This is a genomic window from Paenibacillus sp. 7516 (assembly GCF_002272715.1).
Lineage (GTDB): Bacteria > Bacillota > Bacilli > Paenibacillales > Paenibacillaceae > Paenibacillus > Paenibacillus illinoisensis_A.
The window spans coordinates 346,029-403,699 of the sequence record NZ_NPBI01000012.1 but is presented as its reverse complement, the minus strand read 5'-3'; the positions used below and the strand labels follow the sequence as shown (position 1 = coordinate 403,699).

The 57,671-nt window shown below is 44.7% G+C and carries 57 protein-coding genes and 2 pseudogenes (2 of these 59 cut by a window edge); 17 read left to right on the top strand and 42 right to left on the bottom strand.

What is annotated here, in order from left to right; genetic code table 11:
• Positions 1–912: the 3' portion of an AEC family transporter gene (locus tag CHI14_RS13050; RefSeq protein WP_095288865.1), read on the top strand. The gene continues 9 nt to the left of window position 1, outside the view; the window shows 912 of its 921 coding nt (coding positions 10–921); its start codon lies beyond the left edge, outside the window; it ends in the stop codon at positions 910–912.
• Between the two features lie 111 nt (positions 913–1,023).
• Here the strand turns inward: CHI14_RS13050 and CHI14_RS13045 are convergent, their stop codons facing one another.
• The 4 genes from CHI14_RS13045 to CHI14_RS13030 form a co-directional block, all read right to left on the bottom strand.
• Positions 1,024–1,275, bottom strand: a complete 252-nt coding sequence (locus CHI14_RS13045) for an RNA-binding protein (RefSeq protein WP_095288864.1) — start codon at positions 1,273–1,275, stop codon at positions 1,024–1,026.
• A 244-nt stretch (positions 1,276–1,519) separates the two neighbouring features.
• A complete protein-coding gene (locus tag CHI14_RS13040; RefSeq protein WP_095288863.1) occupies positions 1,520–4,201 on the bottom strand; it encodes a polynucleotide kinase-phosphatase in 2,682 nt (893 codons plus the stop codon).
• Entirely contained in the window at positions 4,191–5,636 is a 1,446-nt protein-coding gene (locus tag CHI14_RS13035) for a 3' terminal RNA ribose 2'-O-methyltransferase Hen1 (RefSeq protein ID WP_095288862.1), read from the bottom strand. Before CHI14_RS13035 ends, CHI14_RS13040 begins: the two co-directional genes overlap by 11 nt.
• Positions 5,637–5,663: 27 nt before the next feature.
• The gene (locus CHI14_RS13030; RefSeq protein ID WP_095288861.1) at positions 5,664–6,467 is read right to left on the bottom strand and encodes a nucleotidyltransferase domain-containing protein; all 804 of its coding nucleotides are present in this window, start codon (positions 6,465–6,467) and stop codon (positions 5,664–5,666) included.
• Positions 6,468–6,702: 235 nt separating this feature from the next.
• Here CHI14_RS13030 and CHI14_RS13025 point away from each other — a divergent pair, with 235 nt between their 5' ends.
• Positions 6,703–8,058 carry a helix-turn-helix transcriptional regulator gene (locus CHI14_RS13025; protein ID WP_095288860.1) on the top strand — a complete coding sequence of 452 codons (1,356 nt, stop codon included), beginning with the start codon at positions 6,703–6,705 and terminating at the stop codon, positions 8,056–8,058.
• The gene (locus CHI14_RS13020) at positions 8,006–8,854 is read left to right on the top strand and encodes a WYL domain-containing protein (RefSeq protein WP_095288859.1); all 849 of its coding nucleotides are present in this window, start codon (positions 8,006–8,008) and stop codon (positions 8,852–8,854) included. Before CHI14_RS13025 ends, CHI14_RS13020 begins: the two co-directional genes overlap by 53 nt.
• A 44-nt stretch (positions 8,855–8,898) precedes the next feature.
• Here CHI14_RS13020 and CHI14_RS13015 read toward each other — a convergent pair whose 3' ends face one another.
• From CHI14_RS13015 to CHI14_RS12990, 6 genes are all read right to left on the bottom strand, one after another.
• A complete protein-coding gene (locus CHI14_RS13015; RefSeq protein ID WP_095288858.1) occupies positions 8,899–9,387 on the bottom strand; it encodes an LURP-one-related/scramblase family protein in 489 nt (162 codons plus the stop codon).
• A 177-nt stretch (positions 9,388–9,564) separates the two neighbouring features.
• Positions 9,565–10,305: a hypothetical protein gene (locus tag CHI14_RS13010; RefSeq protein ID WP_095288857.1), complete on the bottom strand. Its 741-nt coding sequence runs from the start codon at positions 10,303–10,305 to the stop codon at positions 9,565–9,567.
• Positions 10,302–11,000 carry an ABC transporter ATP-binding protein gene (locus tag CHI14_RS13005; RefSeq protein ID WP_095288856.1) on the bottom strand — a complete coding sequence of 233 codons (699 nt, stop codon included), beginning with the start codon at positions 10,998–11,000 and terminating at the stop codon, positions 10,302–10,304. The genes CHI14_RS13010 and CHI14_RS13005 overlap by 4 nt, the downstream gene beginning before the upstream one ends.
• Positions 10,993–11,409 carry a GntR family transcriptional regulator gene (locus CHI14_RS13000; RefSeq protein WP_095288855.1) on the bottom strand — a complete coding sequence of 139 codons (417 nt, stop codon included), beginning with the start codon at positions 11,407–11,409 and terminating at the stop codon, positions 10,993–10,995. The genes CHI14_RS13005 and CHI14_RS13000 overlap by 8 nt, the downstream gene beginning before the upstream one ends.
• Before the next feature lie 219 nt (positions 11,410–11,628).
• A complete protein-coding gene (locus CHI14_RS12995; protein ID WP_095288854.1) occupies positions 11,629–12,498 on the bottom strand; it encodes an aldo/keto reductase in 870 nt (289 codons plus the stop codon).
• A gap of 36 nt (positions 12,499–12,534) precedes the next feature.
• Positions 12,535–13,095: an STM3941 family protein gene (locus CHI14_RS12990; RefSeq protein ID WP_095288853.1), complete on the bottom strand. Its 561-nt coding sequence runs from the start codon at positions 13,093–13,095 to the stop codon at positions 12,535–12,537.
• Between the two features lie 326 nt (positions 13,096–13,421).
• On the opposite strand from CHI14_RS12990, the gene CHI14_RS12985 reads away from it, so the two are divergent.
• Both CHI14_RS12985 and CHI14_RS12980 read left to right on the top strand, forming a co-directional pair.
• The gene (locus CHI14_RS12985; protein ID WP_095288852.1) at positions 13,422–15,419 is read left to right on the top strand and encodes a S9 family peptidase; all 1,998 of its coding nucleotides are present in this window, start codon (positions 13,422–13,424) and stop codon (positions 15,417–15,419) included.
• 333 nt (positions 15,420–15,752) lie between these two features.
• On the top strand, positions 15,753–16,940 hold the full coding sequence (locus tag CHI14_RS12980; RefSeq protein ID WP_349290371.1) for a MalY/PatB family protein: 1,188 nt from the start codon (positions 15,753–15,755) through the stop codon (positions 16,938–16,940).
• Between the two features lie 65 nt (positions 16,941–17,005).
• On the opposite strand, the gene CHI14_RS12975 is transcribed toward CHI14_RS12980, so the two are convergent.
• From CHI14_RS12975 to CHI14_RS12950, 6 genes are all read right to left on the bottom strand, one after another.
• Positions 17,006–17,608 (bottom strand): ABC transporter ATP-binding protein, encoded by a 603-nt coding sequence (locus tag CHI14_RS12975; protein ID WP_095288850.1) that lies wholly within the window; start codon positions 17,606–17,608, stop codon positions 17,006–17,008.
• Entirely contained in the window at positions 17,598–18,551 is a 954-nt protein-coding gene (locus CHI14_RS12970) for an ABC transporter ATP-binding protein (RefSeq protein WP_095288849.1), read from the bottom strand. The genes CHI14_RS12975 and CHI14_RS12970 overlap by 11 nt, the downstream gene beginning before the upstream one ends.
• A gap of 2 nt (positions 18,552–18,553) precedes the next feature.
• Complete coding sequence (locus tag CHI14_RS12965; protein WP_249281092.1) at positions 18,554–19,534, bottom strand: ABC transporter permease; 981 nt, start codon at positions 19,532–19,534, stop codon at positions 18,554–18,556.
• Entirely contained in the window at positions 19,531–20,526 is a 996-nt protein-coding gene (locus CHI14_RS12960) for an ABC transporter permease (protein ID WP_095288848.1), read from the bottom strand. Before CHI14_RS12960 ends, CHI14_RS12965 begins: the two co-directional genes overlap by 4 nt.
• 42 nt (positions 20,527–20,568) lie before the next feature.
• Positions 20,569–22,212 carry an ABC transporter substrate-binding protein gene (locus tag CHI14_RS12955; protein WP_095288847.1) on the bottom strand — a complete coding sequence of 548 codons (1,644 nt, stop codon included), beginning with the start codon at positions 22,210–22,212 and terminating at the stop codon, positions 20,569–20,571.
• A gap of 385 nt (positions 22,213–22,597) precedes the next feature.
• Positions 22,598–22,828, bottom strand: a complete 231-nt coding sequence (locus CHI14_RS12950) for a hypothetical protein (protein ID WP_095288846.1) — start codon at positions 22,826–22,828, stop codon at positions 22,598–22,600.
• A 271-nt stretch (positions 22,829–23,099) separates the two neighbouring features.
• Here CHI14_RS12950 and CHI14_RS12945 point away from each other — a divergent pair, with 271 nt between their 5' ends.
• Both CHI14_RS12945 and CHI14_RS12940 read left to right on the top strand, forming a co-directional pair.
• Entirely contained in the window at positions 23,100–23,858 is a 759-nt protein-coding gene (locus CHI14_RS12945) for a leucine-rich repeat domain-containing protein (RefSeq protein WP_095288845.1), read from the top strand.
• A 257-nt stretch (positions 23,859–24,115) separates the two neighbouring features.
• Positions 24,116–24,499 carry a RidA family protein gene (locus CHI14_RS12940; protein ID WP_095288844.1) on the top strand — a complete coding sequence of 128 codons (384 nt, stop codon included), beginning with the start codon at positions 24,116–24,118 and terminating at the stop codon, positions 24,497–24,499.
• Between the two features lie 260 nt (positions 24,500–24,759).
• On the opposite strand, the gene CHI14_RS12935 is transcribed toward CHI14_RS12940, so the two are convergent.
• Positions 24,760–25,296: a GNAT family N-acetyltransferase gene (locus CHI14_RS12935; protein ID WP_095288843.1), complete on the bottom strand. Its 537-nt coding sequence runs from the start codon at positions 25,294–25,296 to the stop codon at positions 24,760–24,762.
• 477 nt (positions 25,297–25,773) lie between these two features.
• Between CHI14_RS12935 and CHI14_RS12930 the strand changes: the two genes are divergently transcribed.
• The 3 genes from CHI14_RS12930 (at position 25,774) to CHI14_RS12920 (ending at position 27,758) form a co-directional block, all read left to right on the top strand.
• Positions 25,774–26,121 (top strand): winged helix-turn-helix transcriptional regulator, encoded by a 348-nt coding sequence (locus tag CHI14_RS12930; protein ID WP_095288842.1) that lies wholly within the window; start codon positions 25,774–25,776, stop codon positions 26,119–26,121.
• Between the two features lie 162 nt (positions 26,122–26,283).
• Positions 26,284–26,625: a putative quinol monooxygenase gene (locus tag CHI14_RS12925; protein WP_095288841.1), complete on the top strand. Its 342-nt coding sequence runs from the start codon at positions 26,284–26,286 to the stop codon at positions 26,623–26,625.
• A gap of 245 nt (positions 26,626–26,870) precedes the next feature.
• Positions 26,871–27,758 (top strand): SDR family oxidoreductase, encoded by an 888-nt coding sequence (locus CHI14_RS12920; RefSeq protein WP_095288840.1) that lies wholly within the window; start codon positions 26,871–26,873, stop codon positions 27,756–27,758.
• A gap of 307 nt (positions 27,759–28,065) precedes the next feature.
• Here the strand turns inward: CHI14_RS12920 and CHI14_RS12915 are convergent, their stop codons facing one another.
• Positions 28,066–28,425, bottom strand: a complete 360-nt coding sequence (locus tag CHI14_RS12915) for a winged helix-turn-helix transcriptional regulator (RefSeq protein ID WP_095288839.1) — start codon at positions 28,423–28,425, stop codon at positions 28,066–28,068.
• 132 nt (positions 28,426–28,557) lie between these two features.
• Between CHI14_RS12915 and CHI14_RS12910 the strand changes: the two genes are divergently transcribed.
• Positions 28,558–29,190: an FMN-dependent NADH-azoreductase gene (locus CHI14_RS12910; RefSeq protein ID WP_095288838.1), complete on the top strand. Its 633-nt coding sequence runs from the start codon at positions 28,558–28,560 to the stop codon at positions 29,188–29,190.
• A gap of 243 nt (positions 29,191–29,433) precedes the next feature.
• On the opposite strand, the gene CHI14_RS12905 is transcribed toward CHI14_RS12910, so the two are convergent.
• Positions 29,434–29,877 carry a GNAT family N-acetyltransferase gene (locus tag CHI14_RS12905; RefSeq protein WP_095288837.1) on the bottom strand — a complete coding sequence of 148 codons (444 nt, stop codon included), beginning with the start codon at positions 29,875–29,877 and terminating at the stop codon, positions 29,434–29,436.
• Between the two features lie 394 nt (positions 29,878–30,271).
• Between CHI14_RS12905 and CHI14_RS12900 the strand changes: the two genes are divergently transcribed.
• Positions 30,272–31,156 carry a glycosyltransferase family 2 protein gene (locus CHI14_RS12900; RefSeq protein WP_095288836.1) on the top strand — a complete coding sequence of 295 codons (885 nt, stop codon included), beginning with the start codon at positions 30,272–30,274 and terminating at the stop codon, positions 31,154–31,156.
• 651 nt (positions 31,157–31,807) lie between these two features.
• Here CHI14_RS12900 and CHI14_RS12895 read toward each other — a convergent pair.
• The 6 genes from CHI14_RS12895 to CHI14_RS12870 form a co-directional block, all read right to left on the bottom strand.
• Positions 31,808–32,440, bottom strand: coding sequence for a type 1 glutamine amidotransferase family protein (locus CHI14_RS12895; RefSeq protein ID WP_095288835.1), 633 nt, complete (start codon positions 32,438–32,440; stop codon positions 31,808–31,810).
• A gap of 75 nt (positions 32,441–32,515) precedes the next feature.
• Positions 32,516–33,478: a helix-turn-helix transcriptional regulator gene (locus tag CHI14_RS12890; RefSeq protein WP_095288834.1), complete on the bottom strand. Its 963-nt coding sequence runs from the start codon at positions 33,476–33,478 to the stop codon at positions 32,516–32,518.
• A 34-nt stretch (positions 33,479–33,512) separates the two neighbouring features.
• The gene (locus CHI14_RS12885) at positions 33,513–33,977 is read right to left on the bottom strand and encodes an NUDIX hydrolase (protein ID WP_095288833.1); all 465 of its coding nucleotides are present in this window, start codon (positions 33,975–33,977) and stop codon (positions 33,513–33,515) included.
• A gap of 47 nt (positions 33,978–34,024) precedes the next feature.
• Positions 34,025–34,534, bottom strand: a complete 510-nt coding sequence (locus tag CHI14_RS12880) for a GNAT family N-acetyltransferase (protein WP_095289112.1) — start codon at positions 34,532–34,534, stop codon at positions 34,025–34,027.
• 522 nt (positions 34,535–35,056) lie between these two features.
• Positions 35,057–35,494, bottom strand: coding sequence for a rhodanese-like domain-containing protein (locus CHI14_RS12875; protein WP_170948118.1), 438 nt, complete (start codon positions 35,492–35,494; stop codon positions 35,057–35,059).
• Positions 35,495–35,588: 94 nt separating this feature from the next.
• Positions 35,589–36,476 (bottom strand): LysR family transcriptional regulator, encoded by an 888-nt coding sequence (locus tag CHI14_RS12870; RefSeq protein ID WP_095288832.1) that lies wholly within the window; start codon positions 36,474–36,476, stop codon positions 35,589–35,591.
• 600 nt (positions 36,477–37,076) lie between these two features.
• Here CHI14_RS12870 and CHI14_RS12865 point away from each other — a divergent pair.
• The gene (locus CHI14_RS12865) at positions 37,077–38,723 is read left to right on the top strand and encodes an RNA polymerase sigma factor (protein WP_170948117.1); all 1,647 of its coding nucleotides are present in this window, start codon (positions 37,077–37,079) and stop codon (positions 38,721–38,723) included.
• Between the two features lie 320 nt (positions 38,724–39,043).
• On the opposite strand, the gene CHI14_RS12860 is transcribed toward CHI14_RS12865, so the two are convergent.
• From CHI14_RS12860 to CHI14_RS12830, 8 genes are all read right to left on the bottom strand, one after another.
• Positions 39,044–40,198 (bottom strand): stalk domain-containing protein, encoded by a 1,155-nt coding sequence (locus CHI14_RS12860; protein WP_095288830.1) that lies wholly within the window; start codon positions 40,196–40,198, stop codon positions 39,044–39,046.
• Between the two features lie 303 nt (positions 40,199–40,501).
• Positions 40,502–41,902 (bottom strand): MFS transporter, encoded by a 1,401-nt coding sequence (locus CHI14_RS12855; RefSeq protein WP_249281091.1) that lies wholly within the window; start codon positions 41,900–41,902, stop codon positions 40,502–40,504.
• An 86-nt stretch (positions 41,903–41,988) separates the two neighbouring features.
• Complete coding sequence (locus tag CHI14_RS12850) at positions 41,989–42,579, bottom strand: TetR/AcrR family transcriptional regulator (protein WP_095288829.1); 591 nt, start codon at positions 42,577–42,579, stop codon at positions 41,989–41,991.
• Positions 42,580–42,956: 377 nt separating this feature from the next.
• Positions 42,957–43,460, bottom strand: coding sequence for an ATP-binding cassette domain-containing protein (locus CHI14_RS30465; protein ID WP_249281090.1), 504 nt, complete (start codon positions 43,458–43,460; stop codon positions 42,957–42,959).
• Between the two features lie 47 nt (positions 43,461–43,507).
• Positions 43,508–45,250, bottom strand: coding sequence for an excinuclease ABC subunit UvrA (locus CHI14_RS12845; protein ID WP_249281089.1), 1,743 nt, complete (start codon positions 45,248–45,250; stop codon positions 43,508–43,510).
• Between the two features lie 117 nt (positions 45,251–45,367).
• The gene (locus CHI14_RS12840; RefSeq protein WP_095288828.1) at positions 45,368–45,682 is read right to left on the bottom strand and encodes a DMT family transporter; all 315 of its coding nucleotides are present in this window, start codon (positions 45,680–45,682) and stop codon (positions 45,368–45,370) included.
• 4 nt (positions 45,683–45,686) lie between these two features.
• Positions 45,687–46,028 carry a DMT family transporter gene (locus CHI14_RS12835; protein WP_095288827.1) on the bottom strand — a complete coding sequence of 114 codons (342 nt, stop codon included), beginning with the start codon at positions 46,026–46,028 and terminating at the stop codon, positions 45,687–45,689.
• A gap of 203 nt (positions 46,029–46,231) precedes the next feature.
• The gene (locus CHI14_RS12830) at positions 46,232–47,401 is read right to left on the bottom strand and encodes an MFS transporter (protein WP_095288826.1); all 1,170 of its coding nucleotides are present in this window, start codon (positions 47,399–47,401) and stop codon (positions 46,232–46,234) included.
• A 466-nt stretch (positions 47,402–47,867) separates the two neighbouring features.
• Here CHI14_RS12830 and CHI14_RS12825 point away from each other — a divergent pair, with 466 nt between their 5' ends.
• Complete coding sequence (locus CHI14_RS12825; protein WP_095288825.1) at positions 47,868–48,428, top strand: TetR/AcrR family transcriptional regulator; 561 nt, start codon at positions 47,868–47,870, stop codon at positions 48,426–48,428.
• A 271-nt stretch (positions 48,429–48,699) separates the two neighbouring features.
• On the opposite strand, the gene CHI14_RS12820 is transcribed toward CHI14_RS12825, so the two are convergent.
• Together CHI14_RS12820 and CHI14_RS12815 are read right to left on the bottom strand one after the other, a co-directional pair.
• Complete coding sequence (locus CHI14_RS12820; RefSeq protein ID WP_095288824.1) at positions 48,700–49,374, bottom strand: class I SAM-dependent methyltransferase; 675 nt, start codon at positions 49,372–49,374, stop codon at positions 48,700–48,702.
• A 3-nt stretch (positions 49,375–49,377) separates the two neighbouring features.
• Complete coding sequence (locus tag CHI14_RS12815) at positions 49,378–49,662, bottom strand: hypothetical protein (RefSeq protein WP_141236672.1); 285 nt, start codon at positions 49,660–49,662, stop codon at positions 49,378–49,380.
• A 268-nt stretch (positions 49,663–49,930) separates the two neighbouring features.
• On the opposite strand from CHI14_RS12815, the pseudogene CHI14_RS30460 reads away from it, so the two are divergent.
• Positions 49,931–50,163, top strand: a pseudogene (locus CHI14_RS30460) (hypothetical protein); the annotation flags it as partial.
• Positions 50,164–50,243: 80 nt separating this feature from the next.
• Here CHI14_RS30460 and CHI14_RS12810 read toward each other — a convergent pair.
• Positions 50,244–50,603, bottom strand: a complete 360-nt coding sequence (locus CHI14_RS12810) for a winged helix-turn-helix transcriptional regulator (protein WP_481856406.1) — start codon at positions 50,601–50,603, stop codon at positions 50,244–50,246.
• A 151-nt stretch (positions 50,604–50,754) separates the two neighbouring features.
• Between CHI14_RS12810 and CHI14_RS12805 the strand changes: the two genes are divergently transcribed.
• Positions 50,755–51,549, top strand: coding sequence for an SDR family NAD(P)-dependent oxidoreductase (locus tag CHI14_RS12805; protein ID WP_095288821.1), 795 nt, complete (start codon positions 50,755–50,757; stop codon positions 51,547–51,549).
• Between the two features lie 79 nt (positions 51,550–51,628).
• Positions 51,629–51,793, top strand: a pseudogene (locus CHI14_RS30825) (type 1 glutamine amidotransferase domain-containing protein); the annotation flags it as partial.
• A 218-nt stretch (positions 51,794–52,011) separates the two neighbouring features.
• Here the strand turns inward: CHI14_RS30825 and CHI14_RS12800 are convergent.
• The 6 genes from CHI14_RS12800 to CHI14_RS12775 form a co-directional block, all read right to left on the bottom strand.
• Positions 52,012–53,487: a multicopper oxidase family protein gene (locus CHI14_RS12800; RefSeq protein WP_095288820.1), complete on the bottom strand. Its 1,476-nt coding sequence runs from the start codon at positions 53,485–53,487 to the stop codon at positions 52,012–52,014.
• A 76-nt stretch (positions 53,488–53,563) separates the two neighbouring features.
• On the bottom strand, positions 53,564–54,994 hold the full coding sequence (locus CHI14_RS12795; protein WP_095288819.1) for a DHA2 family efflux MFS transporter permease subunit: 1,431 nt from the start codon (positions 54,992–54,994) through the stop codon (positions 53,564–53,566).
• A 95-nt stretch (positions 54,995–55,089) separates the two neighbouring features.
• The gene (locus CHI14_RS12790; protein ID WP_095289107.1) at positions 55,090–56,043 is read right to left on the bottom strand and encodes an NAD-dependent epimerase/dehydratase family protein; all 954 of its coding nucleotides are present in this window, start codon (positions 56,041–56,043) and stop codon (positions 55,090–55,092) included.
• A 117-nt stretch (positions 56,044–56,160) separates the two neighbouring features.
• Complete coding sequence (locus CHI14_RS12785) at positions 56,161–56,691, bottom strand: TetR/AcrR family transcriptional regulator (RefSeq protein WP_095288818.1); 531 nt, start codon at positions 56,689–56,691, stop codon at positions 56,161–56,163.
• A 220-nt stretch (positions 56,692–56,911) separates the two neighbouring features.
• Entirely contained in the window at positions 56,912–57,415 is a 504-nt protein-coding gene (locus CHI14_RS12780) for a DUF3600 domain-containing protein (RefSeq protein ID WP_095288817.1), read from the bottom strand.
• Positions 57,405–57,671: the final stretch of a sigma-70 family RNA polymerase sigma factor gene (locus CHI14_RS12775; RefSeq protein ID WP_095288816.1), read on the bottom strand. 300 nt of this gene lie beyond the right edge of the window; 267 of the gene's 567 nt are visible here — the last part of the coding sequence; its start codon lies beyond the right edge, outside the window; the stop codon is at positions 57,405–57,407. The genes CHI14_RS12780 and CHI14_RS12775 overlap by 11 nt, the downstream gene beginning before the upstream one ends.

Genomic DNA, 57,671 nt, shown 5'->3' with positions numbered 1-57,671 from the left:
GACATCATGCTTGAAGTCGTCCTGCCCGTCTTTCTCCTGATCGGAGTCGGGTCCTGGATGCAAAAGGTGTTCAAGCTGGACTTGTACACCCTCGCCAAAATCAATTTCTATTGTATTACCCCCGCAGCCGTCTTTATGAGCATGTATCATTCCGATATGTCGGGTGAACTTCTCGGGACGGTCACTCTCTTCTACGCCATATATGTCATTATTCTGTATATCGTAGGATCCGTGTTCGCACGAACACTTCGATTGAACAAAGGCATGAAGGCCGCCTTTAATAACAGTGTCATGCTGGACAACGCAGGCAACTATGGCCTGCCAATCAATGCGCTCGTATTTCGCGGAGACCCACTCGCGTCTTCCATTCAGGCTCTGGTCATGTCCCTACAGTCATTGCTGACCTTCACGTATGGCGTATTATCTATCCAGGGCGCGAAGCTGAAAGGGAACTACCGTGCAGTCATCATTGGATTTCTCAAAATGCCGGTTCCCTATGCGCTCTTACTGGGGATTCTGTTCCATATGTGGAAGGTGCCGCTGCCAACGTTTCTGTCCATGCCGCTGACGTATGCGCAGCAAAGTATGGTTGCTGTAGCACTGCTGACCCTAGGAGCACAGATTGTCAAATATCCGATCCGGCTGTACCGTCTTGATGTGTATATTAGCACATTTCTGCGCCTCCTGATTGGCCCGGCCATCGGGATCTCCATCGTACTGCTTCTGGGTCTGGAAGGAATTGCCGCGCAGGCACTGATCATTGCTTCCGGGATGCCTACCGGGGTGAATGCATCCATTCTGGCCGAGGAATATGATAACGAACCCGACTTTGCCGCACAAACGGTACTTATCTCGACACTCTTGAACATTATTACGATTACTGCACTCATTTCTTTTGCCAAAACATTTTGATGCAACTAAAAAAGTCCATGCGCTCCGTAAGTCGGATGAGCTTGGACTTTTTTTGGTTAAGACATATGCGATCTGTGCGAGTAACCCTACTTGCACAGCCAAAAAGAAAAACTAGGATTCAAACGTCGTCCGTTCCGGAAACTTGCCGCCTTCCCTGAACAAACACCGGACCAGCCGCTGCGCTGCCCGATTGAAGAAAAAGCTGGGGTTGACCCCTTCGACCTGAACAGGTTCGAGTTCCTTCACACTTTCCTTGATCTTGTTCATTTCAATCAGTCCCATCTTCCGCTCATTGGGTCCGAATCGATAAATAACCTTTTCATCGTCCTCCGTCTGTTTTACCAGCAGAATCATGGATGCCATGCAGGTTACCTCCTATCGTTACGTTATGAGATTCCAATGACTACTTGCTATATATAACATTATTACCCAGATAACCATGGAAGGATATAGGGCTTTGGTTCGTTTATATTGAAGTTAAGACTCCTAATTCAAATGTTCTTAAATGTAAAGTTTTTACAGTATAACAAAAAACAGGCCTGGATCTCGTCCAAACCTGCCTTCATCTCAGTCTAATGCTAGGTGTTTTCCTCTATTTTACGGACCATCACAATCGTGGATCGACCTTCTCAGACTCCAGTGCTAACGTTGCCAGCACACATTCATGAACCCGCTCCACAGGCTCCCTGCGTACAAAACGCTCAACTCCCTCCATACCCAGAGCGCTTTCCAACAGGGCATGCCGTTCCTTCTTGGATGTTTTGCGTTTGCTGAGCCGGGACAAATTCTCGGGTGCCAGGTAATCCATCCCATAGATGATGTGCAAATATGCACGCCCTCGTACTTTAATCGCAGGTTGGATCATTTTGTTCCCATTCCATGTGCGGAAGGTTTCTGGCTTGATAACCATGCCCTCATGTCCTGCTGCTGTCATCTCATCCCACCAACGAATAACCTCTGCTTCATCCGCCTCACTCGTAATCACCCGATATTCCGTCTCCATCATGAAGCTGGACATCCGGGCGAACTCGCGGTTCTGCTCCATATGCCATTCATGTGTCTGATCCCAGAACGTTCCCGTGCTGTGAGCCAGGGTGTGGAACGGTGCTATACGGATATCCCCAAGTTCCTTCACATCCCAGCAGTAGTTCTGAAATACGTCACGGAATGTAGTCGCGTTCCCCAATTTGACTTCGGTTTCCTGCAACCACTCACTCACATCTCGTCCGGCGGCTTCCGCTTCCCGCAGTTTGTCCAGCACCGTTCCGCGATCCATGAGCGAAGCCTCTGCCACATGTGCATATTGCGAAGCAATCAGTTCCCGAGCCTTCAGGTTCCAGGGGACAATCTCGGCATCCAGCAATACAAACTCCGTCTGATGTCGTTCAAAATATCCGTCTGCGGTCAGATCTGCATGCAACCTGGTCAGTACATTCTGTTCTGTGGTTGGGTCAAAAAAAGATCGCCCTGTCCGGGTCACGATGTTCCCCAGCATCGGTCTTCCCACTCGCTGCTTCGCAGCTTCCTGATCGCGGAAGAGGAGCAGAATGGCTCTACTACCCATATGTTTCTTCTCAGCCACCATGCGCCTAACCCCCTGCGACCGGTAATATTGAAATGCATCCCGCGGATGCTCCAGATAGCCTTCTACCGAAGAGGCCGCTGGCGGCGGACTCATCGTAGGTGGGATATAGACCAATTCCTCGAGCGGTACTGTAAAGTGGGAAAAGGTATCAATAGCCGTCCGGGCTACCTCGCCCTGGATGGATACGTCCAGTCTGGATCCGGTCTGCACCGTAAATCCTTCCTTGAATTTCCGAAGGTTGGGCGGTGCAAAGCGGCGCCGTTCCCAGCGCTTGAGCGGGCTATCCGGATCCCCTGCATAATCCTGCAATGCCGCGACGCTGACAGACTCCCGTTCCGGCATGCGCCAGGCCGTCAGCATCCCCCCAAATACAACGCCCTGATCGATATTGACCGTATCATTGACGATCGTAGGATATGGACGGGGGTCATGTCCCCAGACGATACATTCGCCTGAAGTGTGATCCACGTACCAATCCTTCCGAACTGGCCGTCCATGCTCATCCGTTCCATCCACATCACCATAGCGGCAGTAATCCTGAATGCGTTTGGATTGTTTTCCGATAAAATGATCCCGAATACCCGCGTGTGCCACCACCACCTGGCGTACCCCGTTCCGGGAGAATACCAGATGGGAAGGGGCATTCAGCAGAAACTCTCGTAGATCTGTGCGTACTCGCTGCGCTGTCTCTATGCCATGTTCCTGTTCCAGGTCGCTCAGCTCCTGCTCAACAAACTCATCTCCATGACTAAGCGTAACGTCCCGACCATCCAAATAACGGGCAATTTTCCACCCATGGTTGCTGTCAACCATGTAAGCTAACCCTGCGGCACAATGCTGCTGCCAAAACATTAAACATGGAAGCGACGCAGGTCCGCGGCTGGATACGTCTCCAACGGAGACCAGCTTTCTTCCATCAGGGTGGCGATACAACCCGTTTTCTCCCTCTTTCACATATCCCAAACGAATGATTAACTCGATCATTTCATCATAACAACCGTGAATATCGCCAATGATATCAATCCCTACGCCCATGTCGACCATCAGTGGATTGGCCGTGCGGACAAATTCAAGTTCATCCGGCTGCTTCAGCATATAATTGGCATCGAAGCCATCTTCACGGATGGCGCGCAGCGTGCGTTTGAACTGCTGCACCTGCTGCTTCACCCGCTGACGGCCGCGTGGATAATCGCGCTGAGCGTCCCGCTCAAGCAGTTCCTTCTCTGGAACATCGAGTACGATCGCAATGACAGGTACATGAGCTTTTCTCGCGAGATGAATAAGACGCTGACGATCTTCCGTATACAGATGAGTCGCATCGACCCAAGTCAGCTTGTTCAACCTGCAGCGTGTCGCCAGCATGGCTTCCATGGCTTCAAAAGCCTTGGCCGATACCTGCTGATATTCGGCATAGATCACATCCGCTTCGCTTCGGGGGCGATTTTTCCAGTCGACATATTCGTCATCTCCGACCAGCATGCGGAACTGATCCGATGAGACGGCTTCCGTACGTTTGATGACTCCTTCCTCCACGAGTCGTTCCAGCAGTGTGCTTTTGCCGCTATTGGATGGACCAACAAGCACGACGATTCCTGCATGAGGCAGGTGTATTTTGCGGCGTCTTTTGTAATCCCTTTCTGCCGTCGGATCATGAGTCGTTCTGCCTGTGCCGGTTTCTTCTGCTGCTCCCCGCTTATCCCTCATGTTGATCTCTCCTTTCCTTCCTGAAAATCACGAGCTGAGTTGGCTGACCGAAGCCTTCTGCATGCGCGCCTATCCCGCTGATTTCAAAGCTGTACTCCCCCTGCTTCGTCCACGTCTCGCACTGGGCTACCAGTTCCGTCCTGGTCCATTCGAAGCGATGGTCGTGATGGCGGAAGCTCTCTTGTTCCATTTCATATACTTGGTTGTATTCCTTGTTAGGAGTGGTCACGAGCAGGACTCCCGGCTGGTATTCGTTCATGATCGTATTCATGATGCCGTCCAGTCGGTAAGCTTCAATGTGCTCGATGACCTCGCACAGGATCATGACGTCCTGATGCTTCAACTGCTCATCAAAATAAAACAGTGAGCCAATGACTGGCTCTGGCATAGCCGCGATTCCGCTTCGTCCTTCCAGCTTGGCGAATCGTTCCATGGCCCGCAGCCGGGACTGTCCCGAAGGCTCCACAGCCAAGATGGACTCCACGCCTGGAATATAAGCCAGTTTCACAGATAACTTGCCCTCACCGGCACCCATATCCACAATGCGGCGCTTAAGCGGAAGACCTGCGACCACATCTGTAATTGCACGATAGCGTAGTTCATTTAACCGGACGGGTGGTTCCTCCTGCAGAGACGGAACGTCAGGTCCATCGCCTTTTTCATAGGCACTCACGTTATCGTCCCCGGCATTCACCGCCTCCACAGGTGCAGATAGAACACCCTCCTGACGCTCATACTGCCGAATCAATTCGGCGAACCGCAGCGTACGCTTGATAATCATTTCCTTCAACGGATGGCTGTCCAGCCAACCTTCGCCGTAACGCTTGATTTTATCAATTTCATCCTCGCTGATGAAATAATGTTTATAGTTATCCAGCACGGGAATGAGCAGGAATAACTGGCGCAGTGCATTCTGCACGGTGATCTGACCGCGAAGAATGATGCGGCGGACAGTGCTCCTCTTTTTCAGATCAAACGTATAGGCCAGCTCGTCTCTCTCCAGGGTCACAGTGTAACCAAGCGGCGAGAACAACTCCTCAATAGCTCGATCAGGCAGATCCGATGCCACCGGTCCGAACGTGAGCTCCATGTCGAACGGATGCCCTACCCACTGTACATAGGCTTCCTTCGGTTTGCCATTAAGCGCGGTTCCCAGCGCCGAACGTATGTAAGAACAGAACAAGCTGCTGGTCACAAATTCACGGTCGTTAATATACTGCGTAATATCATAACCATCCGGCGTGCCTCTAACCAGATCAACGGGATCAGGTTCGGCGTGCATCAGTACTTCGGTTTCACGTTCTGCAGCTGTCGTGTATACCATTCTTACGCGCACACCCTTATCCGTCCGGTCATACACATTATTCGGATTCTTCGAGAGCAGATGCGATACATTGCCTGCTCCCTCTCCAGTTGCTTTTAATATCAAATGCATGGATTACTCCTCCTTCTACCTATGCTCCTACTCTTCATCCGCCCACGCTTCATTCAATGCAGATCGGAAAATTCGATTCAATTCTTCGTACCCTACAACCTGATCATTCCTCATGTCCGCAGCTATATTTCCGAAATGCTCGATGTTCTCTGCCAAATAGGAATGAATGGCTGGCAGCTTCGGCTCTAGATCCAGTTCTTCTCCAGCTCTCTTCCTTCTCAAAAGATCTTGAATTTCCACATACAGCGGCGTTCCCGCAGGTATAATGTCCTTGACTAACTCATCAAAGTCCAAGGGCGGCATGGCGTCATAACGTTCAATCCAACCGCAGGCGAGCAGCGGACGCAGCACATAGAAATACTTTTTGATTTTCACCTGCTCGCCTTGCAGATAATCCCGGAAGTTCCCTTTGGCCATATTCAGATAATGGTACATGCAGGACTTGGGCGAGAACGTAAGCGGAGACCATGCACGAATGTGCTCTGCCACACTGTACCGCTCGTCGTAGCGAAGGGGCGATTGCAGCCACTCCATCAGCGGTGGATTTGATTTTCGAAATAACTTCAGCGCCTTTTGCAGATCCCAGCCGTTGATATCCAGCTGATCACTGATCGGACGTTCAATCACATCCCGTCTATCTTCAATCGACAAGTACCAATCCAGCGGTCTCACGTACAGAAAACGCACATCATAGTCACTATCCTGCGAAGGAAACCCCCAGGCACGGCTGCCCGACTCGCATGCATAGATGATACGTATCTGTTCTTCCTGTTCAATCTGCACAAGCTGCTGCCGGATCGTTTCTCTCATTTCTTCATGAACGTGAGTCATATCTGCCTACCTCCTTTATCTCTTCTGCTGCTTGCCACGCACCTCTTCATACCCTCATTATGCCTAACTCTTCCACACTAGAACATGGCGAAAGTATGGCGACCTTTGTAAGTTTAAAATGAAACCAGCCACGCTTCCTGTTACAATGAAGGGATACGAGAAGTAGGAAAGTAGGAAGCTCCACATTGCTTTATCCATATTTGCCTGACTCCAGGCCATCAAGGAGTGATGATTCATGGCCAAAGAAAGCTTTGACAAAGAAATTCAGTTTCTTCGCATGCTGTCTCTGACAAGCGGTGCATACAATCGCAAACAGTATGCCGAACGACTCGGCATCTCCGTACATACCTTTGATAAAACGACGCGCAGGTTAAAAGAAATCATGCAATCTGTGGCGGACCAGCGCCACAGTTCAGAGCCGAGCAAAGAGATGACGGACCTCGTCCGTTTCCAATATGGAGAATCTGCAGAACCCCTGCTGCTGTTCCTTTTTCGGGCCAAATCGATGAAAGAAACAGAGGTTCAGCGGCTTTCTGTCATTTTGCATACGCTGCAAGGCAGCGCGCTGACCGCGATGGAACTGCTGGATGCCTGCTGTGCCGATCTGCCTGAGGAACTCGCACTGCCTGACGAAAAAACGATCCGCACCGATCTGAAGTATCTGGAAGAAGTCGGTGTAATCCGGAAGGAACCGGGTGGCAGGCCTTATCGCTATACGCTGCAGCAGGACGTCCTTACCAAACTAACGGCCCAGGAACAGCTGGAGTTATATGATTTTGTGGACATCATGGCGAATACCCAAGTCCCCTCTGTACAGGGGTATCTGCTGAGAGACAGCCTTAAAAAGGTAATTGCCGCAAGCTATCCCGAGCAGGAAGTAACCGAACCATTTATATACAAGTACCATTATTATTCCCGCATTCTGGATGAGGCGCATCTGTACACTTTGCTTAGTGCCATTCGCCAGTGCAAGCGAGTCCAGTTTGTCTATTTTTCACCCAAAAAGCCATCCAGCTACAGCTCGCAGAATACGAATCCGCGATTCGAACGGGAAGCCGGCGGACATTCCAATCAGATCCTGCCGCTCGAAGTCGTTTACGATCACCAGTATGGCCGGTGGTATGTCATTGGATATCAGGGACGCCGGGGGTTCGTGAAGTTTCGAATGGAGGGCATCACCCAGATGGAGGAACTGGATGCGGTAAGCACAGAGTATATGCATGATCTCAAACAGCAATGGGCAGAAGTCAGCCGGTTCAGCTGGCTGGTGGATACGGCGAAGACCGTTACGGTTCAAGCCCGTTTTTTCCATCCCGAGAGCGGTCAGCGCAACTTCATTCTGGATCGGGTACGTCTGCAGGGCCAGTGGGGCACCATTACGCCTGAAACCGAGCATACCTTTCTGTATGAGATCCGGGTTAACGGTACGACGGAGATTAAACCATGGCTTCGGAGCTTTGGTTCAAGCTGCGAGGTCATTGCACCTCACAGGCTTCGCCAGGAGATGATTAAGGAATGGAAGGAGATTGCGCAATATTATGAATCTGTTCGAGAAGATGTTCAACTATCAGATCATGACGAGATTGAATGAGACTGGACTGTTCACCTGGACTTCCCAGGAACGGGCCTGGCTCCGGATGATGCTGAATCACACTGCCGCCCAGGAAGCATTAACTCCTTCCACTTACCATAAACTGCAAGATATGCTGGATGACGAGCCGGACATGAACCTGCAGGAGTACTTGACCGAGAAAGCCAAAAGCGAAGAACACAGCGTCTCCCACCCCCTGCTCAATCCACTGCGCAAAATCATAATGAACCAACAAGCTTTTCGACTAACGGGGCATGTCCGCAATGGGAGAATCATTCAGGATCAATTCGGATTCCCGTACAAGCTCGAATATTCCATGGTCAAAAAAGAGTGGTATGTGCTCTGGTACGCCCCTCGTTTCGGGAAATTGATGTCAACCAAGCTGCGCAGCATTATCACTGCGGAGTCCGAGAACCTTGAACCGGAAAACGTCTCACGTTATACGGAGCAAATCCGCTATTTGAGTGAGAAACGTAAGACAACCATCACGATTGAAGTACTGCCGGAGTTCAATCAGGAATTGTCACGCATTCTATATGCTTTCTCCTGCTTCGAGAAACAGGTACAGTATGTGGAAGCTCAGCATACCTACCGGATTGAGCTGACAATCCCCCGGAGTGAAATGGATTATGTGTTGTCCAAAATGCGTTTTCTTGGCAAACGGGTGCGGATTGTAGACAACGTTGTGCTGCGCAATCGCATGTCCGAGACAGCAGCCAAGGTGCTTGCACGCTATGCAGCTCCCGAGGTTCAAGGTGAGCCAGGCCTGACTTCTGAGGCCAAGGTGCCCACATAACAAACAACAACCCGAACCATGTGGTTCGGGTTGTTATCTGCGCGCTATGTGGCAGCGGAGTTCCGTCTTTTGTTGATGGCATGCACACCCATAACGACAGCAATCAACTCATAGGTATCCAGCTGCTCGGACTCGTTGCTCAATACAAAAGCTCCTGAACTGAACCAGCCGCTCGTGCGTCTGAAGCTAGCCACCGTTCTGCCGCCCATTCCGGTAACATCATATTCCTGGGAAAATGCCGGGGCAGATACTTCATAGATTCCTCGCGGTCCAGCATCGTATTCAAATCGTTTACTAAAAAAGCTCATTCTGGCTCGGAGGATCCCAAGATGTCCTCCATCCGCTGAAGTGACATCCCAGCGATTGCTTAACATCCCGAATCGACCGCTGCAGATCAGCCCCGCTGGACCAAACACATCTAGTGATGATCCGAATAGGCTTTTCAGATCCAGATGTCCTGCCTGCTCCTGATTTCCGTTCATAATTTCGGTGTATCCTGCGTTGAAAAAGTTATCTCTGAAGTATAGTTCCATAACATCCTCCCCTTTTGTTGAAATTAAACCTGCCCGGTAAAGTCCATACTATATATGTATTTACGTATGTAAATTGGAAATGGCTTCACAACTTGTCGAATTCTTAGTACTCTAGCCATAAAAAAAAACGGACGATCGTGATCGCCCGTGTGATTCATATCGCCCCGAAGTATACTGCTAAACTTCTACCTTTTTATTATTCAGATATACAGCAGCTCCAACCATAATTAACGCCACAATAATCTCAAATATGATACTCCCCAACCTTCCATCTGACCACAAAACTCCATTCGCTGTAAGTGTGATCCCTGTACTCTCTTGAGTAAACCGGAACAACTCGTTCGGGTTGAAGCGACCAGCAAGAATAACATTCTCCAACCAACTGATTAGATTGGTCAGCACGAAGAATGAGACGATACTAATCCACGGGCCTGCTTTCCACCTGAAGCTGCCTCCAATGGATATGGAGAGAAAAATGATGGTGGTCATAAAGATGGCAACCCACCAAATAAACAACAGCAGAGTAAGCCAATCCGAAAGATGGATACCCGAAAGATGGATGTAGCTGAGAAAGTGCATTCTTGCATTCGTGGCAACATAGAGGAAGTAATGAATGATGGCAACTGCTGTTAGCCCCAGCCCACACAGTGTACCAAATATTAGCGGAGACAATAGGTGAGACAGCCCTGTTACGGGTACGAGACGACGATTGTACGCACGGATGTTGGACCAGTATGTCTTAATCATTCTCACATAGATGGCTACACCTGCCCCCGCATAAGCAATAATACCAATAATTAGCCCTGCCACCTCGGACATGAACAATGCCAGACCGATCTGAACGATGATCAATACAACCAGCCCTGCCAACAGGGTATTCCAATTCCTTTTAAAATCGTATTTCAACAATGTCATCATTCCGCATACACCTCCTTGAACATTTCATCCACACTTTTACCGTATTTCAGACGAAGCGTCTCGACCTCTTCCTGCATCACTTTCTCGCCCTCACGGATGAAAATGACTTCATCAAAAATTCGTTCAATATCGGTCAACAGATGTGTCGAAATCATCAGACTGCTGTCTTCGTCATAGAATTTTACGATGGCATCCAAAATTTTGCCGCGGGCAACGGGGTCAACACCGCCGATCGGTTCATCCAGCAGATACAGACGAGCCTTGCGGGAAAGTGCCAGTGTTAGTTGAAGTCTTTCATTCATGCCTTTGGATAAATGCCTTACCTTTTCACCTTCAGCGAGCTTCATAAAATCAAGCATTTCCCTGGCCTTCGCCTCATCAAAATCAGCATAAAAATCCCGGTAGTATGCAATCGCATCACGAACCTTCATCCATTTTTCGGTCAATGGGCGATCCGGCATGAAGGAAACGAGTGACTTGGTCTCAAGCCCAACCGGTTTACCCGTGATCTGAATGGTCCCACTTGAAGGATACAGCAATCCGGCAGCAAGCTTCATCAGGGTACTCTTGCCGCTGCCGTTGCTGCCAAGAAGCCCGACAATCCTGCCTGGCGCAACCGTAAGCGTGACATCGTTTAGTGCCCGCTTGCCACCGTACATTTTACTAATGTGATTCAATTCAAGGATGTTACTCATGCCCTGCTCCTCCCTTCCCCTGTTCATGACTGTGCTGTGATAACTGACCTCCAGCGACCGCGTCCGCAACAATGGTAACAATATCCTGTTCTTCAATCCCGAGTTCCTGCATGCCTGTCAAAAAACGCTCCAGCAGTTCTCCCGCCATTTCTTTTTTGATCGTCATTATTTTCGACTCCTCACTTGTGACATATCTGCCCAGCCCCCGTTTCGTTTCGACCACTTCTTCCCGTTCCAATTCCTGAAATGTCCGCTGTACCGTGTTGGGATTAATCTGCAGCTCAGCCGCCAATTCCCGGACCGAAGGAATTTTATCGCCTGCCTTCAGTGTGCCTGTCACAATCTGCTTCTTAATGTACTGCATAATCTGCAGGTATATAGGTAAGTTGTTATCGAATTCCATAGCCACAAAGCACTCGCCCCTCTCTGTACTGGTGTGTTAGTTAAATAGTACACTAGTGCTATGTTGTTGTAAAGCCTATTTATTTCTATCCTTATGCAGCAATTCCACATGGATGTCCTATGACTATGGGCCAAAATAAAAAAAGAGCAGATCATATACGATCTGCTCTACCTTCAACCAAGCTAATTGGTGAACCAGCCTGGCCTGGTACACCACTACGCCAATCTATACAACATCCAGAGGAACTTTACCTGCAGGTGCAGGGAATGCTTCATTTAACCGTTCCACTTCTTCACTTGTTAAAACAATATCCATGGCTGCGGCATTCTCTGCCACATGGGACAACTGCACAGCTTTAGGAATCGCAAGCACATCACCATCCCGGATCACCCAGGACAATGCGATCTGTGATGTGCTCACTCCGCGGTCTGCAGCAATGTCGCGTATAACCGGATGCTCCAGCAGCTCGGTACGCAGCCTGCCTCCCTGAGCGAGAGGGCAGTAAGCCATGACGGGAACATGCCTCTCCCGGAGCCAGGGCAGGAGATCTCTTTCAATGCCGCGCGATGCCGCATGATACAATACCTGATTCACGGCGCAATGCTGGCCAGCCGGAATATCCCATAGCTCCTGCATGTCCTCCGTGTCCAGATTGGACACGCCCCAGCGCAAGATTTTACCCGCTTGTTTCAGCTCTTCCAATGCTTGAACCGTCTCTTGCAGCGGTACGCTTCCCCGCCAATGCAGCAAATATAGATCCAACCGGTCTGTACCCAGACGCCGGAGACTGTTCTCACAGGCTGTCATCATTTGTTTGCGATCTGCATGATGCGGATAGACCTTGGAGACCAGAAAAACATCATCCCGGTAGTCCGCTATCGCTTCTCCGGTGACTTCTTCCGCCCCGCCTTCAGCATACATCTCTGCCGTATCAATCACTGTCATGCCAAGTTCAATCCCGTTACGCAATGCTTTTACCTCGTGCGCACGGGCTGAACGGTCTTCTCCCATGTACCATGTACCTTGTCCTATGGCAGGCAGGGACGTACCGTCAGGCAGCAGCACTGTACGCTTCTTCTCCCCATGTGTTGCCACTTTGCATTCCTCCTATTCTTATGACGTATTTCGAAATCATAGCATGTCGTACTGGCCTGGCTTGTATGCTTCGCTCGCACGCTTCCATCGTCCCACCATCATGATATACAGCTGTTCCAGCGGCAACGACAGACTGTTCTGGGCTATACTCACCGTAGCATCCACCATCTGTGTATTCACGGTCATCAGCTTGCGCTTCACTCCGGTCTGGCGATCCAGGAAGGCTTGCTCATCCTTTAGTTTAACTCCGATCATGGACTGCCCCATCAACTCATACATGAAAATGTTCTCTACATCTTTCCAAGGGATGAAGCCTCCCGACGTATACGAGGAGGAGTCCACGAATCCTTGCTCATTGACGACAAAGGAAGGTTCCTTCTTGATCATCTTCACCAAGCTGTATGCAAGACAGAGTCCAAAAAACAGGACGGAAACCAGACCTACAACCGCAGAAATTACAGAATCCCCTGTATCGGAAGAATCGCTGAACATCAAAAAAAATCCGGCTGCCACAAAAAGTGCAGCTCCGGCCGCAAGCCATCCCATTCGTTTACGGCTCGGATATTCCACATGCTGTTGTTCATAGGATGTCGACAATCTCGTGCTCCTCCTTTAATTTGAACGAAATAGGCAATGATTATATCTTCTATATAAGATTAGAAACGTTAACAGACAAAAAACACATAGATTATTAACCAAAACAAACCAACTTCAAACAGGACCATCCGGCCCTACTTCATCTCGTTCATGACAATTCAACCATTAGGATTCGCCATACATTCAACAATTCCTCCTGGGTACGGTATAGCAGAGCGGCAATCTCCATTCGTGCAGAAGCATGTTGTCGTCCCCCCTGCTTTCCTTTAATATAAATGGAAAGGTTAGGAAATTACATTTGTGAAATCAAGGTGGGAGGATAATCAATGAACAGTCTGCGTGGCATCACATCGGAAGATCTTTATCAGATTACATGGGTGAATGATCCAACCCCGTCTCCTGGAGGCGAACAGCTGGTATATGTAAGTCGGAAGACGAATGACAACCGGGACGGTTACTCTTCTCACCTGAGACTCCTGCATCTGAAGAGTCAGAAGGACAGGGTATTTACCTCCGGTGACAAGGATCACTCGCCCTCCTGGTCGCCGGACGGGTCACAGCTTGCCTTTTTACGGGAGCATGAGGGAAAAACACAAATCTGGATCATTGCCACAGATGGCGGAGAAGCACGAAAAGTCAGCCAGTTGAAGCATGGAGCAAGTTCCCTCATCTGGTCTCCGGATGGCCAGTCGTTACTTGTGAAGTCCCCTGTGGATATGCACAGTGAAGCAGAAGACGAATCCAATTCAGACAACAAACTGCCCCAAGAACTTGTTGTTGACCGTATTCGCATGAAATCGGACGGCGGAGGATTATGGAATGGCAGACGCTCTCACCTCTTCCGCATCTCGGTTGACGGCGGTGAAGCCACTCCTGTAACCACGGGTCATTTCGACGTCGGTGATTATGCATGGTCACCTGACGGAACGTCCATTGCCTGGATTGCCCAGCTGCCGGAAGTAGGCGAGGAGCATAACGATTATGTACTGACCAATCATGTGTACCGCGCAAAACCAGATGGGTCTGACATACAGCAGCTGACTCCGGAAGGGTTCACCTTCAGCCGATTGGCTTATGCACCGGATGGACAGTCCCTCGCCCTGCTTGCCAGTGACCGCTCTTACGGAAATGCCACTCTGGTGAAGCTCTATACACTCCCGATCTCGGGCGGTCAACCTCTGTGCCTGACCCGTGACTGGGACGTACAGATGAATCATAGTCTCGTTGGAGATATGCGTGCCCACCTAATAACAACGGGGCCATTATTCACTCGTGATGGCTCTTCCATTCTCTGTCTCGCTACTGTTCATGGCAGCGTCCGAATCGCACGTGTTGCGCTGGATGGCAGTCAAACGGAGTATGTATTGCCTGCGGAGAAAGAGTTTTATCAGTTTGCAGAACTGGAGAATGGTGACATTGTAGCGGCCGCTGCCGACACGCAAAACCCGGGAGATCTGTTTTGGTATCCCAAGCCGGATGATCACGGAGCCGAGTCCATCCAGCTGACTCGCAGCAATCCCCAACTGCAGGGAGAGATCCGGCTCAGCGTACCGGAAACGTTCTGGTTTGATACCTCGGATGGGCTTCAGCTGCAGGGATGGATCATGAAACCAATCGGTATGGTAGACAGCGTCAAAATCCCAACCATTCTTGAGATTCATGGCGGTCCTCACATGATGTATGGCTTTACCTTTATGCATGAGTTCCAGATGCTTGCTGCGCAGGGCTACGCCGTCGTCTATACCAACCCGCGTGGTGGATTGGGTTATGGGCAACAATTCGTGAATGCCTGTCGTGGTGATTACGGCGGTGGCGATTACCGCGACCTTATGGAGACCGTTGATTATGCCTTGTCCACCTATGAATTCATTGATGAAACCCGTTTGGGCGTTACCGGTGGCAGCTATGGGGGCTTCATGACCAACTGGATTGTTGGACATACAGACCGGTTCAAGGCAGCCGTTACGCAGCGGTCCATCTCCAACTGGCTCTCTTTTTACGGTGTCAGCGACATTGGATATTTTTTCACCGAAGATCAGATTGGCGGCAATGCGTGGGAGGATACGGAACTGTTATGGAAGCACTCCCCTCTGGCTTATGTAGGGAATATAAACACGCCCCTGCTGATCCTGCATGGTGAACAGGACCTTCGTTGTCCGATTGAACAAGCTGAGCAATTGTATATTGCCCTGAAGCGACGCAGACAAACGACCCGTCTCGTTCGTTTCCCGGGGGCTAATCATGAACTTTCCAGAGGCGGTCACCCGCATCTTAGAGTGAGACGTCTTGAGCACATTGCCGGATGGTTCAACGAGCACTTATAATTATTTTTCCCATGGGACAAGCCAAGTAGAGATATAACCATCGCAGGAAGGAAGTCATCGGGAAGATGGCGCTGCGATGGTTTTTTTATTTGTGTGAACTAAGCCTATTAGCCAAACAGCAGCTTTTATACAACGGTTAGAGTTGAAAGAGATCAAAAGACAGACTACATAGGTCAGCATTGAAGTACATGCTCAGTTGAATAAACCCAAGGAATTTGGACCATACCGTAGTGAGTTAAGAATCAGGTCAAAAGGTTGCGAAAATAACGAATTTATTAGATAATTATCTGTCGATTGTGGTCGAATGAACGGATTAGAAGGGGGAACCTAATGATGAAGAAAAACACATTTGATGAGCCGATTAATCGTCTCTCTACCGGTTCGGAGAAATGGGACGCACTTGAGGAAATCTTTGGCGTGGCGGATGCGCTCCCTATGTGGGTGGCTGATATGGACTTTGCCGCACCACCATCCGTTATCGAGGCATTGCAGGCACGGATGGAACATGGCATTTTCGGTTATACCATGCGTACGGATGCATATCACGAAGCACTGAGAGGATGGATGGAACGACGTCACAACTGGAACATCAACGATGATTGGGTTGTGTTTACACCTGGGATCGTTCCAGCCCTAAGCATTGCCGTTCAACGTTTTACGGCACCGGGTGATGCTGTTGTGATTCAAACTCCGGTCTATGCCCCCTTCTACGAAGTGGTACGTGGCCAGGACAGAGAATTGATGACCAATCCCCTCCGTTTCGAAGATGGACGCTATTCCATGGATCTGGAACACCTGGAATCCTGTCTGCAGACAGGACGGGTGAAGATGCTTATCCTTTGCAGCCCTCATAATCCTGTTGGACGTGTATGGTCTCGCGAGGAGCTTGAAGGCCTTGCTGCCCTGTGCGTGCAATATAATGTACTTGTGGTGTCGGATGAAATTCATGCCGATCTTGTGCACCAACGCGGCACGCATACTCCGCTGTCCCAGATCTCGGAGGCCATCGCTGACCTAAGTATCATCTGCACGGCACCAAGCAAAACATTTAATATTCCCGGCCTATGCACCTCCAATATCATCATTCCGAACGCCTCCTTGCGTGCATCCTTTGCCCAGGGCGTCAAAACGATGGGCCTCGCCAGCATCAGCACACTGGGCGCCATTGCAGCCGAGGCTGCTTACAACGGAGCCGAACAATGGCTGGACGATTGCCTTGCCTATATTCGGGGAAACATGGAATACGTTCAGGAGTATGCGGCGAAGCACTTGACTGATGTAAGCATAGATTTGCCTGAAGCGACTTATCTGCTCTGGATGGACTTCAGCAAGCTGGGTGTTCCCCAGGAAGAACTTGTACGGTTGCTCCTGAACGAAGCAGGTCTTGCCTTTAACGACGGTACCGCATTCGGACCGGAAGGCACGGGATACATGCGGATGAATGTCGCCTGTCCACGGTCCACAGTTGAAGAAGCCATGCGCAGATTATCCCTGATGGTGAATCAATTGAACAAAAACTAATACCTATAAGAAAAGCCATCTTCCTCGATCAAGTCGAAGGAAGATGGCTTTTCTTATCATTACAACTAGGATACAGGCATAGGAATGATCCGGTCACAGAGTCTATTCAGCAGGTCAAGATCATGACTGATCACAAGCAGCCCCAAATTACGCTGACGCACCGTAGCCATTACGGTTTGCCAGATCTGGGCTTGTGTGATGGCATCCAGCATCGTTGTCATCTCATCGGCAATCAGGTAACGCGTTTCCTTGCCCAGTGCGCGGGCCACGCAGAAGCGCTGCAGCTCTCCACCAGACAATTCATCCGGTCTGCGATTCAGCCATTCAAGCTGAATACCCAGAGCATTCAGAATGGGATGCTCCGCCATCTCGGCTTCATGTAACAAGCGGCGCATTCGCCAGCGAGGGTTGACTGCTTTTTCTGGGTGCTGAAATACAAGTTGAACCGGACAGACTCCAGCTCGGGGAAGTGGCTTCCCGTCCATCAGCACTTCTCCTGCCATTGGTTCTGCATACCCTGCCAGGATGCGTCCCAGGCTCGTTTTGCCACATCCACTGGGTCCCCACAATCCCACAACTTCCCCCTGCTCCAGCTTCAGGTTCATATCCCGAAATATCCAATGGTTTTTGTCATACCCATAGCTGGCATTCCGTGCTTCAAGTGGCATGAATACACCTCACTTCTCCGCCTCGGAGCTTCCTTAATTCAGGATGTTGATCCGTACACGCAGGGGTCGCAGCAGTACAGCGGGGTGCAAACGAACAACCGCTTCCCCTCCACTGATTCGCCAGTGGCTGAGAGCCCGGGATCGGCTGGAAACCATTTTGCGGCAAAGCATTCCACAGTGCACGTGTATAAGGATGTCTCAATCCTTCTCCTGTGCCCGTAAAATCAATGACCTGCGCGATCTCCACACAGGAACCGGCATAGAATACAGCGATACGTTCTGCTGCGGTCAGTGCCGAGGCAATGTCATGGGTAATCCACAGGATGCCTGCCCCCCGGTCAGCCATTTCACGAAATTGCTTCATCGTGTCTGCAAGCACTTCGGGATGGATTCCCGGTGTGGGCTCATCGGCAATAATCAGCTTGGGCTCACCGGAAGTCGCCGTTGCCATAAGTACCCGCCGAGCCATGCCTCCGGAGAGCTCATATGGATACTTCTTGCTGGTTCCCTTGGGCAATTGATAGCGATCCGTAAGTTCCCTCTCTGCCTTATGCATTTGCAACCTTGAGGATACCCAGCGCTCACCCGGCTTCCGGTGAACTGGCTGGACCTGCTTACCTACCTTGAGCAGCGGATCCAGGTGAGTAACGGATTGGGGGATATACACCAGTTCATCTCCGCGCAGACGGAGCTGCCGCTCTCTCGTCAGCGGCTCTTCAGCATAACAGATCTGTCCCTCAAGCCTGGCACTGGCAGGAAGAATGCCCATGATCGCTTGTGCCAGCACGCTTTTGCCAGATCCACTCGCACCTACGACAGCGACAATCTCGCCTTCGTTCACAGTCAGGTCCAGATTCTGAATGACCTCGCTCTCCTCATGTGCAAACCAGCCACGAGCTCGTCTGAATGATACGGAGACCCCTTTTACTTCAAGAAGAGCCATGGTTATCCTCCCTCCCTTGAACTACCTGTCCCTGTCAACACTTTCAAACTGTTCCCGAGCACATCAAAGGCACGAACGACCAATAACAGCGCCAGTCCCGGGAAAAAGGCTAGCCACCACATGCCTGCCGACAGATATCTCATCGACTCTGACAAAATAATCCCAATGGCCGGCTGCTGCGGCGACAGCCCGAGCCCCAGAAACGTAATTGCAGCCTCATGCAGAATGGCATGAGGGAAGATCAGCAGTGTACCCACGAACAACTGTGGAACCAAGTGAGGAAGCATGTGCTGTGTAGCAATCCGAAACCGGGTTTGTCCCAGCCGGCGGGAAATATGGATATAATCTGCCGATTTCAGCTGAATCATCTCTGCACGAACAATCCGGGCCAGATTCGGCCAGTGAGTCAATGCGATGGCTGCCGCCACACCAGGCAGACCCCCACCGAAGACAAAGGCCAGCATCACGAGCGACACTAGATGAGGCACACTCAGGAACAGATCGATTAGCCATGAAACCACTCTGTCGGCAAGCTTCCCCGAAGCAGCGATCAACCCCAGCAGCAGCGCCACCATCCCTCCTCCGCACGCGGCAAGCAAACCGACCTGAATGCTGGTCGTCAATCCCTTCAGCGTGCGCATGAACATGTCTCGTCCCAACCAGTCCGTGCCGAAGGGATGTGCCCATAACGGGGCCAAATTCCGGTCTTTCAACGAAGTTAGCGTGGATTCTGCAGGGAGCACGAACCCAGCCAGCCATACGATAACAATCCAGCCGAGCGACAAAGTCCCCCAGATCAGGGCTCGTTTGCGCGGGTTGGTATAGCGCGGCTGCCTCTCGAAACCAGACCCCCCTGGAGACAATCCAGTTTGATGCCTCCATAGCTTACCGTGATTCCGCTTCTCCGTTTCCTCAGATCCCCCTGACCGCAGCCGCAGCACAGCACGAATGGGTCTGGAGGACTGCTCCATTTCCTGCTTCATGTTAACAGTTCCTCCTTCATCCGCGGATCTATGAACCGATAGAGAATGTCTGCCAGCAGATTGCCGGTAAAAACAAAGATCGTGCTGCACAGTACAAGTCCGAGCAGCAGCGGCACATCCCCTCGCAGTCCAGCCTGAACGGTGGCCTGCCCCAGGCCTGGATAAGAAAATACCTGTTCTGCAAGAACAGCTCCTCCAAACAATTCACTAAATGAAGCAAACTGCAGCGTTAACGCGGGCAGCACAACATGTCTGAACCCATGCCTGCGAAACAGCTGCACGCCTCGTTCGCCTCTTGCTCTGGCGAAGAGTATATAGTCCGAGTCCAGCACATCCAGCAGCTTCTGGCGGGTATGCAGGGCAATGGCAGCCACACCTGTCAGACTCAGGGTTAATGCAGGAAGAACCATATGCATGGCTCGATCTGTCCATGTGACCTGATCGGCAGCCATCCCTGCGGGAACCCCCAGGCCAACCGGAAGCCAGCCCAGCCACACGCCGAACACCATAAGCAGCAGCAAGGCCATCCAGAATACCGGAGTGGAAGCCAGCGTATAGCAATACCAACAGATCAAGCGATCCAGCATGGATTCCCGTTTCATCGCCGCGACTACACCCAGACTGAAGCCAATCACACCGGATAAAATCCATGCCACTGCCATAAGCGCAACAGAATTCAGGAATCGTTCCTGAATGATATCCACAACCGGCTGCCTGTAGATCATCGACGTTCCCAGATCACCCTGGAGCAGCGCCTGTCCCCAGGTGAATAGACGCTGGGCAGGCGGGTCATTCAATCCCCACCGTTCTTCTATAAGACTTCGCTGCTCGGCGCTCACTCTGATCATGTCTCCCCCGATGTAGGCCTCGATCGGGTCCACAGGCGAGAACTGCATCAATATAAAAGCCACCACGCTGACTCCTGCCAGCAGCGATAGGAGCCGCAGCAGCTTCACCCCAACAAACCTTCCCCATTCAAGAATGCCTGTCATACCATCTCTCCTCAATGTCGGTCAGAACTCGCACTATATTGCCTACTTCGAGTTATCATCCCAGGACCATTCCTCCAGATTGGATGTCACCGGCCAGCCATGTCCATGCGGGTGAATCTGTTGTTCACCAATGTTCAGGCCATCCTTGACCAGATACAGGTGATCAATATTGACCAGCCATGCCCAAGGGGCATCGCCCTGATAACTGAATCCCGTCGTCCCGTCCCACTCTGCCTTTTGCCAGAACGGAAGGGCTTCCTCTTCACTCGTAGCCTGGAGAGCCTGCTGCATCCAGCCATCCACCGCCGGATTGGAATACAGCCCCACATTGTAGTATCCCTCCCCCTTGTGCGTACTGCTGTACAGATTGTAGGTTTCCAGCGGGTCATGACTTCCCCATCCGAATAACACGGCATTGGCGTATGCCTGCTTTTTCGTCTCTTCACGGCTCTTGCCTTCCACATTGATTTTGATGCCAGCCTGAGCAGCCATATCCGCTGCAGCAAGGGCAATGGATTGTCTGGTCAGATCTCCTGCAAAATAGAGCAGGTTGAACTCGGCATCCATACCGTTTTTCTCCACTACGCCATTACCGTCTGTATCTGTCCAGCCGCCAGCCGTCAGTATTCGCTGTGCTTCTTGAACATCCGCATCTGCGAATACAGCCTCCGGATTGCCCCATGGCAGATCATCACTGACCGAGTAGGCAGGACGACCATGGCCCTCCAGCACGCCTTCGACCAATGCATTACGGTCAATGGCCACGTTCACTGCTTGGCGAATGGCCAGGTCGGACGTCACATCGTTCCCTGCAGGGAAACCGTCAGCAGAAGTACCTCCCGCAGGCTGCATTGGAAACATGATTCCCCGGTTATCCACGGTTTTGACCGATTCCAGCTTCATACCGCTTACCTGCTGCTTGCTGAATGCGGCGGGAATGGCTGCAATGTCGACTGAACTCGCTTGGGCTGCCGCGAAGGCTGCATCCTCGTCCAGATAGAGAAATGTCAGTTTGCGGAATGCAGACTTTTGACCGTAGTATTGCTCGTTTGCTTCCACGATGGCCTGTTGCCCCTTATCCCACTGCACCAGCTTGTACGGCCCGGAGCCGACAGGATGCTCAGCATAATCGGAGCCATAGGCATGTTCAGGCACAATTCCAAGTGTAGTCAGGATACCGATAAACGTGGACTGCGGCGATTTCAATGTAAACACGACCGTTGTTGAATCGGGAGCCTGCACTTCGGCCATATTTGTCAAATCAATCACCGATCCGCTGCTGGCTGCCGTTTCAAATGTGAACTTTACATCTTCCGCCGTCAGCGGTTCACCATCCGAGAACTTCACGTCATCCCGCAGCGAAACGGTCCATGTGAGGCCGTCTTCACTGACAGAATAGTCTGTTGCCAGGTCATTGACCAGTTGCAGCTTGGCATCCCTTTTCAGCAGAGTACTCTGAAATAGCGGCGACCCATACTGCCCCCAGCCCGTTGTCGGATCAAATCCGCCTTCCGGCTCTGTGCCCACCGCAAGCACCAGCTCATCCCTCGGGTGAGAAGCTGCAAGTGCCTGACTCTCCTGAACCGATGAAGCACTTTGCGTACATCCTGCGAGTCCAACTGCACACAATAGTAAAAGACTAAGCCCTGCCTGACTTGAACGTTTTCTCCATGAAATCCCGTGCATATTTCCCTTTTCCCCCTTTTGAAATTGACCACTTGCTCTCCTCTAGAAGGTGCAGCAATTCTCCCAACCAGATCCGTTCCAGTTCATATTCGTGTTACTATTTTTAGCAATTGTAGCACAATAACAAAAACACGTGTCAATAAAGTTGACTTCAGAATCCATATATTTTCATTTATAAAGATGTTCAGAAGAATTGGTCTGAAATTATTGAATTTCTCAAATCAACAAGTAAGAATAGATGACAACAAAAAAAGACTGTTGGTGATGAACCAGCAGTCTAACTGAATAAGAATATGAAGTACAGAATGAAGAGCTATATATAGAGATTTCAATCATAAGCTTACCAAATGGCATACTCTCAAAGCGTTGGCAATGAATTGACTAACTACTTTGTTATCTTCTCTGCGGATACACTTAATGCACTAATTGAACCAAATACCCAAACAAAGGCTAGCAGATAAATCAGTTTAACTTGGGTTTCCTCGTGAAAAATCAGAATACAGAAGAATAGTATCACTCCTGCAATCATTTGAATAGACATCATTGATCTTCTGAAGTAGATTGGAACGAAAAAACATAGTATACCCGCTAGGAAAATAAACGGTTCTTCAGCCATGTGCCTGCACTCCCTTCCTTTTAATAAGAAAGACCTCTATTACCATATCATGGAGTTGATAAGTGGGAAATATGGAAACATGATTCCACGCTCAACTACGCTCAACTGCCGTTAGTTGAAAAAAAGCAGCCGCTCAAATTGAGGTAATATGTTCCAGATCATGGTATATTTTTATTATTAAAATCATATAAGGAGAGCGCCATGAATCATACATAGTTGAGATCACCGAAATCAGAGAATATATCCAGATACTAATTTTAAGGAGTTTACTATGCCTAATCCATTTGTAAAAAGTTTAATTGTATTGTGTTTGATGCTTTTAGTAATACCGACAACAACCATTTTGGCAGCTCCACTCGTTAAGGATCCCGTTTTGGCACAAGTCATTCGAACCAATTTGAAGCTATCGGGTAAAAAAGAACTGAAAGCAAGCCATTTGAAAAAATTAAAATCCCTATATGCAATGGATGCAAAGCGTAAGATTTCAAGTCTGCAAGGACTTGAATATGCAGTTAACGTAGTGGAATTAGTCCTACCTGGCCATAAAATCAAAAATATAAAACCACTCTCCAAGCTGACAAAAATAAACCTATTGGCTTTAGACGGAAATCAAATTTCAGATCTATCTCCTCTTTCAGGATTACGCAATTTGGAAAGTTTATTGATTAGCGATAACCAAATAAAAAGTCTAGAACCTTTGAAAAATTTACGCAATCTTACAAGTTTGCTTGCCAGCGGGAATCAGGTATCGGACTTAAGACCACTTCAGAAGACGAATCTTGAATGGATCATTATGGACCATAATCGGATTCAGGATTTGACACCATTAAAGAACCATCCAACTTTACAATATCTTTATCTGCAAGATAACCTCATTCAGGATATTGCTGTGCTTGAAACAATTCCTCATTTAACCGAGGTATATCTGGGCAATAACCCGCTGAATGAGCGTGCGGAACAGGTCATAAAAAATCTAGAGAAGAACGGAGTCATTGTAAGCCTGGAGATCAATGAAGCAGATGAATCTTAATAAATCACATACAGCACAAAGAAGGCCGTTATATATTAACGACCTTCTTTTTTGTATGGCAAAATCAACTTAAGTCACACGAGCGTATTTCCACTCTTCTTGAGCTAATGTTTCCCGTTAGTTCAATCATGAAACACGTTAAATTAAGGACAGTATGTACACTATCTCTTTAGATAGTATCTATCAATAAAGTGCGTACTATATTTTTATTTAAGCTCATTTTATACTAACCTTACTTTGAATTGAGGAGAGAAAAAATGACTAATATTAAAACCTACAATCACGACCTTTGGGATCACGGTATCGCTCAGGGGTACAGAGTCAACGACACAATCTACATTTCGGGACAATTTTCCCACGATACGGAGGGCGCTTTCGTTGGCGCAAATGATATCGAGGCACAAACCCTGCAGACGCTGAAGAATCTCGATCGCGTGTTAGCAGAGTTTGGTATCACGAAGTCAAACCTCGCTTATGTTGAAATCTATCTGACAAATGCACAAGAGCATATCGAGCAATGCATACATCTCTTCAAGGAATACATGGGACAACACCGGCCGGCCGGCAGTTGTATCGGCGTGACATACCTCGCGTCTCCTGAGCAACTGATCGAAATCAGTGCCGTCGCCCACATAGATTAAATGAGGGTAATGCATTTTTTATGTCACACCAAAACTGGGAGTATTTTGCCCGTAGCTTAAGGGAACTGCAGCCGATCAATTGATTGGTTGCAGTTTTATCTGAATTTAGCTATCGTTTCCCGTTAGCCTAATCCATGCTAGTTGAGCTATTCTAACCAAAATACAATCTTTCTTCCCGTCTCCTTGTTACCTACCGGATAGCTTACTATAAGCTATAACGTAAAGCTATATGGACGCATTATTACTCATATTCTAAAAAACTAACTGTATGGGTTAAGAATCGCGAGTGTCTGATGATCCTCCCATTTTCCATTAATATGAACATTCTGTCGAGCGATGCCTTCTTTTTGAAAGCCAACCTTCTCAAGCACTCGAATTGAAGCGATATTATGCGTCATTGCCCCTGCTTCAATTCGATGTAATTTCAATGTATTGAAGCCATAGTCAACGACTAACCGAACAGCCTCAGTCGTGTAGCCTCTACCGTTACTTTTTTGATCTAAGTCATATCCGATATATGCACTTTGAAGAGGGCCCCGCATCACATGGAAAAGGCTAACCGTCCCCACTAACATATTATCGGTGTTTGTAAATATTCCAAAATTATATGCTTGGTCATTTTTTCGATCTTCGGCCTGCTTTTGGATACGCTTAAGCTGTCCTTCCATCGTATAAAATTCGTCGGTGCGTGTCGGTGCGTAGCTTTCAAAAAAATCACGGTTTTCTTTCTGCAACTGGAGTAGTCCAGCAGCATCACCGACGGAAATATCCCTAATATGTATGTTGACGCTTCTCAAAGTAAGCCACTCCTCTTATAAATATTGGTGTAAATGATTGAGCGTTTAGCTCCGCTGTTAATCGAGTCATAAAGGTGATGTAAATGATAGCATACGTACTATTCAAAATTCAAAAATGTAACCTCGTCGAATCTAAAACTATCCTGCCCGTTAGCTTAATAAAAGCAGCCGATCACATGGATCAGCTGCTTTTTTTGGTTTTATAAAGCTAACGTTTCCCTTTAGTTTAATGCAAATACATACTTAGGTAATCAAGTTCTAATTAATATTTCTCTCTGCCTAATTTGTTTTGTTTCTTTTAAACTGAGGACTCCAAGTAATATACCTGCTACACTAAGAAATGCTCCATATCCTACAAGCCATTATATTTTTATCTAGTTTAAATAGAAAGAAATATTGTCGAAGATCAGGTAGGTTGATTGAATCAACACATGTAATATAATAATTGAAAATTAAATGAGGGATGGTGTTTCTCAATTGAAAACTTTTTATTGTGATCTGGAAATAACCTTAGATGTCATTGGGGGAAAGTGGAGACCTCTTATTCTGTATTACTTAATAAAAGGCCCTAAACGGACCGGTGAATTAAAAAGGCTCATCCCATCCATTTCTCAGAAAATGTTAGTACAGTCGTTGCGGGAGTTGGAGAGTAATAATTTGATTATAAGAACAATGTTCAATCAGGTACCACCAAAAGTGGAATATGCTATATCCGAAATGGGTATGTCACTTGAACCTACTTTGCGAGCACTTTGTGATTGGGGTCAGGATTATGCAGAGAAGGCATTGAACAAGGATGAATATCGGAGATTAAATGTAGAATAGAGTAATTTTAAAAATCAATTTATTCTTTACTTCATCACAATTATCACTCTTTGGTTACTATATAACCAAAAAGTACGTACTATTTTAAAAGGGATACATCGTACATAATGAGACTTGTGGCCATGAAGAAAATTAAAGAGTTAATAAAAGGAGTGTGTAGTGATGTCAACAAACAACAATCAAATTATTCTCAATATACGTTTTAAAATTAAGCCTGGTAAGAAAGAAGCTTTCCGTGAAAGTCTATTTGCAATGATTAGCAACTTCAAAAGTGAACCTGCCTTTGTCAATGCGATCGTCTCCGATGATCTTGATCATTCTGATGATCTTGTCATCTATGAGATCTGGCAGGGAACAAGAGAAAGTTGGGTTCAACACGAACTTACTAAACCTTATCGTGCTGAGTATGAAGGTGCACTTACCAACCTTATTGATGATAGAATCGTAAGCTGGCTTGAACCAGTCGGTGAATGGGGAAGTACACTGACAAATGTAAGACGGTAATTTTTTTAAAGGTAAGTATTATCACTTGCACAGTAAGTTAATAATCTTTTTTTGATTATAATGTAACAAAAATTGTTACATTTAAATAATATCATATCTAGTTCACCTTCATTGGAGAATAAGAATGTGAAACAAGGGCTTTGAGTCAATCATATGTCATAAAACCGGTAAACGCTTCGGAAAGTTGTGATTGGTTTCTAGTTATACGATTAAAGCATAAATAAAAGTACAAAGGGGTTATTAATATGGGTAAAATACTTATTACTGGAGCAACAGGTAATCTCGGCAGCAGAACACTAGAGCTTCTTCTTAAAAAAGTTCCGTCAAATCAGGTCGCTGTATTGGTACGTGATCCGGAATCTGAAAAAATGAAAAAGTTTGTTAAAGAAGGTATAGAAGCTCACCAGGGCGACTATTTTGATTATGAATCACTTCTGCGAGCTTTTAATGGTGTTGAAAAAGTTATGCTTATTTCCGCGCAAGCATTTACCGATCGCAATACGCAACATTTCAATGTCATCGCAGCTGCAAAACAGGCTGGTGTCAAACACGTGATTTTCACGTCGATCATACGAAGAGAAAATTCAAATCTTATTGTGCCCGAAGTAACGATGTCAGACTTATTTGCTGAACAAACGCTTAAAGCATCCGGATTAGCCTATACCATTCTGCGGAATCCACCGTATCTTGAAGTCATGCATTCGTATTTCGGAGATGCGCTTAAAGTCGGCGTACGAGTACCAGCGGGTTCCGGTAAAGTAGCCGCTGCATCTCTGGACGATTTGGCGGCAGCCAACGTAGCTGTTCTTACTCAAAACGGGCATGAAAATAAGTCATATACTTTGAGTGGCAGCGACGGAAGCTCTTTTGCAGACATCGCTGAAGCCCTCTCGGAGATTAATAAGATAAATATCCCTTATGAGGCAATTAGCGAAAAAGAATATATAGACACTATGGTAGCAAATGGATTACCTGTCTTTATGACTGATTTCTTATTAGGTTGGGTGCGGGGAGTCAACACTGGAGAATTCTCGGAGACGTCTGGGGATCTTGAACGTCTGATTGGCCGAAAACCAATGACATATAAGGAATTCTTTAAAATCAAATCTCCGTTCTCTAAAATTGAAGATTGAAAGCTGGCATGTTACTAACTCAACTCTATGAGAAGTTTAGAGATATTTGCAAGGAAGATGTACTCACAATATGTTTAGACAAAGCTTAGAAAACTGAAAAGCGACAGCCAAGGACGAGAAATTAAAGTCCTAGACTGTCGCTTTTCATTGAGCTATTAGCACAATATGATATATGAAAAAATAGCCGACCATATAAATGATTGGCTATTTTCTATTCAGCGTTATTAAAACATACTTCTCCAATACTCACTGGCTTCGTTACGGCACTTGCACAGGTACAAGTACCTTCCTTGATCCTTGATGATCGCTATTCTGATTTTGTATCTTCATTTTCCGCTTCTTTGAGCTGCTTTCTCTCCACATGAGACATCCCCCATTGATGCAAGGTTTCCAAAATCGGAGAAAGGCTCATGCCGTATTCCGTGATGGAGTACTCCACTTTCGGAGGAACTTGAGGATAAACGACTCGCTTCACGATCTCTTCCTCCTCCAACTCGCGCAGATGGAGCGTAAGCATCCTTTGCGTGATATCAGGCAGCAATCTTTTTAATTCATTGAACCTCAAAGGTTCACCTTGAAATAGATGGTAAAGAATCATCGGCTTCCATTTGCCGACAATTGAATCCAGCGCCACAACGAATTGACATTGGACAGGGTTCTTTTGCATGTGTTCTCCTCCGTTACAGTACCTTTTTTAATACTATACCACATGTTTGTGCGTACTTCACAAATCGTATATATACGATATGATTAATCCAAAACGCATATTTAGTTTAATTACGAAAGGATGTTTTGAATCATGTCAACCCTACTATACATCACCGCTCATCCTCTTGATCCTCAATCATCTTATAGTCTCGCAGTTGGGAACGAATTTATTGAAGCATACCGCAATGCAAATCCAACAGATGAAGTTGTTTATTTAGATCTGTACCAAGAGAACATTCCGCAAATCGATGCTGATGTCTTACGTGGTTGGGGAAAGATTCGATCAGGTTTGTCTATCGATCAACTGACTGATGCTGAGAAATCAAAAGTAGCTCGTCATGAAGCGATTATTGACCAATTCGTGGCTGCCGATAAATATGTGTACGTCTCACCTATGTGGAATTTCTCGATCCCACCGGTTCTGAAAGCATATACGGATGCGACTTCCGTTGCGGGTAAGACTTTCAAATATACCACGAATGGTCCTGTGGGTCTGTTGTCCGGTAAAAAAGCATTACACATTCAAGCTTCAGGATCCGTTTATTCGGAAGGTCCACTTGCCCCGGTTGAAATGGGATACAGCTATCTAAAAAAGATATTACACTTCTATGGAATTCAATCTATTGAGGCCATTTTTGTGGAGGGAACGGCATCATTAGAGCAAGCACCACTTATTAAGGAAAAAGCAATTGCAAAAGCAAAGGAAGTTGCCAAACGTTTCTGATCGTTCATCTTGTTTTCAATAGAGTCAAATCCATGTCGAAATACTTCCGGATGCAGCCGGTTGGGACTTAGCATTATATAAATATACTCTGCGTTAATTGAACAAGGCAGCCAATCACAATGATCGGCTGCCTTTTGTTTTATAATAAGCTAACGTTCCCCGTTAGTTGAATGAAAAAAGAGAGCGATACACCAGTACCATGCTCCCGTTTTTGGTTTAATTGTATGATTCGAGAATTTGTTGTTAATTAAAAGACTTAATAAAGTTTTTCTGATCCTTTGTAAATTGGTAACCCCTTTTAAGGTAGATTCTATGCGCTCGCTCACGACTCGGATGGGACAATAACTTGATACCTGAATAGCCTTCTTTCCGTGCCCAGTGCTCTAAACAGTCCATTAATTTGCTGCCAATCCCTTGATTTCTATAGCGTTCTTTTACTACAAATCCTAGAACATTGATCAAAGGGTCAGCGAAAAGCAATTCATAAGGACTCCCATGGATATATCCAACAACCTCATTATTAAGTTCAAAAACAAAAATCTTATCTTTTGTTTCTCGTATAATAAGAGCGATTTTTTCCTTTACCTTTTCTTCACTAAAACTTGAAAAATTGGGGTTGAAATCTTGGTTCAATAAGTAAATGTCAGGATAATCAGTCATGCTGATTTCTCTTACAAGGTAGTCCATACTCTACTCCTTATGAAAAATTTTGTTGGATCATTTTTCTGAATGTTCCTACTGAAGAATTCAATATTTCTATTGAACTATCCTGCCCGTTAGCTTAATGAATTAACGAAGAAAAGCACTGATTAGTAGCGACTTCAAAGGGAATACTTCTTCTCCATAAAGCCGACTATGTCCCAGCTCTTGAACCATGATTTTATACCGCGGTGGCACCTACCTTGCCCTGTGCGTTCATTCCAGTCAATGGGCTCAAGGTATCCCGCGCCCTTTTAATAAGTTGTTTTCATCTTCTACTATATAAGTGTACTTTCACATACACCCTTTTTTAAAATAACCGTTCCCTCTGATCTTCACCGGACATACTGTGTTAAGACTATAAATGTAAGGAGGCTTAATAATGCCCAGAATTTCTGTTATTATGCCCGTATATAATAACGCACCTTTTGTACAAGAGGCAATATCTTCAATTCTGAGACAAACGTGCGCCGACTTGGAGTTTATTATTATTGATGATGGGTCAACTGATGGTTCAACTGACATGATTCGCGATATTCAGGACGCACGAGTTAAGAAGATATTCCATCCGGTATCTATGGGCGTCGCGGCCTCTCTCAATCAAGGGCTTGATATAGCTCAAGGTGAGTACATTGCTAGGATGGACGGTGACGATATCGCAGCCTTAAACCGTTTGGAAGTGCAAGCTTACTATATGGATCAACAACCAGACATTGATGTTTGCGGTACAGCTTACACCCAAAATTACTTGGGCCCAGTAAAATTCAATCCTCTGGATCATGAAGAGATTAAAGCCTGGCTATTATTTAACTGCTGTATCTTACATCCTTCTGTTATGATGCGCAAAAGCTCTTTTGAGCGTTTTGGAATTCGCTATGACCTAAACTATCCTCATGCAGAAGACTTTGAATTGTGGACAAGGTTATCATTTAGTGGAGCTAGGTTGGCGAATATCCCGCACAATTTGATGTACTATCGCTCTCACCCAGGACAAGTGTCTAACACTCACAGACTCGCCCAAGATCATTCAGCTAAAAGAATACGGCAGAGACACCTCTCCCATCTGGGTCTTCACCTTTCCGAAGCTGATTATTCACAATTAGTTAAACTTGCAGAGTTCAGAGTTAACCCGTATGACCATGAGGATTACCAGCCAGCAGCTACACTAGCGAACTGGATCGTTCAAGTGAACTCTGAAGTAAAAGCTTTTAACCAAGAAGCGTTACAAATGGCTTTCTCTAGATGTCTATCTAGGTCGCCTTACTAGCGAAATCTTATCAACAAATCAGGCACTTCTTTATAAAGCATTTTACTAATTTTCATAGAATATGTAGGAATCGATGGTAACATCATTGTGAATGTTCAGTCCAGAGATTAATTGTATATGGTGTGAATACCGTGTGTACCAGGGCAACCGTTGATTCGATACCTAATTAGTCCCGTGTGACACTTATCGATAGTCAATAACTTTGTACCCTAATTAGGTCGCGCGATACCCCAAACACGACAAAATGGACATCTTCTATTAGACACAGGCAACTTCTGCTCGTTGCATTATTCTGCCCGTTAGTTGAACAAAAGCAGCCGATCACTTTAATCAGCTGCTTCTTTTTATTATTGAACTAACGTTTCCCGTTAGTTGAACTCTCTTTTAACCACAGTGGTAATAAAGGAGTAATGATGCAGTGTGATTAATGTACGGTAAACTTAACTGAGGAACAAATAACGCACCAATAAAAAAACTCATGCTAAGGTAGGAATAGCGAAAAGAAGTTGCCGATTTACAACATTAAGGAAGGAACTCCAAATTAAAAAGCCCAACTTCTCTGCAAAACAAAATAGAGAAAGTGAGCTTTTCAGTTACTTCATTATTTTTATTTAAACTACTAATATAAAACTGCTAAATTGATTTTTCAGCTCAACTATTTATTGAACTCATTAACTCGAAGAAGTATTCAGGTTTATGAGTCTTATTTAGGTTATACCATGAATGTAATGTATCTGGTTCAAATACATCTAATTTTTTCAGTACTTCCATCGCAAATTCCAGAGGAGCTATTCCTGAAGCAGTAACTAAATTCGTATCAGATACCGCAGATCCCATCTCATAGAACTTTTCTCCTTTATAATTAGGACATACCATTTTAGTATATTCCAAATTATTACTTGTGTGCTTTCTAGTATCCAAGTATCCCATATTCGCAAGGGCCTCTGTTGCACCACAAATTGCAGCAACAACAGTGCCAAGCTCTAAGGCTTGGCCAATTCTCTCCAAGATGGGTTGATGAATTTCTTCATTCCATGTAGTCCCTCCTGGCAAAATTAAAAGATCTTTACTCTCAAGAGTACATTCATCAAGGGAAATCTCCGGTTTTATGCTCAGTCCTCCCATCGTAGTAATCATTTCTTTATTAGCTCCTACTGTCATTACTTTTAAAGGTGCTACATCTTTTTTGAAATATCTTCCCGAGTTTAGTTCAGCAACTAAATATCCATATTCCCAGTCCGACATCGTATTAAATACATATAGAAAAACTTTTTTGGTTTGCATCCAATAACACTCCAATCCCAATTGATATAGCCAACTATAGCATGACTTCACTGACACCTAGCGTCAGGGAAGTCATCAATTTTGATGAAAATGTATTAACTCCGACAAAACTTCAATCATTCTTTTCTTAAGGCTGATTGGCTCAACAATTCGAATAGATTTACCGTACGATAAAAGGAAATAAGGTACATATGTATGTATCATATCTTTCTCAAAATGAAATACGGCTTGATTTGAAGTCCGCTCTTGTAAATAATGTCCCAAAAACCAATGTTGGCAAATGTCAGCTAATACACTTTTATCCCCGTTAATAACCAAAGAAATAGTCTCTTCCTTATCTTCTATAGTTGGAAGAAAGTTTTTCATAAAAAAGGCACGTGCTGAAAAATGTTCTGGCTGGTCAAACTTATTTTCGGTTAGCATTAGATCTTCAATTCGATCTACTCTAAAACTACGGATATCACTCCTAAGATGACAAAATCCGATCACATACCACTTATTATTCCAATAGATAAGTCTGTACGGATCAACCAATCTATCATTTACTTGCTTTCCGCCACTTTTATGGTGGAGAATTTTTACTGAATACCCGTCTGCTACGGCCTGCTCCAACTTCTTCAAGAAAGGCTGCATAGAGCGTGAACTTAATCGACTTATGACTTCAAAACTAGTTAAATGTTGGTTTATCTTGGTTTCCTGCTCTTGATTTGAGTATTTACTTAGTTTTGAAATGGCCCTATTTAATGCTTCACCTCCATAATATCCGGCTTCTTCTGCGAAAACTGCAGCATGAAATAGTGAAGTTTGCTCCTCAAAATCAAAAAAAAGTGGAGCTTCAATAAAATTGTTCATTAAAGTGTATCCACCGTTATGTCCTGGTTCTGAAATGATAGGTACGCCACTTGTTGAAATGGTATCGATATAACGATACACAGTCCTTATATTCATCTCTAACTTTTCTGAGATTTGTTTTGCAGTAATTTTTTCACCTGATCGAAGCATCCATAGAATGGCTAGCATGTTGTCTATTTTAGGCACGTTATTCCACCCCTATATAAATTCTCTTGTTAGTTTAAACCATGTTCTTCAGAGAGCTGTTGAATAAGGATAACGAGTATTCCTTTTGAGAGATCAAATTTTGGGTGATCCGTTGTATGACCTCTTTATCGCGGAGCTCCAGAAAATCTGGGATCAACAAATCCGCAGGTGCTATCCATGTCGAATCAATGATCTCCGCTTTATCTAACTGAAGAGAACCACCGATGATCTCACCAATAAAATGAAATAAAATAACCTGATGATTTGTACTACTCATGAAATTGTAAATACCTGTAGTGGCTGTAAGTTTAACATCGTACCCGGTTTCTTCCTTGGCTTCTCGACGTGCCGCCTCTAGAATATCTTCATGGTATTCGATTCTCCCTGACGGGAAGTTCCACGTATTCCTAACCGTTGCTTTGTTTTCCTTGATCATAAGCAGCTTATCTTCATGTATTATCGAAACACTCACAACCAAGACAATCCCGTTTTGAGTCACGCTGAAAAACCTCCATAATTAGAAAATCAATCTACCATCATCCAAACTTACCTTAGTCCCCAATGCTCTCGAAGTAAGAAAAAATATATCAACTGGTCTCTTAATTCTGTTTCTCGTTCAAAATTTAGTTTCCGAAGCAAGCTAATTGATCTTTTATTATCCTGCTCAACCGTTGCTTCGATGATATCCAAGCTCATCTTTTTGAATCCAAAATCGATAACTGGCTTCAATGCTTCTTGCATAAGTCCTCTTCCCCAATATTCCCTCCCTAAATCAAATCCGATTTCAGCTCTAGGTTGTTCGCCTTGAACCCAGCAATGGAAGCCACAAGTTCCAATTAATTTCGCATCGCTTTTGCTGAAAATCCCCCAGCGACAACCCGTATCCACCAGATGAAATCTTATTATGTCTTCAGCTTCATTTCTATCTTTACACGGACTTATGTCCATAAATCTGGTAACATCCTCACTTGAAAAATGCCTAAATACGGATTCTGCATCATCTAGGGTAAGAACAACCAGCTTCAACCGATCTGTAACGATGTCAGGAAATATCATGGACAATTCTGATGACCTCCGTTAAATCAATTTTACCAATTTTAGACTAACACATCATGCAGCTATTCTGCTTAATAGCTTAAGGAAGATTGATAATGGATGAACTGCCCTGTGTTTAATCCACACCGCTTGTTTAGTGTCTGAATATTACTGTATTTGGCTTAATGAAAATTACCGCTAGAGTATGAGGTCATAGAAGTTGGGATGGGAAAAATGGCTATTTTATCAACTGGGCCGATAGAAAACAATCCCGTTTCCGGATGTAGCTACAACTTTGGCCGGATATGCAAGCGGCGGACTTAGCATCACTTAACGAAGTTCGCATTATATCAAATCAAGAGACAGAGACCCTCGCCCATCATGGTGAGAGGTCTTTATCTATGTATGAGCACACAAGTGGACTATTTTGCCCGCTTACTGAACAAAAGCAGCCGATCACATGGATCAGCTGCTTACTACATATTTATTCAGTTATCGTTTCCCGTTAATTGAACTTTCCGTTTTGATCGTTTGTTCATGAGCTTACCCGATCATGCATGCTGAAGTGCCAAGAGCACCCTCTACCTCGTTTCCTTCCTTGCGCCAGTATTCAATGCCTCCAAGCATTTCTTTCACCTGAAAACCCAAACGGGATAAGCGGGCTGCTCCTTTGCTGGCGCCATTGCAAGCCGGCCCCCAGCAGTAGACGACGATGACTTTATCTCTGGGCAAAGACGCCGTTGTTGCTTCGCTGATCGTGTTGGAAGGAAGACTAAGTGCTCCCGGGATATGACATTCTCCATAAGCTATAGCGCTTCTGACGTCGATGAGTACAAAGTCATTGAGACCTTGCGTCATATCGTGCTTTACATCTGAGACGTCCGTTTCTACGGCAAGCTTGTTCATGAAATGCCGATGAATGTACTCAGGCGAAGGAGCAGGCGTCTCTAAGACGAGGGAATATCGGATTTGATTTGTCATTTGGGTTACCTCCAAGGGGGATGATTTGATTTCTTGCAATCAATGTAACACAGCCTCTAACTATGGAGTTATCGATAGAAATCTATAAGATACTTCAATCATATTGATAATTCGTTCCGCTGATCAAATCCACGAAACCTTGAAAAGCTTTGGACTTCCACTTCTTCTTAGAATAAATGAGTTGCGTATAAAATCTACACTCCGGATGAACGAAAGGAATCGCGGTAATTTGGCCCTTACGGATTTCCTCGGCAACCGCTATACGCGGAAGCAAGGCAATACCAAGATCGTAAATGACGCACTGCTTGATTGCTTCCAGATTGCCGAATTCGTAGGAAAGACTGTAATTCACTTGATTCCCTTTCAAAACATTGAGAAGCATAGCCCGGTAAGTGCAGCCATCTTCTGTCATAATCAACGATTCACCCTCAAGGTCTTCAATGAGGACTTCACTTTGACAAGCAAGTTTATGATCAGGATTAGTGATAAAAACTAACGTTTCTTCCCTTAGAATGCTGCAGTGAAGATCAGGATCCTTAAATGGAGGATCCAAAATGATCCCTATGTCTAGTTCGCCACTTTTGACTGACTCAATAATATAAGGTTCGTTGCCAGGCTGGATGATCACATTGATACCAGGGTATTCTCCACGATACTTTTGAAGATATGGCGGAAGGCAGAAGGCAGCCAAAGTCTCTATCGTTCCTATGGACAGTTTTCCCTTGGATTGTTTTGATACGACTTCTTTGGACTCTTCATGCAGTCTGTGTATATCGTTGGCGTATTGCAACAGCGTTTCGCCAGCCAACGTTAGTTTCATTCCCCTGCCAAAACGTTCTAAGAGAACGACGCCGTAAGCTTCCTCCAGTTTCTGAATCTGAGTCGTGATGCTGGACTGTGCATATCCAAGTGTTTCCGCGGCTCGCGTATAGCTTCCCCACTTCGCCACTTCCCGAAAGGTTTTCAAATAAGTTAGTTCCACGGGGATCCCTCACCTTTTGCAAGTTCCCGATACTGTATCATGAACTCTCGGTTAAGACAATTGAATCATCAAAATTAATGATATTACCTAGCTATAACTATCGATAACTTTGATGATAATCAGCATTGTATGATTGGTGCAGTGTTGAGAAATACAGGTGCAGAGCGAATCGCGGATAGGGAGCTTGAAGTGCTGTAACAACTTTGCGGAGATTAGTCGATAAGTAGAACAACAATCTGAGTAACCCAAAGCTCTAAACCTATAATTTTTATTAACTAATCTGCCCGTTAGTTGAACAACAGCAGCCGAACTTCGGCTCGTGCCCCTAGTTCGTATCCTCCCATAGTTGAACGGAAAAGAAGTATCTTTATATACTAAAAGTGAGACCTTTACATCTAAAGTAATCTTCATCTTGTTTAACAAAAAAATTCATAACGTCTCTTTAACCATTTAAATGACCTACTCATGATGTCTGTATTTATACATGTATGAGTGAGCCGGTAGGACTTCCAATTTTTTAAAAAAATAATCCCAACCTTTATTTCGCCTGGCACACTATATAAATGTCAGGAATTACAGATGCAACTATGGAGGCAAAAGATGGATTCAATTGGTGAAAACGGAAAAGAAGCGGCGGAAGCGATTCGGAGCTATGTCAAACCGATTTTCGGTTTTGCCTTAAACCGGGTCAAGCAGCGGGCCGAGGCGGAGGATCTGGCTCAGGAGATTATGCTGCAGTTGTTGAAATCCTTCTCTGGGGTGCGGGACATTAGAAGCCTTGACGCTTACGTCTGGACGGTTGCCCGATACACTTGGGTGAATTGGTTGAAAAAGCGTGCGCACGCTCCCCAAGCGTTCGAAATCAACGGCATGTCCGAACTGTCTGCTGCCCCTTCCCGAGAGCCGCTTGACCGGCTGCTGGTAACCGAAGCTTACCGCGAGCTCCGCCGAGAAGTCGCGTTTCTGTCCGACATCCATCGCAGGATTGTGGTCATGCATTACTACGACGAGCTAAAAATCGGCGATATCGCGATTGCTCTGAACATTCCTGTAGGCACGGTGAAGTGGCATTTGAACGAGGCTAAAAAGAAGTTACGGAAAGGGATGAAACGTATGCGTACAAAAGGAACTTTAAGTGTCAATCCGGTCAGCATGGGGGAAATGGGCCATACCGGTTCGGCCGGCAAACTGGGCGAAACCAACGATTTTCTTGGACGCGCCTTGGCGCAAAATATCGTTTACGCGGCTTATCACAAGGCGCGTACCGTACATCAAATCGCGGAGGAGCTCGGAATGCCTCCTTCTTTGCTGGAAGACGAAGTCCGGCACCTGGCCGATTACAATTTTCTCATCCAAACCTCTCCCGGCAAATATCAAAGTAATACCATCATCTGGGACCTCTTCGAGTTGGCCGTAGCCGGTCATCAATTTTGGCAAGATTGCGCCGCTGAAGTGGCCGATGTTCATTTTGACGCGTTAATGGAAGCTCGCCGGCAAGTTGAGGATAGCGGAGTGTACGTTCCGGATGGTGACTATAACTTCCTGCTCTGGACCTTGCTGCCCAAGAACGTCGAGGAACAATCTTGGCGGAGCATGCCGGCGGGCGAAAGCTTCGATGCGGTCGCACCAATCCGAAAGGACGGAGGTCAGTATATTGCCTATGCGGCGTTAAACCGGAGCCACTATACCGATCCAGGTTTTGATATGAGTAGTTACGTCACCTTCGGTCCGTCGCTCCGCTACGTCGAAGACACTCCCTTATACTTGTGGCAATTCAATACGCACTGGAGCGACCGCGAGATGGATTGGCGTTTCCTGGAATACCGGAATGTCGAGATTTGTCATGCGTTCCAACAAGGGGAACTGCCCGACAACGAAGAGAACGCCGAGCAATATTCGTTCCTGCTGGAGAAGGGGTACATACGCAAGACGGAAGAAGGGTACAAGTTCAATGCGGTTTGGATCGACTCTCCGCAAACGTTGGATCGGCTGAACAAGGCAATGCCGGATTTGTCCGCTCTGTATGCGCCTGCTGTCGGCAAGCTCTACGACAAAATGCTCAACCTGTTCCTGCAAAATCAGCCGAAGCATTTGGAGCCGCAGCTTGCTTACATGGTGAGAGGCAACACCGGAGGAGGCCGGCTGGTCGCCTATATTTTGAAGCATTTGATCGATAACGGGAAGTTGAAACCGCCATTGCCGCACCAGCAGAAGACGATTTCAACCTGGATGGGGCCGGTCAAATAAGTTTGTTCGGAAATGTATACGAAGAATGGTCGCTCTGGGGCGATGGCCGTTTTTACACAAAACTTTGTCTTTCCACCCTGTCTGTCCAACAAAGTGATTAGGACATCGCTATTTCACCCCCCCTCCTGAACGTATGAAAAGATTAAAAACTACCCGTTAGTGAACCAAAAGCAGCTGATCATATTGATCGGCTGCTTTCTTTGTTTTAACGCTATCGTTTCAATTTAGTTTAATGAAGGTCTGCATACTTTACTCTTGTTTTGAAGCATGGTCATTGCGTCCTTATATTCAAATATTATTCTGTAATTCCATTATGCTGATTAATTTTTGAAAATCACGACCATATGCTTGCTTCCCATATATTCAACGGAAGTATTTAACTGCTCCGCCACAAAACGAACAGGAACGAACGCACTGCCGTTCTTCAGAAGTAAAGGAGCATCTTGCATCACCGTTTGCTGGTTTACTTTTACCTGCCTGTTCCCTACAACCCAACGAATCGTTTTACCATCCTTCTGAATCGTTACCTCTTTGGTGCTCTGGTTCCAATTCACGGCTGCCCCAAGCTTCTCGGAGATGAAACGGATCGGCACATAGGTACGTCCCGTCTGAATAAATGGCGCTGCGGTAATACGATAAGCACTGTCTCCCACATAAGCTGTCGTGCTGCCAATCACCAAGCGCTGTGTCTTACGCTGACCGCCAGGCAACTCATTTCCTGCCATTTTCACAAATAATTTATATGTTTTCGATCCCTTGGTTAAATCTAAATAGTTATTTTGCAGTGCAAGTGGTTCAATGAATGCACCCGTATCATAATACGGTAAAAAACCACGTTGTTGGAGCGGCTCTAAATCCCAGACTCGATTGTTGTTCAAATAGAGGTAAGACAATCTTTGAAGATTTCTCAACGGCTCCAAATCATAGATCTGGTTAGATGATAACTCTAGAGAAAGTAAGTTAGTTAATTTAGATAACGGAGAAAGATCTTTGATGTTATTATTCGCAGCATCGAGTCTCCAAAGATTAACCAATCCTGCTAGCGGCTTTAGATCTGTGATCTTGTTAGAACTTATGGACAACGTATTCAGATTAACTAGTCCCGCTAGCACTGAAAGATCATTCAACCGGTTCCTTGATAACGATAAATCTGTCAACTTCGTTAACTTCCCAAGGGGCTTAATATCCTCAATTTGATTGTCACTCAAATCCAAAGTGGTAACATTGACTGCATACTCCAAACCCTGCAAACTCTTAATTCCTTTACCCGCTAAAGGAACATCGGTCAGTGACTCTAAATCCTCTTTTGTTAGGGATTCATCGTCGTTTTTATTCAATAATGACTTAATCGCTTGTTCTAGATTGGGATCCTCAAAAGCCAAAGGCTGTTGGTTAGACGCCTCCATGTAAGCCTGTCCTGGTAAGCCCAAACATAGGACAAAAATAATTAATAATCCAGCAAGGTATTTCTTCATTCTGACCATTCCTCTCTAATCACTGTGTAAACTAGCCAATAGTTGCTTAGATTAAGACGCACTTTACAAAGAAAAGTTGTATTGAAGAGTTATGTAAGTAGTTAAATAAAAGCAGCCAATCCCAATGATCAGCTGCTTTCTTGTTGTTATGAGCTAACGTTTTCCTTTTTGTTCAATTTTCATGAATTCTACTTTTGATAGGTCGTTACCCCTGTTTTTAACTACATTAAGGAAGATTTAATGGTGTTAAAGAATAAACGGAAACAATCTTCAGATAATCTTATCTCTGAAATGACTGTTAATCTATAATTGCATATTATTCTTTGACCTCACCTCCTTTCCAATCAATCTACGTCCAAATTGAAAATAATAAAGAACAGTCATTAAAACGACTACCGCAGCTAGCGCCAGCAAAATGTTACTGTACGCAAAAGCAACCTGATCCTGCACAAACGGATTCAAGTGTACAGTACTTGTTCCACCGTCAAGCAGCTTACCAATGGTAGCCGTGGATACTGCTGCTGCAATAAAGTTAAACATCGATAGTAATCCCATACCGATTCCGACCTCAGCCGTAGGCAAGGTTCTTGAAATGGTGTTTGACATTGCAATTTGCATATAAGATTGACCCAGTACACCTAAGGTAAGGAATATTTGAGTATACGTTGGCGACATCCCTGCGACTGACGAGAGAATAATGAAACCACCAACTAGAAGTGATGATGCAGTATAGAGTAGAATCGAATTCCCTTTATCATCAGCTAATTTCCCACCTTTTCGGCCTAAGAAGGCAGTAATAAGAGCTGAAGGTAACATAATGAATCCGGTAAATGCAGGTGATAGACCATTAACATCCGACAACATGAGAGGTGTCAGAAATGGAATGCCGAAACCAACAGCGACTAGTACAAATGTAATGACCATCCCCATCGAATATTGTTTATTTCTAAAAATTGCTGGATTCACGAAGGGATCGGAAGCATAGCGAATTCGCAGGATAAACAATACTAATATGATTATTCCACTCACTAACAACCAAATATTTGCTTTTGAGAGTGCAAGTAAGAAAGTGGCAACCGTCCCTGCTAACAGAACACCGCCAACATAATCAATTTTTACATTGGACACTGATTCATTATCCAAATACCTTCTATAAAAAGGTAACGCAAAAAGAGAAAGCAAAGGTATCACGAAGAGAAACTTCCAATTCAGAGCACTTGACAAGAATCCGGCGATAATTGGACCAAGTGCTGCTCCAAGAGCAGTTCCGATTGCAGATGTCCCCAAGGCGTGCCCACGCTTCTCAGGTGAAAAAAAACGAACAGGAATTATCATAGCCAACGCAGGTATGACAGCCGCACCAGCAGCTTGCAAGATACGTGCGACGATGATCATCCAGTACTGTGTAGCAGCTACTCCCACAAGAGACCCCGCTGCCAGAAGTAAAAGACCAAATGTAATTAAACTTTTAATACTAAATTTATCTGTCAATTTCCCATAAGTAACAGTACCTATGGCGTACACAATCAAATAACCTGATACAATCCAAGTTACTTGTGATGCAGAAAGTTGAAATTCTTGGCTGATTACTGGCAATACGACATTAAACATCGTTCCATTCATGACTGAAATAATAAGTGTGAAAATTAGAACACGGAGTAACACTGGACCCGTTTCATTGGTTGTAGCAGCTTTTGTATTCAAATGAACTACCTCAATTCTTTAATATGTTTGGACTAAATAACTAAAATGACTGTCAGTACTTACTGACATTAATGTTGTAAAAAAAACTAGGGAGTTAATGCCCTAGAGTAGATCCACACACTTTCTCTAATAATATCTTCCAAAGAGAGAGATGGAAAATGAGATCGTTCATCCAGATGGTTTATAAATGTACCATAATTCAATGCCATGAAAGAAAAGGCTTGTAGTTCAGGATTCGTCTCAACCAATTTTCCTTGGTCATACATTGTTTTAAAGTAATTAGTTAACACCTCCATCAGTTGACGAGGATGTTTTATTGTTCGTTCTCGAAAGCCAGGTAAATTATCTTCCTCTTTTATGCTGATCATAATCATTTTACGATTACGATTCATAATTTCATGGTATGTCTTACTAATCAATAATAAATCTGTTTGTAGTTCCCATACTAACTCATCTTTAAATATCTTTGCCATTTCTTCTGAATAGTGATAATGGTCAAAAGCTGTTTCTAATAAGTTTTGTTTCGTACCAAATTGGCGAAACAAAGTTTTTTCACTTAAGCCAGCAGTAGCAGCAATTTCTTGAGTGGTTACACTGCTATAGCCTTTCATTGAAATTAAATCAATGGCTGCTGTCATTAATTTCTCTCTGCTGCTTAATTTTGTATTGTTGGACATCTCTATTCCTCTTTTCAAAGTATGTCAGTGTACACTGTCATTGGTGCTATAGTAGCTAAAGCTTATGAAATTGTCAAACAAAAACAGATCATATTCAGATTTTCTCATTACATAATCAATTTATCCTTCGTTTTTCATCCGAATCTCATATCGAGAATCCGTTTTTCCTGAGGCAGTCTAAGGAAGACTGTCAGTTCCCTTTGTTCAACTAACCTGCCCGTTAGTTGAACAAAAGCAGCCGATCATATTAATCAGCTGCTTCTTTGTTTTATTATGCTATCGTTTCCGGTTAGCTTAAAGAGCTCGATCCTTAACTTGAATCCTTTTTTTGTTGTTGATATCTAACTATTCACTAAAATTAACTTAAAGTACTTACATTACTTAGTACTTGTTTGTTCTACTACTGATTTTAAATAATGTCCAGTAACAGAATTATTACAATGCATTAAATCAGCAGGTGTCCCACTGAATATTACCTGTCCACCTTCATGTCCACCACTAGGTCCTAAATCGATAACCCAGTCAGCTAATGCTATCATCTCTAATCGATGCTCAATGATGATAACTGTATTCCCGTCATTGACGAGTTGATTAAATAACGTAATCAATCGTTCGGTATCACTATGATGTAGACCAGTTGACGGTTCATCAAGAATGTAAATGTTCCCTTTTTTGTGAATCTCACTTGCGAGCTTTAATCTTTGATTTTCTCCACCAGAAAACGTGTTTGTAGACTGACCGAGAGTCATATAACCAAGGCCAACTTCTTGTAAGCTTTTTATTCGGTCTTGTATTTTCTTATTTGAGAAAAAATTTTGTGCCTGATCAATCGTGAGTGCTAATACTTCTTTAATATTATTTTCCTTATATTTAAAACTCAATGCTTTAGGATTAAAACGAGCACCACCACACTCTTCGCAGACAATCGCTACAGCATCTGCAAATGCAACATCAGGCTTAATTTCACCGGTACCATTACAAACTGAACATGCACCTTCGAATTAGAACTAAACCACTCTGGACCAACATCATTTTCTTTTGCAAATAATTTACGTATCTCATCCATTATTCCCGTATATGTTGCTGGAGTAGACCGAGATGAGATACCAATCGGTTTTTGATCAATAACAATGGATGATGGGTAGCGAGAGACAAATTCATTACGAATTAAGCTGCTTTTACCGGAACCCGCAACACCACTAACAGCAGTTAATACACCTTTAGGTATAGAAATAGATATTTCCTTTAAATTGTTTGTAGTCGCATTTTTTATAATAAATTCTTCTTTCCATGTTCGAGGAGAACTGTTCACAATTACAGACTCACGCAATGCGCGGGCAGTTAGTGTATCAGCCTTTTTTAGAGATTCAACGGTTCCCTGAAACACAAGTTGACCTCCATGATTACCTGCTTTTGGTCCAAGCTCTACGACCTCATCTGCCAGTTCGATCATACTCCTGCTGTGTTCAACAACAATAACCAGATTATGTTTATCGCGCAGCTTTAAGAGTAATTTTGCAATCCGCTTGGCATCATCAGGATGGAGCCCAGCAGTAGGTTCATCAAAAATATAAGTAATGTTACTTAAATTACTTCCCAAATGACGTATCATTTTCAAACGTTGAATTTCCCCCCCGGAAAGAGTGTCTGTTCTGCGTGACAGAGTCAAATACCCTAACCCCACTTCAACTATATACTCTAATACATCTAATATTTGCCTAGCTATTGAAGTGCCTACTGGAGTACTGATTTTTTCAAGTATGGGAATCAAATCACTTACTTGCAGATCATAATAATCGGCAATATTATGGTTGTTAATTTTAGAAGCTAATGCATTTGGATTTAGTCCTGTCCCTTTACATGCATTACATGGACGTGATTGTACAAAAGACATAATTTCATCTTGCAAACTCTTTTTCAATTTAGAAATATCCCTATTGAGATATAACCTACGAAAACGGGGAATCATTCCCTCGTAATCTACCTTGTCTGTTTTACCGGTATTGTTTGAGGTCAATTCGATCTTTAATGGTTCATTTGTTCCATAACGAAGTATTTTCCACTCTTCATCACTGTAATCCATTAGCTTTTTTTCTGAATCAAGAAATGGATTATCTAAATATAATCGACTTTGCCAACCGGCGGAAAATTGACTAAACCGTATTCCGCCTTGTTGTATACTTCCATCCGGATTAAAAAGACTTTCTTCGTTCAGGTCTAAACGTTTTCCAAGGCCTGTACATGTGGGACACATACCTAATGGGTGATTAAAAGAATAAGCTGTAGCTCCTCCTGCACTTGGAGATCCCACACGTGAGAACAATAAACGGATAAGTGGAGCTATATCTGTAGCAGTCCCCACTGTAGAACGAGCATTTGTACCTATAGGTTTTTGATCTACAACAATAGAAGGAGTTAGATTACGAATATATTCGACGGCTGGACGTTCATAATGAGGCATTTTATTTCTTAAATATAGCGGATAGGATGCTTGCCATTGTCGACTACTTTCTACTGCAATTGTATCAAAGGCTAGAGAACTTTTTCCAGATCCGGATACGCCTGCGAAGATTACTAATTGCTCTTTTGGTATCGTTATATCAAGATGCTTCAGGTTATTTTCTGATGCACCAACAATTTCAATGGCATTATCTAAATTATGTTGTACCATTTTCTTCACTCCTTCTTAAAGTTAGAATGTCGTTAACAAGATGTTACAATTGAGGAGTTTTAATTTTATTGGAATTGAATAAAACTGACTTAATAAGATTTTTACCGATTTTTATTTTTAAGATACAAATTTTAATCCAACAATACTTATAATAATTCCAGCGACTAAAAACAGTCTTTTCATGTCTTTGGATTCTTTGAATAAAACCATCCCTGTTAAGACACTTCCAGCCGCTCCGATACCTGTCCAGATGCCATAACCAATACTAATTGGGATTTCCTTCAGGGATAGTGAGAGGAAAAATAAACTTAGTAACATAAAGCATATAAATGCTAATGTAGGCTTAATTCTTGAAAATCCTTCAGCATACTTCAATGATATAACTACACCAATTTCCAGTAATCCTGCAATAGCTATAAAGATCCAGCTCATAATATTACTTACTGCCCCCAATCTCACGGTCTGTAGATACAAGTTTCAAACCGATAATGCAGCTAATCAAGGTGATAATAAATAGAAATTTCAACACACTTACGGAATCACCAAGGAACAACAATCCTATAATTGCAGTTCCGAAAGATCCAAGACCGGTAAAGATGGCATAAGCGGTAGAAACAGATAACAGTTTCAGCGATTTTGAAAAAAAGTAAAAACTGAAAACTGCTGAAATTAATGTAGGTATAACTATTTCAATTTTCTTAAACCCATCAGAATAAGCCAAACCTAAAGCCCAACCCACCTCCAAAATACCTCCAATGATCAGATATAACCACGCCATACGTATGCTCCTTTTTTGTTTGATATTTATAATTTCAAGTCATGTGTTGAAGTGAAAATATATTAATAAAATCCCAGACCCATGATTAGGCTAATATCTCATTAAGTAACCTTAACTTAGAGATAAGCCTTGGACCATGTGGTAACCTTTTGCTTCACTTGGGTTATTTTCTATGTGAAAAATATACTTGAAAGGTGAATGGATTAAGAAAGGTGACGAGCTGAAGCAAACATGTGATGTCTTACTATAACAATTACAAAACCAAGAACTAGGGGGACAATCCCTGCTAATATCACATAAGGTGTTCCCATTACGGATATAAACATTCCTCCTACAGCTGCTCCGACCGTTGTTCCAATATTACAAGCGGAAATAAATAAACCATTGGCAAAGTCAGGTGCTTGGGGTGCAGCGGAAATAATCAAATGCTGATTAATGTTCGTCATAATTCCGCCAGCAACTATCCCCCAGAATATAGTCGTTATGATCATAGGCACCGTAAAGTGTCCAGTAAAGAATAAAACGACGTAGACAGCTATTAATAACAAGGGAAAAATGAATACGGCTTTAGAAGGGCTATGAGTAAGCAGCCTACCTACAATTATGTTCCCTATAATATTCGCACTTCCATAGATAAATAGGGTTAAACTCACGTTGTTAGAAGACATGTTTGAAACTGATCCGAGATATTCAGTAAGGTAACTATAAATTCCAAATATTGATGAGTTCAATAAAATTACAGCTATAATTGAAATCCATAAAACAGGGTGTTTTAAAACTGTAATTTGTGAACCATAAGTTAATTTCTCTTTAACAGGTAGAGAAGGCACAAATACTAAGGTAGCTATGAAAACAAGTGCATTAACCATCAGAAAGAATGCCATGGCCCATTCATACGAAAAGGTACTATTCATAAAGCTTGCTATTGGCACACCGACTACCATACCTGCCGAGATCCCTATAAATACTTTAGAAACAGCCTTTGGAGCTTCTTCTTTACTCACTGATGATGCAGCTACTGTAAAGGCTAAAGAACAATAGATCGGATGAAAAAGAGCCGGTACGATACGAGCCACTAACAACATATTAAAGCTATTAGTAACAAAAGGTACAATATTAGAAAGGACAAAAATGCCTAATACGAGCAACATTACTTTCTTCCGATTCATCCCAGAAAATAATAAAGGCATAATAGGACCGGCTATGGCTATACCCAAGGCAAAAACGCTCACCAGGAGTCCAGCATGAGTTACACTGACTTCAAAACGTTCAGCTATTGAAGGTAATAATCCAATTACTCCCATCTCAGTATTTAGGATACCGAATACACCTATGGTTAAAATAAGTATCAACAAATGTTTTTGTTTAATCATGAAAAGACAACTCCTATGTTCCAATTAAATTCTGATTTTAATAGCTCTGTGAAAACACAAAAAATTGTCAGACCGTTGTTATCCGTAATTCTGTTATAGGCGATCTGGAGAAGCAACAGACATAATTCTTCATATTCGAATTTTTCGTTCGTGCTTCCTGTGTAACACTGAATGCAATCATGATTTCAAAATATTACAAAAAAGACATCATCAAAAAACTTCCTTTCTTATCCATTAAGTTGCTCAACTGAAAAGTATATAGTAAGACAATTGATACCCGTAGGTTTTGTCCATATTCTGTCAAGGCTATCAGTGAGAAGTTAACAAATCAATTTGTTTAATCAACTCACATTGATTATTATAAAAACAATCATGGCATAATCAATGTTTAATAAAATGGATTTCGTTCATAATTAGACAGATTAATTAAAAGTGTTAATTATATAGCACTACGGAGGACTTTATTATGACAAAAGTGGATCGAAGAATTGCTAAAACCCAGGAAGCTTTAAATAAAGCAATCATTGAATTGATGAGTGAAAAAAATTTCGACAATATCACTATCCAAGATATCGCAGATCAAGCAAATCTTAGCCGAGGAACTATCTACCTACATTACCAGGACAAATATGACTTGTTAGATAGACTGATCGAGTCCCACATCGACGAACTAAAAGATATGGACGAATGGGCATGCAAAATGAATTGGGAAATTGGACTTACTCATTTTTTTGAATATTTTGAGAAGAATTTTTTGTTCTTTTCAACTATGTTAGCCACTAAAAGTGCGCCTACTTTCCGATCTCGGCTCCTTAAGTATGTTATGGAAGGTATGGTTCATGATATTGATAGAGAAAATGGTAAAAACGATAATATAGAAGAGGATGTAATGTTGCAGTATTCAGCTACTGCTTATGTAGGAGTAATTGAGTGGTGGATCAAAAATTCGATGCCATATCCACCGCATGTCATGGCAGGACAAGTTGCTGTCTTATTAAGGAGATCATTGAATTCATTTTTATTTTAGTAGGCCGTGAATAGGGACTAACTTCAAGATTAGGATGAAGGACTTTATCCCCCTTTAAATTAGATTATCATCATTAAACTAACCTGCCCGTTAGTTGAACAAAAGCAGCCGATCATATTAATCAGCTGCTTCTTTGTTTTATTGAGTTATCGTTCCCCGCGAAGTATCATGAAATCAGCCTACCTTTATATCGAGAACCTTTGACCTGCATTTCTCCACGAAGGATGATATAAATACTGGCTCTGGAATATATCCGCGATCTGATTTAATCCTATTTTTGTGCGTAAAATACCGCGAAATCCAAATACTTATACATACAATCCACCACGCTAAAACCAGCTTCCTCCAACCACAGCAACTGATCATCCAACTTGGCATTGATATCAACTTTACGACGTTCGATTGAAGCCGAGATGGCTTCATCTGACAATCCGCTCTTATGAATGGCATCCAGCCAGCGTTCGCGGTAATAAGCGTCTGTCTCAGGGGTCCTTCCCTGAACCTGATCTGCGTTGATGAAGAGTCCACCAGGTTCAAGCATCTTGTATACAGTACCAAACACATTCTTCTTGTCAACGTGGGTCAGATGATGAATTGAGAGAGAAGATATGATCATATCGTAGGAACTGGTAAATGCATGCTTGGTATAATCTCCAACCACATACTGCACTTGATCTGTACCAGCAAATCTTGGGCGTGCCATTCTAAGCATTTTTTCGCTAATGTCCATTAAGGTTAACCGCGCGTTTGGATATTTCTGCAATAGCATTCCAGAGAGAAGTCCCGTTCCGGCACCGAGATCAAGAATATGCGGGGTATCCTTGGAGCTTTCCATAAGGTCCAGAGCCATTCCGTAAAAATCATCAAAACAAGGGATCAGCTGCTTTCGTTGCATATCATAGTCTTGGGCTACTATATCAAACAAATGCTTTACTGAAGATTTCATTATTCATGCTCCTTGAAGTTTTCTCATTATTTTACAGGAGAGAATTATGAAGAGGAAATAGGGAATACGGATAAGCTCATAGGACAGAACTATAGAAGATGTTCCGCTTTCTGAAGATGGCTCCTTTTCCCCAAAGTTCAACAAGCTGGAGGATAAATTCTGTTTCGTGCCACCGCTTGCCCAGTCTCCCATTGAGTTTTTACGAATCTGATCTTTTCCGACATCCAATCCCTTGCCAAATACCTCATTTGTTACTAACACTGTTCCAATAGTTTTGAAAGTCTCCATTAACAAACGAGTCCATATATTTTTCTATTACTTGATTTTCTCCCAGACAAGGGAATGTGCTTTAACTCTTCTTCTGTATGTTGACTATTCAATTTCTTCATGTTATTTCTAGCTCTTTGCAACAATGAATATACAGCCCCCTCGGTAGAAGCAATAATTTCGCGACCTCGCCGTCATAACACAAATTGGAATATTCTAGTGATCAATGTAGATTAATAAATCACAGAAAGAACCTCCCGCACTAAGCGGGTACGTCTTGATTGGTTCTATTACCCAGAGCATGTCACGTAAAGGAAATGGTTACGATAACGCACTAATGGAGAACTTCTCTAGAGTTTCTTTATCTTTATAAGTTTGAAAGCATAGATCACTCCAATCAAGCACGGTACATGGATTACTACTATCACAAATCGCATCAAATCAAAATTAAAAAGGCATGGTTCCGGTAAAATACCGGGCTCATGCCGAACAAGTTGCATAAAAATATTTGTCTATCGTTAAGGAATCACATCACTTCAAATCCAGCCCGCATTTTGTATTATAATAATACATAAAAACTCAAGAATCCTCGTGGTCTTGTCTTAATGATTGTTCAGTATGCTCTCTTCAAGAAGCTCGTGGTTGCTTCCATGCACTTTCACGATATGATCACCGCCCCACTTGCACAACGAGTCCAGAATATCCTTAAGTGACCAACCATACTCCGATAATGTGTACTCAACCATCGGTGGAACCTGATTAAATACTTTTCGTTCTATTACACCATCTCTTTCGAGTTCGCGCAACTGCTGGGTAAGCATCTTTTGCGTGATGCCTGGCATTAGTTTTTTCAATTGATTTGTTCTTCTAGTACCCAAGATCAGATGACACAGAATGACTACCTTCCATTTGCCTCCTATAACCTCTAGAGCGGCCTCAACTGGAATATTATACTTTTTCACATCAAGCACACCCTTAGCACTTTTTAGTACCTATATTACCACAAAGTACGTATGGCACTAAATAGTACGTACTTTTTGTTTTCAATTAATCCCTCTACAATGATCACATGATCAAAATCGATCAACAAATTCCAAATCGGAGGTAATTAATATGAAATTAGGATTAGAGAATAAATTGGTACTTGTTACGGGATCTACGGGGGGAATTGGCAAGGGAACCGCGAAGAGCTTCTTGCAGGAAGGTGCTAGGGTCATTATTAATGGCAGAACGCAGAAGAGTGTTCAAGCCACTGTTGATGAACTTTCGGCATTTGGCACGGTTTACGGAATTGCAGCTGATGTATCTAATGCTGAAGAGAGCCAAATTCTCGTGGATGAGGTTAACAAACTAGGTTCGTTAGATGTTCTTATTAACAACACGGGCGTATTTGAGGTTAAACCATTTGCAGATGTTACGGATGAGGAATGGCTTAGCTATTATCAAACCAATGTTCTTAGTTCCGTAAGGCTCTCCCGTGCATTCCTCCCTGGTATGACCGAGAAGAGATGGGGTCGCATCATCAATCTTGCCAGCGAAGCAGGTATTAAACCTTATCCGGAATTGGTTCCTTACGGGGTTTCTAAAACTTCCCTCATTACATTGTCTCGGGGTTTGGCCGAGCTGGCGAAAGGTACTGGTGTTACTGTAAACTCGGTGCTGCCTGGCCCAACTTGGACGGAAGGGTTCGCCAAATTCATTACGGACTTGGCTACGGAAAAAGGGCAAGAGCTCGAACCCTTCATCCAAGAATATTTCCAAGAAAGCACGCCTACATCCTTAATTCAGCGTTTCGCGACCGTTGAAGAAGTAGCCGATACAATCGTTTTTCTTAGCTCCGTGAACGCAGCTGCTATCAATGGTATCGCCCAACGAGTCGAAGGCGGTATTATCCAGTCGATTATGTAATACAGGAGAAATAACAGAATGGCAAAATATTAATGGTTGTGACGAATCATTCGGAGACTAAACCAGTCTCTGAGGCCAGTTTGATACTATATTCCTTCCGGGTGGACATGGTACGATGTATGATCTGCCGGACAACCCTAAGCTCTAACAACTTTTAATTGCATTTACTACTAACGAAGAAAACCAGACTGGCCTTGTATCAGATTTACCAATTCTGCTCGAAAATAAAGTTCGCGAATTGGGGGGCGGTTGCTGATGCCGTTATTAAGCATTTGAGCCATTGAAGAACTAACACAATTCTAGACATTAGGAAAGTTTGTAAGTACACCACCCTTCAAATTTAAACTAAAAAGCAGGCCAGAATGGTCTGCTTTTTAGTTTAAATTATCTTAAGTCTTAATATTGCTCATTACAAGCACTCTTCGATTTGTTACCACCTATGCCTTATGGTCTTTGTTTTCATTACAAATCCGGTAGATTCCCCGATTTTGTCCCCACCCGGAAACGCGTTGAAACACCTTCATAATTAAACATCATGCTCATCCCCATGGAAGCATGCATTAGATTGTGGCAATGCATCATCCACAAACCAGGGTTATCCGCTATAACATAAACCTCATATATTTCTCCTTCTTGTGTTGCCAACGTATCCAGAAAAATAGGGCTGCCGCTGAGTGAATGACCGTTACGGCTTAACACTTGGAAGATGTGCCCATGCAGATGAAAGGGATGATCTCCTCCCCCCTCATTGGTAATCGTGAGCTTCACGCGCTGGCCTTCTCTCACAATCACCGGGGGGATATCATGAAAGCTCTTGCCATTAATCGATTTGACGAACAATTTTTGACCAAGCTCGAGTGTATAGCTCTCATCGAAGGTCAAGTTCTCGACGGGAGCAAGTGGGTCCGGCGCTCCATAGTCCGTCCAGTCGAACAGCGAATAATTAAAACGGGCCTCTGGTTCGCTCCCTGCTCCAAGTTCTGCTCTTAAACCTGAATCGCTTGTGACGATGACCTTGCCTTCTTGTGGCATTTGCACGAGAAGATCGTAGCGTTGCCCCGCTGCTATTTGAAATTGAACATTATTCAGCATTCCAGGCTCATGAAGATCGTGGCCATCCATTGCGATTATGCGATAATCTGCCCCGTTCACGAAAATCTTTTCCGTTTCGTTCGCTGCATTAATCATTCGAAGTCGAACTGTCTTGCCGGGACTTGTACTGATATTCACCCCTTTGGTTGAACCGTTCATGAGCCATGTTCCATTCAATTGCTGAATAAGTAGAGCTTCCTCTTGTTCGTACTCAAAGCTTTTCTTCAGAGGCTCGATAATGAGCTTTCCAATCAAGCCCTTTTCGACCTGTACCGAGCTGGCTTGATGGGAATGATACCAGTAGGTACCTGGATGGTCAGCAATAAATTCATACGTAAACTGCTCTCCGGGCTTTACCGCTTCTTGCGTTACGCCGGCTACTCCATCCTGCGAACAGGGAAGGATTATCCCGTGCCAGTGGATAGTGACACCTTCCTTTATGTCTATATTCTTCAGTACGACACGCACTCTTTCTCCCTCTGTCACACGAATTTCCGGCCCTGGAGTAACGCCGTTGAAAGTCCATACCTGCTCGATTTGCCCATTATCTAATTTCGTTTCGTGTTGTGCGGATGTAAGCTGAAACTCACGCACAGGCTCATTACCCGCTTTTTCGGTAATCGCTTCACATGATTGGGAAGACTGTAGGCCTATTGTCGCTACATCATGCATGGTTCCATGTTCTTCCCCGTTCATGCCCCCCATATGATGCATAGTAGCCATGTTGACTTCAAACGGTCTTTGCATTCGCATTTGCCAAAAATACGTGAAAACGACGATACCCAACAGGAGGACTACTGCTAAACCGGCAATTCCGACTTTACCTTTCCATGTATATCTTCGCATATTCCGCCTCCTTCGATTGATTGATCCATCCATTACATATCATTAAGGACTGGTTAGGCCCATTGTCAATTCTCTATTACCGCTTTTTTAGGGCCGGTATTACAATGAGAACAATGCTCGCACCTAGGATCGCCAATGCAGCAGCACCCAGGAACACCCAAGCAAACCCGCTCGTTAATGCTTGTGGTTGTGCTACACCTTGCTCCAGCAGGCCCTCCGTCCGTGCTGAAGATAAGGCTGTTAAAACCGCGATGCCAACTGTCCCGCCGATTTGTTGGCTCGTATTCACCAGACCGCTTGCAAGTCCTGCTTCTTCATCAGCCACCCCGTGTACCGCAGCTTCAGTTCCGGAAACGAATGCGCCACCCAGTCCGACTCCAATAAGCATAGTAGGACCAAGCAAGTGGATAGCGAATTCAGCATCGCTTGGTGCAAAGAAAAGCCATATGAGACCTGCTGCAAGCAGAAGTAGAGATGCTGCCAGCGGGCGGCGTGTTCCGAATGCTTTGACTACAGCAGGGACAACTCCTGCAATTGCAAACAAGGCTCCTGCCATTGGAAGCTGAGAAAGGCCTGCTTGCATGGCATCATAGTGCAGTATTTGTTGCATATAAACGGAGAGAGCGAAGAATAATGCTGTTGTCGCACCGCCTATGAGGAACATCGCCAGATTGCCACCAGTCACCCAACGATTGCGGAAGATGGACAGTGGCATGAGAGGATTTGCAGCCCTATTTTCCAAAAAAATGAACGAAGAGAGCAAAATAACAGCCGCGCTCGCCAATATCAACGTCTGCGGCGAAGCCCAACCGACGCGTTCCGCTCCGGAGAGAGCAGTGACCAGTGCGGTTATACCTGCGATCACCGTCGCTGCTCCCGGCATATCCAAGCTAGTGCGTTTGCTGGGCGCATCTTTAGATATTAAGAAAGGCACCGTTGCGATAATCAGGACACCGACGGGAACATTCACAAAGAATACCGATGACCAACCCAGGGAGGAAGTAAGAATCCCGCCTAATAAAACGCCCGCCGCGCTACCTATACCTGCGATTGCACCCCAGATCCCCAGCGCTTTGGCCCGGTCCTGCGGATCTGCGAACAGCTTGGTTAGGAGAGCAAGTGCGGCCGGTGCCAAAAGTGCGGCCGAGGTGCCTTGAACCGCTCTTGCCACTAACAACCAATCCCCCGATACAGATACTCCTGCCGCCACCGAAGCGACGGAGAAGCCAGCAACACCGACAATAAACAATCTGCGATGCCCGAACCGGTCAGACAGTCTACCACCAAGTAGAAGCAGTCCTCCAAACGGCAACACGTAAGCCGTAATTACCCAACCCAACATATTGGTTCCCACGTGGAGTTCGGAACCGATCGCAGGAAGTGCGATGTTCACAATGGAAGCGTCTAGCACGACCAAGAATTGAGCCAATGCGAGTGCAATCAGTGCCCACCACCGATAGGGCGTTGCCCCAGGCATGGCCTGTAACGATTGAGTCATTACCGTCATAATACGTATCTCCTTTAGCTATTAACAGTCGCTCTGCTACCTAGCCTTACTCTTTAATGTAATTGATTAATCAATAACTATTACTTAAATAATTATTACTTTTTCTGCAATTCCCGAATGGTCGCCGCAATACCAACCTCAGGTCTGGTTGCTGGAATAGCCCCGATATGGCGTTGATATTTCTCCCCGCTTAAGCGTAGTGGTTCTTCCGTTAAGTACAGCATTTCCACAACCTCCTTCATGACCGGAACAAATAATCCAAGCAGCGATAACCCAACCTTCCCAAGGGCAATAACGGGCTTATTCGTGCCGCTTGCGTGTTGAGCAATGCGGACAATCTCTTGGCCGGAGATAATGTCTGAACCAGGAATATTCCAATTCTGTCCATAAGCATGCTCGCGGCCCGCAAGCTCCACAATCATCATTGCCGCGTCAGGCAGATACACATATTCACGCGGCGTTTTCATATTCCCTACAAAAAAAGCCATTTTCCCAGCTGCGATTGCTTCGAGCGTTCCACCTAAATATGAAGCTTGATTAGCGGTTGGGCCGTAATAATCCGGAAGTCGTACAATCATGGGGCGCGCCTTACTCCATCTGCTGCTAAAGATCATCTGCTCAAAGGCTAGTCGCACTTTTCCCTTCTTCGTATGTGGCTGTTTGGGATGCTCCTCGGTCACGCGATCCATTTGTCTTCGTCCATAGGGGTAAATGCCATCAATGACGACAACCTTCAGACTCAGTCGGTCGGCCGCCTCCATTATGGATTCACCGAGAGGAATCAGCTTGCTCGCCATTTCGTTGTACGGGACGTTCGCGGAATGGAATAATACATCCGTATCTTTTGCCGCGACCGTAATATCATCCGTCCGGAATGCATCCCCGATTGCAAACGACAGGTGAGCAGGATTGCCTAACCCGTTGGCAAGTTCCTCTAACTTTTGGCGAGACCGTCCGAAGGCAATCGTTGGTACCCCCCGTTTTACAAGTTCAGACACAATAACCGCGCCTGTGCCGCCTGTAGCACCAATAACAATCGCTTTTTTCATCATACTCCAACTCTCTTTCTATCATTGTAATTGATCAATCACTTACCTGTAAACAAACTATACCATCGTGTTAGTGATTGGTCAATAACTAAATTTTAAAATATGGCATTCGCCATATTAAGCCTCCCGTTCGATGAGCTCCGGCATATCAAGTGCCCATGAAATGTTGCACAACATCCCCCTGGCAAGAAACATAAAAGTTCGGTCCTCTGGATTCTGCAGCCCTTTCTCCCGAAAAGCACTCAACACGATTCGACGCACTTCCCGAAAACCATCGCGCATCACTTCCCGAATCGGTTCCTCACGCATCGTCTGGGCTTGCATTTGCAAATAGGTCTCATTCATATAGGAGGATAGAATTTCCTTATATGCCTCGATCAAATCGCTCTCCAGTTGCTCAGGTGTTGCTGCGCTTTCCACGACCAGTCGAAAGGATTCCTGAATCCTTTCCCAAGAAATCTCCAGTGCGCTGAGTAGCAGCGCTTCCTTCGTTGCGAAAAAACGAAACACGTATGGTTGGGAAATTTTTGCCCGTTCTGCAACCTGAGCCGTCGTCGCACGATAATAACCCGTTTCCGCAAACACCTCAATCGCTGCCGAGATGATTTCGGCTTTTCGGTTTACGCTGCTTTTTTCATCCTTTGCCATGAATCCAACACTCCTTATCTTTAGTTAGTGACTAATCAATAATATAGACTGTTTGCTGCGTCCATGCAAATGATGGGATTAGAAAAGGAATTAACATTATCCTGCCCGTTAGTTGAACAAAAGCAGCCGATCATATTGATCAGCTGCTTCCATGGTTTTATGAGCTCTCGTTTTTACGTTAGTTGAATGCTAAATGCAAGACGGGTCCCTGCTTTCATTATTAGGGCTTGACCGTTTCGTTAATCTTCTCAAAATACGGGGACAACTTGGAGGCTAGTTGCTCAAATTGCTGCTGCTCTTTTGGGGTCAATTTCTCCTCATGACTGACCCCATTTTCATCAGTGATCTTCAGCTTTAATACCATCAACTGCTTTGTCAGTTCCATATATTCTTTAAACTCATCTTCCGAGAGCTTGCCTTTTGCCGCCTGAAGCATTCCTTCAATCTCTTGATAGTCTTCTTGTGTACCCCCTTTCTGTTCAATGGTCGAAGAAGAACCAAAAATATCATCGGCCAGATAGGACGCAGCAAATGCGGCTGACGGAATGAGGATTGCTACTGCAGCAATACCTGCGAGCATACGTTTTTTCATTGGAAATCTACCTCTCTTCTCATTTACATAGTGTTGATAGGACTGTCGTACACGTTCATACAACTCGGGTGGGCAATGCATCGAATCCGCCACCTGTCGAAGCTCCTCACTCAACTCCTTGTCAATGGACATATGCCTCTCCTCCCGTCATTTCAAATCGTTTCCGAAGTTCTTTTCTTGCTAGATGATGCCTGGATTTAACTGTGCCAACGGGGATCTGCAACATGTCCGCAATTTCTTCCAAGGTATAATCGTGAAAATAGCGAAGGATGACGACCACACGTAGTTTGTACGATAACTGGCGGACAAGGCTAAAGAGCTCATGCTGTGTTTCGGACTGCAGGACTACTTTGTCCGTCCAGTCGAACTGTTGTTCACAAGTCATCTG

Bases quoted from the DNA above. Each gene is read 5' to 3' on its own strand.
- CHI14_RS13025 (WP_095288860.1), top strand. From the start codon at position 6,703: ATGGCCAAAGAAAGCTTTGACAAAGAAATTCAGTTTCTTCGCATGCTG.
- CHI14_RS12985 (WP_095288852.1), top strand. From the start codon at position 13,422: ATGAACAGTCTGCGTGGCATCACATCGGAAGATCTTTATCAGATTACA.
- CHI14_RS12905 (WP_095288837.1), bottom strand. From the start codon at position 29,877: ATGGACTACCTTGTAAGAGAAATCAGCATGACTGATTATCCTGACATT.
- CHI14_RS12950 (WP_095288846.1), bottom strand. From the start codon at position 22,828: ATGGCTGAAGAACCGTTTATTTTCCTAGCGGGTATACTATGTTTTTTC.
- CHI14_RS12945 (WP_095288845.1), top strand. From the start codon at position 23,100: ATGCCTAATCCATTTGTAAAAAGTTTAATTGTATTGTGTTTGATGCTT.
- CHI14_RS12970 (WP_095288849.1), bottom strand. From the start codon at position 18,551: ATGGCTCTTCTTGAAGTAAAAGGGGTCTCCGTATCATTCAGACGAGCT.
- CHI14_RS12860 (WP_095288830.1), bottom strand. From the start codon at position 40,198: ATGAAGAAATACCTTGCTGGATTATTAATTATTTTTGTCCTATGTTTG.
- CHI14_RS12975 (WP_095288850.1), bottom strand. From the start codon at position 17,608: ATGCCACTTGAAGCACGGAATGCCAGCTATGGGTATGACAAAAACCAT.
- CHI14_RS13030 (WP_095288861.1), bottom strand. From the start codon at position 6,467: ATGACTCACGTTCATGAAGAAATGAGAGAAACGATCCGGCAGCAGCTT.
- CHI14_RS13005 (WP_095288856.1), bottom strand. From the start codon at position 11,000: ATGAGTAACATCCTTGAATTGAATCACATTAGTAAAATGTACGGTGGC.
- CHI14_RS12840 (WP_095288828.1), bottom strand. From the start codon at position 45,682: ATGAGCTGGATCTTTATAGCTATTGCAGGATTACTGGAAATTGGTGTA.
- CHI14_RS12965 (WP_249281092.1), bottom strand. From the start codon at position 19,534: ATGAAGCAGGAAATGGAGCAGTCCTCCAGACCCATTCGTGCTGTGCTG.
- CHI14_RS12955 (WP_095288847.1), bottom strand. From the start codon at position 22,212: ATGCACGGGATTTCATGGAGAAAACGTTCAAGTCAGGCAGGGCTTAGT.
- CHI14_RS12980 (WP_349290371.1), top strand. From the start codon at position 15,753: ATGAAGAAAAACACATTTGATGAGCCGATTAATCGTCTCTCTACCGGT.
- CHI14_RS12880 (WP_095289112.1), bottom strand. From the start codon at position 34,534: ATGATATTTCCTGACATCGTTACAGATCGGTTGAAGCTGGTTGTTCTT.
- CHI14_RS12820 (WP_095288824.1), bottom strand. From the start codon at position 49,374: ATGAAATCTTCAGTAAAGCATTTGTTTGATATAGTAGCCCAAGACTAT.
- CHI14_RS12895 (WP_095288835.1), bottom strand. From the start codon at position 32,440: ATGCAAACCAAAAAAGTTTTTCTATATGTATTTAATACGATGTCGGAC.
- CHI14_RS12830 (WP_095288826.1), bottom strand. From the start codon at position 47,401: ATGATTAAACAAAAACATTTGTTGATACTTATTTTAACCATAGGTGTA.
- CHI14_RS12790 (WP_095289107.1), bottom strand. From the start codon at position 56,043: ATGAAAAAAGCGATTGTTATTGGTGCTACAGGCGGCACAGGCGCGGTT.
- CHI14_RS12815 (WP_141236672.1), bottom strand. From the start codon at position 49,662: ATGGAGACTTTCAAAACTATTGGAACAGTGTTAGTAACAAATGAGGTA.
- CHI14_RS12920 (WP_095288840.1), top strand. From the start codon at position 26,871: ATGGGTAAAATACTTATTACTGGAGCAACAGGTAATCTCGGCAGCAGA.
- CHI14_RS13010 (WP_095288857.1), bottom strand. From the start codon at position 10,305: ATGATGACATTGTTGAAATACGATTTTAAAAGGAATTGGAATACCCTG.
- CHI14_RS12875 (WP_170948118.1), bottom strand. From the start codon at position 35,494: ATGACAAATCAAATCCGATATTCCCTCGTCTTAGAGACGCCTGCTCCT.
- CHI14_RS13015 (WP_095288858.1), bottom strand. From the start codon at position 9,387: ATGGAACTATACTTCAGAGATAACTTTTTCAACGCAGGATACACCGAA.
- CHI14_RS13020 (WP_095288859.1), top strand. From the start codon at position 8,006: ATGAATCTGTTCGAGAAGATGTTCAACTATCAGATCATGACGAGATTG.
- CHI14_RS12960 (WP_095288848.1), bottom strand. From the start codon at position 20,526: ATGACAGGCATTCTTGAATGGGGAAGGTTTGTTGGGGTGAAGCTGCTG.
- CHI14_RS13045 (WP_095288864.1), bottom strand. From the start codon at position 1,275: ATGGCATCCATGATTCTGCTGGTAAAACAGACGGAGGACGATGAAAAG.
- CHI14_RS12850 (WP_095288829.1), bottom strand. From the start codon at position 42,579: ATGTCCAACAATACAAAATTAAGCAGCAGAGAGAAATTAATGACAGCA.
- CHI14_RS12845 (WP_249281089.1), bottom strand. From the start codon at position 45,250: ATGGTACAACATAATTTAGATAATGCCATTGAAATTGTTGGTGCATCA.
- CHI14_RS12795 (WP_095288819.1), bottom strand. From the start codon at position 54,994: ATGACGGTAATGACTCAATCGTTACAGGCCATGCCTGGGGCAACGCCC.
- CHI14_RS12900 (WP_095288836.1), top strand. From the start codon at position 30,272: ATGCCCAGAATTTCTGTTATTATGCCCGTATATAATAACGCACCTTTT.
- CHI14_RS12940 (WP_095288844.1), top strand. From the start codon at position 24,116: ATGACTAATATTAAAACCTACAATCACGACCTTTGGGATCACGGTATC.
- CHI14_RS13035 (WP_095288862.1), bottom strand. From the start codon at position 5,636: ATGCATTTGATATTAAAAGCAACTGGAGAGGGAGCAGGCAATGTATCG.
- CHI14_RS13040 (WP_095288863.1), bottom strand. From the start codon at position 4,201: ATGAGGGATAAGCGGGGAGCAGCAGAAGAAACCGGCACAGGCAGAACG.
- CHI14_RS12825 (WP_095288825.1), top strand. From the start codon at position 47,868: ATGACAAAAGTGGATCGAAGAATTGCTAAAACCCAGGAAGCTTTAAAT.
- CHI14_RS12785 (WP_095288818.1), bottom strand. From the start codon at position 56,691: ATGGCAAAGGATGAAAAAAGCAGCGTAAACCGAAAAGCCGAAATCATC.
- CHI14_RS12910 (WP_095288838.1), top strand. From the start codon at position 28,558: ATGTCAACCCTACTATACATCACCGCTCATCCTCTTGATCCTCAATCA.
- CHI14_RS12800 (WP_095288820.1), bottom strand. From the start codon at position 53,487: ATGCGAAGATATACATGGAAAGGTAAAGTCGGAATTGCCGGTTTAGCA.
- CHI14_RS12835 (WP_095288827.1), bottom strand. From the start codon at position 46,028: ATGGCGTGGTTATATCTGATCATTGGAGGTATTTTGGAGGTGGGTTGG.
- CHI14_RS12925 (WP_095288841.1), top strand. From the start codon at position 26,284: ATGTCAACAAACAACAATCAAATTATTCTCAATATACGTTTTAAAATT.
- CHI14_RS12865 (WP_170948117.1), top strand. From the start codon at position 37,077: ATGGATTCAATTGGTGAAAACGGAAAAGAAGCGGCGGAAGCGATTCGG.
- CHI14_RS12805 (WP_095288821.1), top strand. From the start codon at position 50,755: ATGAAATTAGGATTAGAGAATAAATTGGTACTTGTTACGGGATCTACG.
- CHI14_RS12915 (WP_095288839.1), bottom strand. From the start codon at position 28,425: ATGCAAAAGAACCCTGTCCAATGTCAATTCGTTGTGGCGCTGGATTCA.
- CHI14_RS12780 (WP_095288817.1), bottom strand. From the start codon at position 57,415: ATGTCCATTGACAAGGAGTTGAGTGAGGAGCTTCGACAGGTGGCGGAT.